At 67.4% G+C, this 52,643-nt stretch carries 41 protein-coding genes, 1 tRNA gene and 1 pseudogene; 20 read left to right on the top strand and 23 right to left on the bottom strand.

Translation table 11 applies throughout. From position 1 onward, the window contains the following. Nucleotides 1-249: 249 nt before the first annotated feature. From JWN21_RS10210 to JWN21_RS10195, 4 genes are all read right to left on the bottom strand, one after another. On the bottom strand, nt 250-1,410 hold the full coding sequence (locus tag JWN21_RS10210) for an alpha-hydroxy-acid oxidizing protein (protein WP_299649334.1): 1,161 nt from the start codon (nt 1,408-1,410) through the stop codon (nt 250-252). A gap of 43 nt (nt 1,411-1,453) precedes the next feature. Beyond that, entirely contained in the window at nt 1,454-1,654 is a 201-nt protein-coding gene (locus JWN21_RS10205) for a hypothetical protein (protein ID WP_299649331.1), read from the bottom strand. Nucleotides 1,655-1,792: 138 nt separating this feature from the next. Continuing rightward, complete coding sequence (locus JWN21_RS10200) at nt 1,793-2,083, bottom strand: aminotransferase class V-fold PLP-dependent enzyme (protein WP_299649328.1); 291 nt, start codon at nt 2,081-2,083, stop codon at nt 1,793-1,795. Between the two features lie 11 nt (nt 2,084-2,094). After that, nucleotides 2,095-2,295 (bottom strand): hypothetical protein, encoded by a 201-nt coding sequence (locus JWN21_RS10195; RefSeq protein ID WP_299649325.1) that lies wholly within the window; start codon nt 2,293-2,295, stop codon nt 2,095-2,097. Here JWN21_RS10195 and JWN21_RS10190 point away from each other — a divergent pair. Then, complete coding sequence (locus tag JWN21_RS10190; protein WP_299649321.1) at nt 2,294-2,974, top strand: DUF2141 domain-containing protein; 681 nt, start codon at nt 2,294-2,296, stop codon at nt 2,972-2,974. The two genes, JWN21_RS10195 and JWN21_RS10190, sit on opposite strands and share 2 nt — an antisense overlap. Here JWN21_RS10190 and JWN21_RS10185 read toward each other — a convergent pair. Then, nucleotides 2,955-4,055, bottom strand: a complete 1,101-nt coding sequence (locus JWN21_RS10185; protein ID WP_299649318.1) for a CDP-alcohol phosphatidyltransferase family protein — start codon at nt 4,053-4,055, stop codon at nt 2,955-2,957. The two genes, JWN21_RS10190 and JWN21_RS10185, sit on opposite strands and share 20 nt — an antisense overlap. Nucleotides 4,056-4,267: 212 nt before the next feature. Here JWN21_RS10185 and JWN21_RS10180 point away from each other — a divergent pair, with 212 nt between their 5' ends. Then, complete coding sequence (locus JWN21_RS10180) at nt 4,268-5,758, top strand: lipopolysaccharide biosynthesis protein (protein WP_299649315.1); 1,491 nt, start codon at nt 4,268-4,270, stop codon at nt 5,756-5,758. Here the strand turns inward: JWN21_RS10180 and xth are convergent. Continuing rightward, on the bottom strand, nt 5,694-6,521 hold the full coding sequence (gene xth, locus JWN21_RS10175; protein WP_299649312.1) for an exodeoxyribonuclease III: 828 nt from the start codon (nt 6,519-6,521) through the stop codon (nt 5,694-5,696). The two genes, JWN21_RS10180 and xth, sit on opposite strands and share 65 nt — an antisense overlap. Continuing rightward, entirely contained in the window at nt 6,518-7,087 is a 570-nt protein-coding gene (locus JWN21_RS10170) for a DNA-3-methyladenine glycosylase (protein WP_299649310.1), read from the bottom strand. The genes xth and JWN21_RS10170 overlap by 4 nt, the downstream gene beginning before the upstream one ends. A gap of 77 nt (nt 7,088-7,164) precedes the next feature. On the opposite strand from JWN21_RS10170, the gene JWN21_RS10165 reads away from it, so the two are divergent. Together JWN21_RS10165 and dacB are read left to right on the top strand one after the other, a co-directional pair. After that, nucleotides 7,165-8,703 (top strand): amidohydrolase family protein, encoded by a 1,539-nt coding sequence (locus JWN21_RS10165; protein WP_299649307.1) that lies wholly within the window; start codon nt 7,165-7,167, stop codon nt 8,701-8,703. Further along, nucleotides 8,700-10,103 carry a D-alanyl-D-alanine carboxypeptidase/D-alanyl-D-alanine-endopeptidase gene (gene dacB, locus JWN21_RS10160; protein WP_299649304.1) on the top strand — a complete coding sequence of 468 codons (1,404 nt, stop codon included), beginning with the start codon at nt 8,700-8,702 and terminating at the stop codon, nt 10,101-10,103. Before JWN21_RS10165 ends, dacB begins: the two co-directional genes overlap by 4 nt. Here the strand turns inward: dacB and JWN21_RS10155 are convergent. Together JWN21_RS10155 and JWN21_RS10150 are read right to left on the bottom strand one after the other, a co-directional pair. Beyond that, the gene (locus JWN21_RS10155) at nt 10,100-11,131 is read right to left on the bottom strand and encodes a serine hydrolase (protein ID WP_299649301.1); all 1,032 of its coding nucleotides are present in this window, start codon (nt 11,129-11,131) and stop codon (nt 10,100-10,102) included. The genes dacB and JWN21_RS10155 overlap by 4 nt on opposite strands. Beyond that, the gene (locus JWN21_RS10150; protein WP_299649298.1) at nt 11,128-12,606 is read right to left on the bottom strand and encodes a permease; all 1,479 of its coding nucleotides are present in this window, start codon (nt 12,604-12,606) and stop codon (nt 11,128-11,130) included. Before JWN21_RS10150 ends, JWN21_RS10155 begins: the two co-directional genes overlap by 4 nt. A 229-nt stretch (nt 12,607-12,835) precedes the next feature. Between JWN21_RS10150 and JWN21_RS10145 the strand changes: the two genes are divergently transcribed. From JWN21_RS10145 to JWN21_RS10120, 6 genes are all read left to right on the top strand, one after another. Further along, nucleotides 12,836-15,985 (top strand): TonB-dependent receptor, encoded by a 3,150-nt coding sequence (locus JWN21_RS10145; protein WP_299649295.1) that lies wholly within the window; start codon nt 12,836-12,838, stop codon nt 15,983-15,985. A gap of 12 nt (nt 15,986-15,997) precedes the next feature. Beyond that, nucleotides 15,998-17,146: a serine hydrolase gene (locus JWN21_RS10140; RefSeq protein ID WP_299649293.1), complete on the top strand. Its 1,149-nt coding sequence runs from the start codon at nt 15,998-16,000 to the stop codon at nt 17,144-17,146. Nucleotides 17,147-17,242: 96 nt separating this feature from the next. Then, nucleotides 17,243-19,048: an aminopeptidase P family protein gene (locus tag JWN21_RS10135; RefSeq protein WP_299649290.1), complete on the top strand. Its 1,806-nt coding sequence runs from the start codon at nt 17,243-17,245 to the stop codon at nt 19,046-19,048. A gap of 301 nt (nt 19,049-19,349) precedes the next feature. Beyond that, nucleotides 19,350-19,424, top strand: a tRNA-Thr gene (locus JWN21_RS10130). Nucleotides 19,425-19,751: 327 nt separating this feature from the next. Continuing rightward, the gene (locus JWN21_RS10125; protein ID WP_299649287.1) at nt 19,752-19,931 is read left to right on the top strand and encodes a hypothetical protein; all 180 of its coding nucleotides are present in this window, start codon (nt 19,752-19,754) and stop codon (nt 19,929-19,931) included. A gap of 71 nt (nt 19,932-20,002) precedes the next feature. Continuing rightward, nucleotides 20,003-20,968 carry a glucokinase gene (locus JWN21_RS10120; protein WP_299649336.1) on the top strand — a complete coding sequence of 322 codons (966 nt, stop codon included), beginning with the start codon at nt 20,003-20,005 and terminating at the stop codon, nt 20,966-20,968. 18 nt (nt 20,969-20,986) lie between these two features. Here the strand turns inward: JWN21_RS10120 and JWN21_RS10115 are convergent, their stop codons facing one another. Both JWN21_RS10115 and JWN21_RS10110 read right to left on the bottom strand, forming a co-directional pair. Further along, nucleotides 20,987-22,081, bottom strand: coding sequence for a glycosyltransferase family A protein (locus JWN21_RS10115; protein ID WP_299649284.1), 1,095 nt, complete (start codon nt 22,079-22,081; stop codon nt 20,987-20,989). Nucleotides 22,082-22,205: 124 nt separating this feature from the next. After that, nucleotides 22,206-23,288, bottom strand: coding sequence for a UbiA family prenyltransferase (locus JWN21_RS10110; protein ID WP_299649281.1), 1,083 nt, complete (start codon nt 23,286-23,288; stop codon nt 22,206-22,208). Between the two features lie 27 nt (nt 23,289-23,315). On the opposite strand from JWN21_RS10110, the gene JWN21_RS10105 reads away from it, so the two are divergent. The 6 genes from JWN21_RS10105 to JWN21_RS10080 all read left to right on the top strand — a co-directional run bounded on the left by JWN21_RS10105 (nt 23,316) and on the right by JWN21_RS10080 (nt 28,407). Continuing rightward, entirely contained in the window at nt 23,316-24,608 is a 1,293-nt protein-coding gene (locus JWN21_RS10105; protein WP_299649278.1) for a glycosyltransferase family 4 protein, read from the top strand. Nucleotides 24,609-24,853: 245 nt separating this feature from the next. After that, nucleotides 24,854-25,252: a hypothetical protein gene (locus tag JWN21_RS10100; RefSeq protein WP_299649275.1), complete on the top strand. Its 399-nt coding sequence runs from the start codon at nt 24,854-24,856 to the stop codon at nt 25,250-25,252. Nucleotides 25,253-25,261: 9 nt separating this feature from the next. Further along, complete coding sequence (locus JWN21_RS10095) at nt 25,262-26,086, top strand: hypothetical protein (RefSeq protein WP_299649272.1); 825 nt, start codon at nt 25,262-25,264, stop codon at nt 26,084-26,086. A 10-nt stretch (nt 26,087-26,096) separates the two neighbouring features. Further along, nucleotides 26,097-26,777 carry a Coq4 family protein gene (locus JWN21_RS10090; protein ID WP_299649269.1) on the top strand — a complete coding sequence of 227 codons (681 nt, stop codon included), beginning with the start codon at nt 26,097-26,099 and terminating at the stop codon, nt 26,775-26,777. Then, nucleotides 26,774-27,142 carry a hypothetical protein gene (locus JWN21_RS10085; protein WP_299649266.1) on the top strand — a complete coding sequence of 123 codons (369 nt, stop codon included), beginning with the start codon at nt 26,774-26,776 and terminating at the stop codon, nt 27,140-27,142. The genes JWN21_RS10090 and JWN21_RS10085 overlap by 4 nt, the downstream gene beginning before the upstream one ends. 26 nt (nt 27,143-27,168) lie before the next feature. After that, nucleotides 27,169-28,407 carry an ABC transporter ATP-binding protein gene (locus JWN21_RS10080; RefSeq protein ID WP_299649264.1) on the top strand — a complete coding sequence of 413 codons (1,239 nt, stop codon included), beginning with the start codon at nt 27,169-27,171 and terminating at the stop codon, nt 28,405-28,407. Nucleotides 28,408-28,423: 16 nt separating this feature from the next. On the opposite strand, the gene JWN21_RS10075 is transcribed toward JWN21_RS10080, so the two are convergent. From JWN21_RS10075 to JWN21_RS10055, 5 genes are all read right to left on the bottom strand, one after another. Continuing rightward, complete coding sequence (locus JWN21_RS10075) at nt 28,424-29,317, bottom strand: sulfotransferase (RefSeq protein ID WP_299649262.1); 894 nt, start codon at nt 29,315-29,317, stop codon at nt 28,424-28,426. Next, nucleotides 29,314-30,336, bottom strand: a complete 1,023-nt coding sequence (locus JWN21_RS10070) for a hypothetical protein (RefSeq protein ID WP_299649260.1) — start codon at nt 30,334-30,336, stop codon at nt 29,314-29,316. The genes JWN21_RS10075 and JWN21_RS10070 overlap by 4 nt, the downstream gene beginning before the upstream one ends. Nucleotides 30,337-30,338: 2 nt before the next feature. After that, nucleotides 30,339-31,403: a hypothetical protein gene (locus JWN21_RS10065; RefSeq protein ID WP_299649258.1), complete on the bottom strand. Its 1,065-nt coding sequence runs from the start codon at nt 31,401-31,403 to the stop codon at nt 30,339-30,341. Between the two features lie 625 nt (nt 31,404-32,028). Beyond that, nucleotides 32,029-33,369: a sigma-54 dependent transcriptional regulator gene (locus JWN21_RS10060; RefSeq protein ID WP_299649256.1), complete on the bottom strand. Its 1,341-nt coding sequence runs from the start codon at nt 33,367-33,369 to the stop codon at nt 32,029-32,031. After that, nucleotides 33,366-35,108, bottom strand: coding sequence for an ATP-binding protein (locus tag JWN21_RS10055; protein WP_299649253.1), 1,743 nt, complete (start codon nt 35,106-35,108; stop codon nt 33,366-33,368). The genes JWN21_RS10060 and JWN21_RS10055 overlap by 4 nt, the downstream gene beginning before the upstream one ends. A gap of 248 nt (nt 35,109-35,356) precedes the next feature. Between JWN21_RS10055 and JWN21_RS10050 the strand changes: the two genes are divergently transcribed. Genes JWN21_RS10050 through JWN21_RS10040 form a run of 3 tightly spaced genes read left to right on the top strand, consistent with a single transcriptional unit; the run spans nt 35,357 to nt 40,742 of the window. After that, nucleotides 35,357-36,730, top strand: a complete 1,374-nt coding sequence (locus JWN21_RS10050; RefSeq protein WP_299649250.1) for a dicarboxylate/amino acid:cation symporter — start codon at nt 35,357-35,359, stop codon at nt 36,728-36,730. Nucleotides 36,731-36,759: 29 nt separating this feature from the next. Beyond that, on the top strand, nt 36,760-39,867 hold the full coding sequence (locus JWN21_RS10045; RefSeq protein WP_299649248.1) for a TonB-dependent receptor: 3,108 nt from the start codon (nt 36,760-36,762) through the stop codon (nt 39,865-39,867). Between the two features lie 26 nt (nt 39,868-39,893). Then, nucleotides 39,894-40,742, top strand: coding sequence for a PEP-CTERM sorting domain-containing protein (locus JWN21_RS10040; RefSeq protein WP_299649246.1), 849 nt, complete (start codon nt 39,894-39,896; stop codon nt 40,740-40,742). 43 nt (nt 40,743-40,785) lie between these two features. Here JWN21_RS10040 and JWN21_RS10035 read toward each other — a convergent pair whose 3' ends face one another. The 7 genes from JWN21_RS10035 to JWN21_RS10005 all read right to left on the bottom strand — a co-directional run bounded on the left by JWN21_RS10035 (nt 40,786) and on the right by JWN21_RS10005 (nt 51,919). Next, a complete protein-coding gene (locus tag JWN21_RS10035; protein ID WP_299649243.1) occupies nt 40,786-41,490 on the bottom strand; it encodes an aspartate/glutamate racemase family protein in 705 nt (234 codons plus the stop codon). 47 nt (nt 41,491-41,537) lie between these two features. Then, entirely contained in the window at nt 41,538-43,397 is a 1,860-nt protein-coding gene (locus JWN21_RS10030; RefSeq protein WP_299649241.1) for a S9 family peptidase, read from the bottom strand. Between the two features lie 49 nt (nt 43,398-43,446). Further along, nucleotides 43,447-46,554: a TonB-dependent receptor gene (locus JWN21_RS10025; RefSeq protein ID WP_299649239.1), complete on the bottom strand. Its 3,108-nt coding sequence runs from the start codon at nt 46,552-46,554 to the stop codon at nt 43,447-43,449. 165 nt (nt 46,555-46,719) lie between these two features. Beyond that, nucleotides 46,720-48,438 (bottom strand): M28 family peptidase, encoded by a 1,719-nt coding sequence (locus JWN21_RS10020; RefSeq protein ID WP_299649236.1) that lies wholly within the window; start codon nt 48,436-48,438, stop codon nt 46,720-46,722. Nucleotides 48,439-48,580: 142 nt separating this feature from the next. Continuing rightward, nucleotides 48,581-49,582: an NADPH:quinone reductase gene (locus JWN21_RS10015; RefSeq protein WP_299649234.1), complete on the bottom strand. Its 1,002-nt coding sequence runs from the start codon at nt 49,580-49,582 to the stop codon at nt 48,581-48,583. A gap of 1 nt (nt 49,583) precedes the next feature. Continuing rightward, nucleotides 49,584-50,879: an MFS transporter gene (locus JWN21_RS10010; RefSeq protein ID WP_299649231.1), complete on the bottom strand. Its 1,296-nt coding sequence runs from the start codon at nt 50,877-50,879 to the stop codon at nt 49,584-49,586. A 251-nt stretch (nt 50,880-51,130) separates the two neighbouring features. After that, the gene (locus JWN21_RS10005) at nt 51,131-51,919 is read right to left on the bottom strand and encodes an IclR family transcriptional regulator (RefSeq protein ID WP_299649229.1); all 789 of its coding nucleotides are present in this window, start codon (nt 51,917-51,919) and stop codon (nt 51,131-51,133) included. A 267-nt stretch (nt 51,920-52,186) separates the two neighbouring features. Here JWN21_RS10005 and JWN21_RS10000 point away from each other — a divergent pair. Further along, a pseudogene (locus tag JWN21_RS10000) lies at nt 52,187-52,294 on the top strand (IS6 family transposase); the annotation flags it as partial. Nucleotides 52,295-52,643 lie beyond the last annotated feature (349 nt).

The raw sequence follows: 52,643 nt of genomic DNA, 5'->3' as shown, positions 1-52,643 counted from the left end.
GATCCTCAACCATCCCGGCTGGGACGACCGGCGCGATCGTCCGACCGGGATGGTTGAGCATACCCCGCACGCGGCGGGCCGCGTTCCTTACGCGCCGCTCGCCGACGCGATCGCGCGGGAGCAGGCGCTGACGGCAGAACTGCTGGCGCGCTGCTGATTCAGCCCTCCCGGCGGAAGCCGGGGTCCAGTCGGCCGCGTCGCGGGTTAGGCCACGGCTTCAGTCCAGGAAGAGCAGCCGCGGGTCAGCCCTCAAACCCGCACCGCTCCCGCCTCGCGCACCGCCGCGATCGTGGGATAGCCGTTGACCGCCATCAGCAGGTCCGCTTCCGCGAGCAGGCACTTGAGCACGTGCGCGCAGCCAGCGTCGCCGTCCAGCGCCAGCCCATAGGAATAAGGCCGCCCGACTCCCACCGCACGCGCGCCGAGCGCCAGCGCCTTCACCACATCCGTGCCCGACCGGATGCCTGAATCGAACAGAACCGGCACATCGCCGGCCGCCGCGACGACGCCGGGCAGCATATCGATCGCAGCTATGCCGCCGTTCGCCTGCCGCCCGCCATGGTTCGAGCAATAGATCCCATCCGCGCCCGCATCGACCGCGCGCCGGGCGTCGTCGGGGTGGCAGATGCCCTTCAAGACGATCGGCATCTTCGTCGACGCTTTCAGCCAAGCCATATCATCCCAGGTCAGCACCTTGCCAAACGTCGCGCCCCAGGTGCCGATGGCGCTCGCGGGGTCCTGCTCTGGCGGTCGGCTAAGCAGTTTGCGGAAAGCCGGATCGACGAAATAATTGGACAGCACATGCCCGCGCAGCTGCGGGAAATTGGCGACGTTCAGGTCACGCGGCCGCCAACCAGTGACCCACGTATCCAGCGTCACCACCAGCGCCTTGTACCCGGCGCGCTCGGCGCGGCCGATCAGGCTTTCGGCCACATCGCGGTCCTTGGGCGTATAGAGCTGGAAGAACGCCGGCGTGTCGCCGCACGCCTTTGCCACGTCCTCCAGCGGATCGTTGGACAGCGTGGACGCGCACAGCGGCACGCCGGTTGTGGCGGAAGCGCGCGCGGCGGCGAGATCGCCATGGCCGTCCTGCGTGCACATGCCGGTCACGCCGATCGGTGCCATGAACAGCGGCGACGGCAGCCTCAGGCTGAGCAGTTCGACCGACAGGTCGCGGTGGCGCGAGTCCACCATCATGCGCGGCACCATGCCCCAATGGTGAAAGGCCTCGGCGTTCTGTCGCTGCGTGTGTTCGTCCCCGCATCCGCCCTGCACATAGGTAAGCGTCTGCGGTGGTAACACCGCCGTCGCGCGCGCCTCCAGCGATGCGAAATCGACCGGCACGCGGGGGATCACTCCCTGCAGCCCGGCGCCGTAGATCAGGTTCTGGTAGTCGCCGAAATGCGGCATCGTTCGTCCTCCCGCTCCGTTCGTCCCGACACGAACGGAGGTGTTACAGTTCTTCCAGCCCGGCGATCAGCCGATCGACTTCGTCGGCCGTGCTATAATGACAAAGGCCGACCGGTACGAGACCGCCCGCCTCCTCCAGCCCCAGCCGGCGGATCGCCTCGACCGCATAGAAGTGCCCGGACCAGGCGCAGAGGTCGCGAGCGGCGAGGTGCAGCGCGACTCCAGTCGGGGTGGTGACCGGCAATCGAGAACGCAAAGGTCGGCATCCGCCCGGCCATTGTCGGCATCCAAATAGCTTCAACCCGGCAATACCCTCGAAGCCGGCCAGCAAACGCTTACCCAAACGCGCGTTCGTATTCCGCGCTCGCCTCCATTGCCGCGATCAGCCGTGCGCGGCGGCTGTTGGCGGCTGGCGCGACCTCGGCGCCAACGCGTCACTGCCCGCGCGCACGGTCCCGACCATCGCGGGCACGTCGTTCAGCGTGCCGAGCGCGTTGCTCGCCGCACCCACCGCGACCAGCCGCGTCCGCGGGGCGACCAGCGCGAGCAGAGCGGTCACGTCCAGCCGCCCCGTCTCGGGTGAGAAGTCGAGCCAGCGTACCTCCATCCCGCGATCCGCCGCGACCGCCAGCCACGGTGCGACGTCCGCGTCGTGATCCAGCCGCGTGACCACGAGATTGTCCCCTACTCCCCAGCCCCCGGAAGCGCGCGCGACGCGGCGAGCGTCAGCGACGTCATGTTGGGCCCGAACGCGATCTCGTCCGCTCGCCCGCCACACAGGTCCGTCATCGCCGCGTGCGCCGCATGGCTCAACGCGTCGGTCGCCTGCGAAGTCGCGAAGGCGCCGCCGCTGTTCGCGGTACCCTCGCGCAGATGCGCGGGCATGCGGACGATGGCGCTCTCACAGACCTGCGTGCCACCGGGAGCGTCGAAGAACGCACGCGGTGAAGGTCGGGAAATCGTGCGCCGGAAAGCGCGCACGGACGGCATGGATCGGAAAGCTCACCACGTCGTTCATGTCCTGCCCATGGTCGCCGATGCAAGGCCGTTGCGATCCGCCGCCGTTGAAGGCAGCAATAACCGTCTCCGATCAGAAAAGCCGATTCCTATGCGCCTGTTCCCGTTCGCCCTCGTCCTGACCGCGCTCGCAGCGCCCGCCGCGGCGCAGAGCGAGGGTTGCACGGGTGCGCCGTCGGACACCCGATTGTACGTCAACGTCAGCAATGTGCGTAACGCCAACGGGCTGATCGCGGTCACGCTCTATGCCGATATTCGCAAGAAGTTCCTGGCGAAGCGTGGCTCGCTCTATGTGGGTCGCGTCCCAGCCGTCGCGGGCACTACCAGGGTCTGCATCCACCTGCCGGCGCCGGGCACCTATGCGCTCGCCGTGTACCACGATCAGGACGCGAACCGTAAGCTGAACCGCAGCGGCCTGGGTCTTCCCAAGGAAGCCTATGGCTTTTCGAACAATGCCTCCACCCTGTTCGGCCTGCCCAGCTTTGGCTCGGTGCGCTTCGTCGCGCGTAACAACGGCGAAGCCGGCGTCAGGCTGAAATACCCCTGACCTCGGGCCTCGAGCCGGAGCGGAGCACACCCGGAACCGCGCCCAGCACGAACGCCAGATAGATCGCGGCGAAGCCGAGCAGCAGCCACGACGCCGTCCAGCCGAAGCCGGTCACTACCAGGATGAGGAAGGCAAGGGCGAAAAAGTCGCGACTGGTCATCGCTACCAGCGTTTCCGTCACCAGCCACTGCCAGCCCCCAGGGAAACGTTCGCGGTAGTAGAGCTTCACCACGTCGAAGCTGCCCGGCCGGTCGATCTTTCTGAGCAGCCAGGCGGTGGTGCCCAGCCCGGTTAGCGCGAACAACACCGCCAGCCCGCCGACGGTCGCCTGCAAGCCGCCATACAGCCGCGTCAATGCGACGGACATACCGACGAAATAGCCGATGTTGGTGAGCATATCGACGCGGGTGTCCAGCACCGCGCCGGCCGACGAACTGCGATGCGCCGCCCGCGCGATCTCGCCGTCGACGCCGTCGAGCACGCTGGCGACGTGGAACAGGACGCTGCCCCACACCAATCCCGCCGCGCCGCCGGTCGCCAATGCGAGCACCATCGCGATCGCCACCGCCGCCACGACCAGCGTCATGTGCGATGGTTGGATGCGGGGCAGTGTCATCAACAGCGCCTGAGTGATCCGTTGGGAAACGGGACGATTGATCCAGCGCGAGACGATGCCGTCCGAACGCTTGGACGTTGCCCGAATGATGCGCCGCGCCGCGTCGGACCCATCAAGATCGATCGTGTCGTCGCCGACCGGACCGTTGCGCGCCAGCAGTTTCGCCGTGAGCAGGAAGCGTCCGTCGACAACGCGTGCATCAGGGGACAGGGCAGCACTTGCGCTGAGCGACGGCAAGTCGGCCGCGCCGCCGACGCGGGCAAAATCATCGCGCGTCGCCAACGGCCACTGCACTGCGTCGGGCGCCACGAACGCGACGTCGTGAATTCCCGCCGCGCGTGCGACCGCCAGCCATCGTCCGGCGGCAGACATGCCCGCCACCCGGCGATTGGCCGCTGCCTGGTCAGTGAAGCGCACCAGCAGTCTCGTAGCGGCGGTGACGCCTGGAACATCTCGATTGTTCATCAGTCGCTGTAGAACAAGAGGGTTGGCGAAGACGAGACCCAATGGTGGCGCAACGGCGGCACGCTTGCCCTGACGCGGCGGCGGACGCTAAACCCGCGCGGCGCGGGCCGATGGTTTCCGGCTCGGAGATATAGCGTGGCGCCACACCTTGTCCGCATCGACACCCCTCCGCTGTCGCGATCTGCCGCAAGCTCGGCGATAGAGCGGCGGAGGTGACGGCCGAGAACCCTCCGGAAGATGATGACGCGCACCGGCTCGTCATGCGCGGTGCGTTCGCGACCGGCGCGGGGTTCCTGGTCAAGATGGGCGCGCGGGTCGGCTTTCTGTTGATCGCCGGCCGGCTGTTCGGGCCGGCGCTGTTCGGCGCGTACAGCCTGGGCGTCGCGGTGGTGGAGAGCGGCGTCGGTCTGGCGGGGCTGTCGCTGAAGAAGGTCATATTCCAGCTGCTCGACGCGAACGAGGCGGGCGAGCCCGACGACAGCCGGCGCTCGCCAACTCACATCGTCGCCGATGCCGTTGTCCTGGTGCTGACCGCGAGCGGCGCGCTCGCGCTGGCGATCATGGCCGTCGTCGCGACCGTGATGGGCGGCCTCCCCGTCAGCGGTGCCGCCGCCGCGATATTCTGGTTGGCGCCGATGATCGCCGGGCAGACGCTGGTGGACGTGCTGTTGGCCGCCAGCCGATGGCGTCATGCGATCCGCTATGAGGTGATCGGGCGCAGCATCGTCGAGCCTTACACGCAGCTCGCGGTCGCGGTCGCGGGCTGGATGGCGGGGGTCCCTGCCTGGGCACTGATCGCCGGTTACTGGGCGGGCAATGTCGCGGTCAACGCCTTTGCGCTGATGGGTATTCAACGGTCGTTCGGTGGCTTTGGCCTGGCCGGCTACCGCCCGGACCGACGTCGCCTGACGCAGCTGGCGCGGACGCTCGCGCCGAACACCGCGACCGACCTGCTCAATGGCATCTACGCACGGTTCGACCTGTATTTGGTGGGCGCGCTGCTAGGTACGCGGGCGGCAGGCATCTACACGATGGCGCAGCAGATCTGCACGCCGATCCGCCAGGTCCGGCAGAGCTTCGACGGGCTGCTGGTACCGCTGGTCGCGCGCACCGTGGCGATGCGCGGCAGTGCCGCGGCGGGAGCGGCGCTCGCCTCGGCGGTGCGGCTGGTGCTCGCGATCCAGCTGCCCGTGCTGCTGGCGCTGCTGGCGATCGGGCAGCCGCTGCTCGAGGCATTCGGACCCGGCTTTGGCATCGCGGCGACCGCGCTGGTGCTGCTCGCGGCGGCGGAGGTGGTGCACGCGGCATTCGGGACGGGCGATCTGATGTTCGTCTACCTCAACCCGCGGATCGGGCTGGTGCAGACGGTCGCGGGGATCGTCACGGGAGTGGTCGCGGCGGTGCTGCTGCTGCCCGTGCTGGGCTTTACCGGCGCGGCGGTGGCGGTGCTGGCCGGCTATCTCGCGCGCGCCGCGATGCGGGCCTGGACGCTGCGGCGGCGGTTCGGCGTTACCGTGCCGCTGGCACACCCCGCCGGGCCGCTCGTCGCCGCCGGACTTGGAGCAGGCGCGGTGCTGCTGGTTCGGCCGTTCGGGGACGTGGCCGCGATGGCGGCGGGGCTGGCGACCTACGCCGTCGTCATGGCGCTGTGGCTGCGCGCGACGGGCGCGAGCCTGCGGCTTTCCGGGTTCGAGGCGGCTTGAGTTCGATCCAAGTAGGCGCATGGTCGCTGGTCTTCTCCCATCCGCGCGTGTCGCGATCGACCCCGGCCGCGCTCAGTCGCCCCGCCAGTGATGGACTGAGCAACAGGTGGTCGATGCGCAGTCCGGCATTGCGCGCATAGGCGTTCCGGAAATAATCGAAGAAGGTATAGATCGTCTCGTCCGGGTGCAGATGGCGCAGCGAGTCCGTCCACCCCTGAGCCACCAAACGCGCATACAGCGCACGCACCTCCGGCGCGAACAGTGCGTCCTCGGTCCACCGTTCCGGCTTGTAGACGTCCAGCTCGGTCGGCATGACGTTGAAGTCGCCGGCCAGCACCACTGGGGCATTGCTCGCCAGCAGGTCGGCGGCGTGGGCGATCAGCGCCTCGAACCATTGCAGCTTGTATTCGAATTTCGGGCCCGGCCGCGGATTGCCGTTGGGCAGGTACAGCCCGCCGACCAGCACGCCCGCGACCGCCGCCTCGATGTAGCGGCTCTGCGCAGGGTCGGGGTCGCCCGGCAGACCGCGCCGCGTCTCCACGGGCGTGCCGATGCGGCTGAGGATAGCGACGCCGTTCCAGCTCTTCTGCCCGTGCCAGATCGCCTCGTACCCGGCATCCGCGATCGCGGCGGCGGGGAATTTCTCGTCAGGCGCCTTCAGCTCCTGCAGGCACACCACGTCCGGCTGCGTCTCGGCCAGCCAGCGCAGCAGCACGGGCAGCCGGCCGTTGACGCCGTTGACGTTGTATGTCGCGATCCTCACGCCGGTTGAACGTTCGGCGGAGGAAAAGGTCGGCTGAGAAAGCGCGAGCCGGCGACGCCGAAGCGCCAGGGCTCGTCCGCCGCCTTGCTGATGCCGATGCGCGGACCCGTCACGGTCGGCAGCGGTTCGCCGGGAGTGAGCGCGAAGGGAGCCGCGGCGAGCGTATGACCGTCGAGCGCCCCCGTGATGCCGAGCGCCTGGCACAGCTTGCCCGGACCGCTGCACAAGGCGCGCTCGTCCGTTATCCCGCGCCGCGCCCGCATACGATCAAGGCCGTGCGTCGGCTGCAACGCGCGGATCAGCACCGCCGCGCCCGGTTCGTCCCCGCCGACGACGTTGAGGCACCAGTGAATGCCGTAGATGCGGTAGATATAGGCATACCCCGCCGGTCCCCACATCGCGCGATTGCGTGACGTCGGCCCGGCGTGGCTGTGCGAAGCGGGGTCGCCGGCGTGGTACGCCTCGGTCTCCACGATCATCCCGCCGACGCCTTCAATGGTCAGAGTACAGCCGATCAGGGCGCGGGCGAGGTCGAGCACGGGCTGGGTGTAGAAGCCGGGAGGCATGGCGCTGTCATGGCGCAGAGCGGGCCACGAACGCCAGCCGCTTGACGCCGCCACGGCGCTCCGCGACGCTTGCTGACATGCGGTGGTGGGTCAGTCTGGCGGCGATGTTGACGCTTGGGGTCGCGCCCGCGCCACCAGTCGTCGACCTGCTGATCCGCGGCGGCGCAGTGTACCCCGGGTCTGCGGCAGCGTTCATCGGCGACGTGGCCCTCACCGGGGATCGGATCACGGCCACCGGCAAACGCCTCGCCGTGACCGGCCGTCGCGTGATCGACGCACGTGGGCTGATCGTCGCGCCCGGCTTCATCGACCCGCACACGCATCTGGGCGAACAGCTCGCTTCGTCTGACGCGCGGGCGCGGCTGATCGAGGCGTTCCTGCTGCAGGGCGTCACCACCGCGTTCATCGGCAACGATGGCGGCGGCGCAGTGGATGTCGCATCCGTGCTGGGGAGCGCCGGCACCAGACCGGTCGGCATCAACTACGCCGCCTGGATCGGGTTCGGCTCGGTGCGCCAAGCCGTGATCGGATCCGCCGCGCGGGTGCCGGACGTGGGCGAGCTGACACGGATGCGGGGGCTGGTCGCGAGGGCGATGTGCAGCGGCGCGCTGGGCGTGTCGACCGGGCTCTTCTATGCCCCGCAGAGCTTCGCCACGACCGCCGAAGTGGTGGCGCTCGCGCGGGAAGCGGGCGCGCGGGGTGGCATGTACGACAGCCACATTCGCGACGAATCGAGCTACACCGTCGGGCTGCACGCCGCCGTCGCGGAGGCCATCGCGATCGGCCGCGACGCGAAGCTGCCGGTCAACATCAGCCACATAAAGGCGCTGGGCGTCGACGTGCAGGGGCAGAGCGGGCGCGTGATCGCCGCCGTCCGCGCCGCGCGTGCGCGCGGCCAGCGTGTCACGGCGGATCAATATCCGTGGACCGCCAGCGGCACGAGCCTGGTCGCGGCGCTCGTTCCCGGCTGGGCGCAGGATGGCGGGCGCGCGGCGATGTTGGCCCGGATGCAGCGGCTTAACAAGGCGTCGAAGTTGCGGTTGGACATGACCGAAAATCTGCGGCGACGCGGTGGCGCGGCGGCGCTGTTGATCACGGATGGAGAGCAGGCGGGCCGCACAGTCGCGCAGCTCGGCGGCGACCCGATCGACGCCGCCATCGCCGTCATCCGCCGCCACGATCCGGCGGTCGCGTCGTTCAACCAGAGCGACCGCGACATCCGCGCCTTCATGCGCGAGCCGTGGGTGATGACCGGCTCCGACGCGTCGACCGGCCACCCGCGCGCGTGGGGCAGCTTTGCGCGAAAATGGGCCGATTATGTCCGCACGGGAGTGCTGACGCCGCGCGAGTTCGTGGAGCGCGGATCGACACTGACCGCCGACACCTTTGGTCTGGTCGACCGGGGGCGGCTGAGACCCGGCGCCTTTGCCGATGTCGTGGTGTTCGATCCCGCGCGCTACACCGCCCGCGCGACCTATGCCCGACCGACGCTACCGGCGGCGGGGGTCAGGACCGTGCTCGTCAACGGCGTGATCGCGGTCGATGGCGGCAAGCTCACCGGTGCCGCCGCCGGGCGTGCCTTGCCCCGCACGCCCACGCCGGGAACCTGCCGGTGAGAAGGTGGCTGTTGGCGCTGCTGCTGCTCGCCGCGGCGCCCGCCGGCCTGGAACAGCGGATCGCCGCCGACCTCGCCGCCGCGCCCCCGGGTGCGCGGTTCGGCCTTGTGGTCGCGGACGAGCACGGGCGCGAGATCGTGGCACTGCTGCCGGACCAACGCTTCGTCCCTGCCTCGAACACCAAGCTGTTCACCACGGCGGCACTGTTCGACAGTGGCATCGACCTCGATCGCCCCGACGCCCCGGGCGGTGCATCGGTGCGGCTGGACCTCCGCCCGGGCCGCGCGCCGGACGTGGTGCTGACCGGGCGCGGCGATGCGCGGCTGTCCAGCGCCACCGACTGCGCAGCCGATTGCCTCGCCACGCTCGCCGATGCGATCGCCGCGCGAGCCGGAACGGTGGGCGACGTGATCGGCGACGACAGCTGGTTCCCCGATCAGCGCTGGAGTCCCGGCATGAGCTGGAACAACATGCCCACGCCATCGGGGACGGGCATCTCGGCGCTGACGATCGACAACAACGAATGGCCCCTGACGGTCGCGCCGGGCAAGCCGCCGGTCGTGACGAACGACGGCTATTACCGAGTGGAGAACCGCGCGACCCGCGGTGCGACGACCGCGCTCGGGTTCGACCGGCCGCCGGGCAGCACGGCGGTGCGGCTGACCGGCACCGTCAGCGAGGCGCGCACGGTGCGGCTCGGCGTCGACGATCCGGCACATCGCGCCGCCTGGCTGCTCGCGAGCATGCTGCGCGCGCGGGGCGTGCGCGTCACCGGCGCGGTGCAGACCCGCCACCGCCGGCTCGACGATAGTGACGATCCGCTGAAGCGAGGGGCGGTTATGGCCCGGCCACCCGAGCCACCCGCGCTGGCCCGCCTCTCCCCGCCGCCGCTTGCCGACACGGCGACGATCACCAACAAGGTGAGCCAGAACGTCTATGCCGAGCTGTTGCTGCGCCGGGTCGGTCGGGTGCGCGGCACCGGCTCGATCGCCGACGGACAGGCGGCGGTGCGGGCGATGCTGGCGCGGGCGGGCGTGCCGCGCACCGCGTACGACCTTGCCGACGGGTCGGGGATGTCGAGCTATAACCGCGTCAGCCCACGCGCGACCGTCACCTTCCTGCGCTGGGCAGCGGCGCAGCGCTGGGGCGCGAGATGGCGCGCGACGCTGCCGGGTGGAGGTGAAGGCACGCTGCGGCGGCGCTTCCTGACCGGGCCGCTGGTCGGCAGGATCGCTGCCAAGACCGGCGGGCTGAACCAGACCAATGCGTTGGCGGGCTACATGGTCGCGAAGAGCGGGCGGACGCTGACGTTCGCCGCCTATGCCAACGATGTGCCCGGCGACGTCAGTGCGACGGCGGCGATCGATGCGGCCCTGGAGAAGGTGGCGGACGCGAACTAGTCCGTCACCCCGGATCGAGTCCGGCGTGACGGAGCGTCTCCAAACGCGGCGATCACCGCGTTCCCCACCGCCGGTCGCAGCGCGAAGATCGCGTCCGCGCCGTGACGCGTCGGGTGAACCCGATTGGTGAGCAGCGTCCAGGCCAGCCCGCGCTCGAAGTCGATCCACAGACCGGTGCCGGTGAAGCCGGTGTGTCCGATCGTTTCGTGCGAGCACGCCCCGCCGCCATGCCACCCGTCGAAGCGCCCCTCCCACCCGCAGGTCCGATCCGCATGCCCGCGCGTGCGCATCGCCTCGATCATGCCGGGCGCGGCGCTGCCGTCGAGCAGCCCCTTGGCAAATCCGAGCACGCCGGCGACGGTGCCGAACAGTCCGGCATGCCCGGCCTGGCCGCCGAGCGCGAAGGCATTCTCGTCATGCACTTCGCCCTTCAGCACCCGCCCGCGCCAGGTGCATTGCTCGGTTGCCACTGCCGGGCCGGGTGGCGGACCGTAGCTCAACCCCTTGCCGAGCGGCCACGCCGACAGCGGCGCGCCGGTCAGCCGCTCGACCGCGACCCCGAGCAGCATGTAGGCGATGTCCGAATAGACCGGTGGACCGGCGCGCCACTCGCGCTGCAGGATGAACGCGCGCAGCCGGTCCGGATCGTCGCCATAGGTGTAGATCGGCTCGACAGCGGGAAGGTGCGTTCGATGCACCAGGCAGTCGCGGAACGTCAGCCGTCGCTCAGGTGCGGCCATGTCATATTGACGCAGGTCGGGCATCGCGTCGGTCAACGGCCGGTCGAGGTCGATCCGGCCCTGCTCCGCCAGCGTCAGGACCATCGTTGCCGTGGCGATCGGCTTGGTGAGGGAGGCAAGATCGAACCAGTGGTCAGCGGTCAGCGGTTCGCGATCGGGTTCGATCGCGGCCCAGCCGGCGACCCGCACCCATTGCCGCCCGTCGCCGGCGACGATGCCCAGCGTCGCGCCGGGGATAACACCCGCCTCGACTGCCGCGAGCGCAGGTGCGAACGCCGCGTCGATCATGTTTTATGGTCAGGATTGGGCCGCGCCCGCACCCGCGCGACGAACGGCAGCACCAGCAGCGCCGCCGCGCTAAGCCCGCCCGCCAGCCAGAAGAAGCCATCATAGCCGATCCGCACCTGCATGGCGCCCGATGCGCCCGCCAGCAGGCGCGGCAACAGGAAAGCGAACCCCGACAGCAGCGCATATTGCGCCGCGGCGAAACGCGGGTTCACCAGCATCGACAGCCACACCACGAACACCGCGCCTGCAAGGCCGTTGCCGAACTGATCGGCCGCCGTGGCCGCGTAGAGCGCCGCCGTTCCGACTGGCTGGTGCGCCAGCCACACCAGCCCCCAATTCCCCAACGCTGCCGCCACCGCGCCCGCGACCAGGGCCAGCGGGAGCGGCGCGCGCATCACCAGCCACCCACCTACCGCGACCCCGGCGATGCTCGCCGCCAGCGCCGCCGTGCCGTCCGCCAGCCCGATCGCGGCCTTGGTATAGCCGATCGAGTACATCATCGGCTTGGCCAGCGTCAGCGCCAGGACGTCACCCATCCGGTACAGCGACACGAACAGCAGGATCGCGAGCGCCGCATAGCCATAACGCCAGAACACATCGACATAGGGTCCGATCGCGACCGAGGTGCGCAGCGGATCGTCGGCCGAGGCCCGGTTGATGCGCGGCAGCGCCAGCGCCAGTGCGACGAACGGCAGCAGGCAGATCGCCAGCACGGCCGGTGTGACGTTCGTCCGCGCGCCGATCCCGGCCCCGGTCGCCACGGCCAGCACCAGCCAACCCGCCACCGCGCTGATCGCGACCACCGCCAACACTATCCCCCCGGTCGCCAGCGTGCCGACCGCCAGCGCGGCCGGGCGGCCGCCGCCGCCATCGGCCGCCCGGGGCAAGGTGGCGAGCACCGGAAAGGGCGCGAACGCCGCTGCGGCGATCAGCAGGTACGCCGCCGTCCAGCCGCCGAACTCCGCCACGATCAGCGCGCCGCTGCCGGCCGCCACCATCGCCGAGCGATAACCCCACAGGTTCGCCGCGACGATCGGCCCCTGCAACTCGGGGGTCGGCGCCAGCTCGATCCGCCAGGCGTCCACGGCAACCTCCAGCGTCGTGGTCCAGAAGGCGAGCTGGACCGCGAACAGGGCCGTGATCGCGAGATCGTCGTCGCCGCCGGTCACCGCCAGGGCGACCAGCGAGCCAGCGATGCCGAGCTGGCTGAGCATGATCCACCCGCGCCGCCTGCCCCAGAAGCGCGCGAATCCGGGAATGTCGAACCGGTCCACCAGCGGCGCCCACCCGAACTTGAACGTCGGCAGCAGCGTCACCCAGGCGAAGAAGCCGATCACCACCAGCCCGACGCCATGTTCCGCCAGCCGCAGCGCGAGCACGGTGGAGAACATCGTGAACGGCAGCCCGGCCGAGAACCCGAGCAACCCCCACAGCGCCAGACGGCCGGGGCTTGGTGTTGTCGGCGCGGCAGTCACGCCGGCATTCGTGGGGCTCGGACAACGACGGCGTCAATGCCCCGGTGCGTTCTCGCTTCCCCGGCGGAAGGATGAGCGCTCCCGCTCGCCAATACTACCCTGCCCTGCCGCCGCAAAGCCACACTGGGGAGATCATCGGAGGCCACCCAGAAAAAACCGCTGGCGCAATGCGACGGATTTGTTGCTTATTGCGGCCGACAACGCCGCAAAGGCTGACGGGGGTTTTACGATGCGCAATGTGGTTGGACGGACGTGGCTGACGGGCGTGGCGCTGGCGGCATTGCTGCCCGTGGCGGCGCATGCGCAGGTGCCGCAGGCGCAGACGACCCCGCCGGGCACGACGCCCACCGGCGCCCAGACGCCCACCGACGGCGCGGGCCTGCAGGCCAACGACGCGCAGGTCGGCAACAGCAGCGACAATCCGCGCGAAGTGCTGGTCACCGGCTCGCGCATCAAGCAGGACCCGAACAACTCGGCGCTGCCGCTGCAGATCGTCACCACCGCCGATCTGGCGCGCGAGGGCATCAACAGCCCCGAACAGCTGATCTCCTTCCTGTCCACCAACGGCAACGGTGCTGACAATCTTTCCTCCAATTCGGACGTGACGAGTGGCGCACAGCGCGGCACCAACGGGCTGTCCGCCGCCAACCTGCGCGGCCAGGGTTCCGCCTCGACGCTGGTGCTGCTCAACGGTCGCCGCGTCGCCGCCCACGGCCTCACGGGCTCTGCGGTCGACGTGAACCAGATCCCGTTCGCCGCGATCGACCGCGTCGAGGTGCTCAAGGACGGCGCGTCGGCGATCTACGGCACCGACGCGATCGGCGGGGTCATCAACTTCATCACCAAGAAGGATTTCCGCGGCCTGTCGCTGCAGGGCTTCACCGACATTACCGAGCGGGGGGACTCGCCGGTGTACCGGCTGTCCGCGACCGCGGGCTATGGCGATCTGGCGTCGCAGGGCTTCAACATCATGGGCGCGGTGTCGAAGAGCTGGAACGGCGCGCTGTTCGGCCGCGACCGCGATTTCGTGAACAGCAACCAGCCCAATCGCGGCTTGTCCGCCGACACGCGTGGCACGCCCATCGCGACGGCATTCCCGATCAACCCGACCGCGGCGAACGTCGGCATTACCCAGAACGGAACGCTGCTGGGTGGGACGACGGGCGGCGCAACCGGCACCGCGCTGGATGGCACCAATGGTCGTCAGGCCTTGTTTATCCCCGGCACCACTATTCTGGCCAATGGCGGCATCAACTTTCTCGACCTGCCCGGCGGGGCTGGCTGCGAGTCGGTTGAAGGCGGCTTCGCCTATGACGAGCAGTTGTGGCAGACGCCCAGCGCGCGGTTCGCCTGCGCCTATGACACGGGCCGCGCGGCGGTGCTGCAACAGCCGATAGAGACGCTGACCTATTACGCGCGCGGCACCATGAACCTGGGCAAGCACCAGCTGTTCGCAGAGGTGACCGGTTCCGACGCCAACTCATCCAAACGCTTCTCGGAAAATCAGTACAGCGCCAACAATACCAGCCTGCCGATCGCCTATCCGCTGAATGCGTTGACGGCAGCGACGTACAACGACGTCTATAGCCGCATTGCCGGCGTGTTCCCCGCAATCGGCGCACCTGGGGATCGGACGGTCGACGCGGTCGGCAACTACGGCAAGCCGATCACTTTCCGCTACCGCTGCACCGCGTGCGGTACGCGCGAGTACGAAACCACGACCGAGACCTTCCGGGGCGCAATCGGCGCGGAAGGGCCGCTGGTCGCTGGCTTCGACTATCGTGTGGGCGCGTCATACGCCAAAAGCGAGAGCAGCTCGGTGTTGGGGTCAGGCTATCACTATACGGGTGTGTACACGAACACGACCGTGGGCAACGCCGGGAGCACCGCGGGCATTCCGGGAGCCGTGGTCGGCGGTGTCGACACCCGCGCGCCTACCGCGCCGGGCGCAACCGCGCCGGGCATCGTCGGTCTTTTCAATTCGGGCATCCTCAACCCCTTCTCCGTCACCCAGTCGGCGGCGGCTCTGGCGGGACTGGAAGCGGTTTCTGCGCGCGGCGCGGTGCTGTACGGCGGTCGTTACGAGGTGACGCAGTTCGACGGCTCGGTCGCTGGGCGGCTGTTCGCGCTACCCGGCGGCGATGTACAGGTGGCGTTGGGCGTCGATTACCGGCGCGAGAGCTACCGCTTCAACGGGTCGTCCGCTGCGGCCGCCAGCCAGCCGGTCATCTTCAACGCGGCGTTCGACAACGCGAACGCGCTGCCGGCCGCCAAACGCGACGTAAAGGCCGCCTATGGCGAGATATCCTTTCCGATCTTCAACGAACTGGAGATCACCGCCGCCGCGCGCATCGACGAGTATGAGGGTTTCGGCACCACCACCAATCCCAAAGTGACGGCGAAGTTCAGGCCGGTCGAATGGCTGATGTTCCGGGGCAGCTACAACACCGGTTTCCGCGTGGCGACGTTCAACCAGATCTTCAACGGCGTGACCGAATCGCCGCTGAACAGCGCGAGCACCGGCGACCCGGCGCTGTGCCCGAACGGCATCGTAACTGCCGGTGTGGCCGGATGCGTGTCGATCGCGTCGCAAAATTCCAATGCCGTGTCCGTAACGCGCGGCAACCTGAACGTCGGACCCGAGGAAAGCACGCAGTATAGCGCCGGCGTGGTGTTCCAGCCGACGCGGCACTTTTCGGCTTCGCTGGATTTCTGGTCGATCGACGTTGATGGCGTGATCGGAGCGCCGACCGTCCAAGAAGCGCTGCGCTATGCTTCGTTCTTCCCGTCGCGCATCGTTCGAGCGCCGGGGACGAATATCATCCAGGCGGTCGACCTGCAGATCGGCAATTTGGGGCTACGCTCGACCAAGGGCCTTGAAGTGGTGCTCCGTGGCGGCTTCGACGTCGCCGGCGGTACGTTGACTGCGGGCCTGGACGGCACCTACCTGATCGAGAAGAAGGAGAAACTGGTCGACGTCGCGCCTTGGGAGGACCGGGTCGGGGTGTTCACCTATGCAGGTGACCTGGGCCTGAAGTGGAAGCACAATGCTTTCATCAGCTGGACGGATGAACAGTTCAACTTTTCCTTCTCGCAGATTTTCCGCAATGGCTATCGGAACAACCGCAACATTGCGGCCGCACTGGGTCGGCCTGACTACAATGCGCGCGTCAATAATTACATCATCTACAATCTGACGGCGGGAGTTCGTGTCGCTCCGGGCTTCTCGTTGACCGCAGGGGTCAGAAACCTTCTGGATACCGATCCGCCCTTTGCGATCACCTACGACAGCGCTACCGGCGCGGGCAGCAGCTGGGAGCCGCGCGTGGCGGACCCGCGCGGACGGTCGTTCACCATCTCGACGGAGGTGAAGTTCTAGACCCGTAAGCACATGGTGCTGACGCCGCTCCTCCTCGCCGCCGCGCAGCCGGTCGCCACGGTGCGGGTGGCGTTCGACCGGCGCGGCGAGACGGCGGTCAGCGTCAGCGGGGTGGCCGACCGGGAAAGCGGTCGCGCGATCACGCCCGACGATCCCGTTCGCGTCGCGTCGGTCTCCAAGCTGGTCGTCGCGGTCGCCGTCATGCGGCTGGTCGAGCAGCGCCGGCTCGACCTCGATGCGGACGTGTCGAGGCGACTCGGCTGGCGCCTGCGCCACCCCGGCTTCCCCGATCGCCCTATCACGCTCCGGCTGCTGCTCTCCCACCGATCGGGGATCAATGACGGCGTCGACTATGTCCTGCCGCTCGACGCGCGGATGCACACGGTGCTTGCCGATCCCAAGGCATGGGACGCCGAGCATCCGCCCGGCACCTTCTTCCGCTACGGCAACCTCAACTTCCCCATCATCGCCGCCGTGATGGAACGCGCCACCGGCGAGCGGTTCGACCGGCTGATGGACCGGCTGGTGCTGCGGCCGCTCAAGCTCGACGCGTGCTTCAACTGGGCGAGCTGCACGCCGGCCACCAGGGCGCGCGCGGTCGTGATCTACCGCGCGGGCAAGCCGACCAAGGACAGCGCAGCGGAAGTCGCGGGCTGCCCGGTCACCCGCGCGCGGGGCGGCAGCTGCGACCTTTCAGGCTGGCGAGCAGGCGCGAACGGCGCCAGCTTTTCCCCGCAGGGTGGCCTGCGCATCTCCGCGCGCGGGCTCGCCACGCTCGGCCGGCTGCTGCTCGGGCGTGGCACGGTGGATGGCGTGCGGCTGCTGTCGCCGCGCTCCGTCGCGCTGCTGGCGCGGCCGCTCTGGACGTCCGACGGGAGCAACGGCGACACCAGCGACGGCTTCTACTGTCGCTACGGTCTCGCGGTCACGTTCCTCGCCACGCCCCAACAGCCTCCCGGTCGTTGCCGGGACGATCCGTTCGGCGACGGCCGCGCGCGCTGGGGCCATGCGGGCGAAGCCTATGGCCTGCGCTCGGGCCTGTGGATCGACCCGGCGGCCGGCACGGGTGTCGCGTATTTCGCCACCGACGTACCGGACGCGCCCGGGTTCAACGCCACCGAAAAGACGCTCGCGCGCGGCGCAGTTGCGCCCGTGCCTTAGGCCGCCATCAAGACCGCAAGGCACGCCAAATGCTCATGACGATGCCGGGGCGTGGCGTGAGTAGCGAGCTGCCGCAGCTTCTGGCAAAGCCGGCGCATGACCCATGCCGAACGCCTCGCCGCGCTGCGCGCCGAACTCGCTGCCCGTGGCCTTGACGGGTTCGTCGTCCCGCTCACCGACGAACACCAGAGCGAGTATGTCGGTGCCTATGCGCAACGGTTGGCTTGGCTGACGGGCTTTGGGGGTTCGGCCGGCTCAGCGGTGGTGCTGGCGGACAAGGCGGCGATCTTCGTCGATGGCCGCTACACGCTGCAGGTGCGCGAGCAGGTCGACCCGGGCAACTGGGATTTCGTGGAGGTGCCCGGCACGTCGATCGCCGACTGGCTGGTCGCCAACGCGGAGCACGGTGACGCGATCGGCTACGATCCCTGGCTGCACACCGACAGCTGGGTGAACGCGACGCACGCCCGGCTGCAAGGTGGCCTGGCAGCGACTTTGGTGGCCGTGGTCGACAACCCGATCGACGCGATCTGGGCCGACCGTCCCCGCCCGTCCGACGCCCCGCTGACCTTGTACGACCATCCCGCCGCCGGCCGCTCGTCCGCCGAGAAGCGCGGCATGATCGCCGACTGGCTGAGAGAGCAGGGCGCGGACGCGGTGGTGCTGACCGCGCTGGATTCGATCGCCTGGACACTGAACGTGCGCGGCGCGGACGTTGCCCGCACGCCGGTCGCCTTGAGCTACGCCGTCGTCAACGCCGACGGCACCACCGATCTGTTCGTCGCGCCCGACAAGGTGGACGAGCGCGTTCGCCAGCACCTCGGCAATGCGGTGCGGCTGCACGACCGTACCGCCTTCGACGCGCCCTTCTTCACGTCGCTGGCCGGCAAGCGCGTCGTGGTCGATCCCGAGCGTGCGGCCGCGGAGATAAACGACCTGCTCGCCCACGCGGACGCCACGATCGTATCGCTGCGCGATCCGGTCGTGCTCATGAAGGCGATCAAGCACCCCGCCGAGATCGCCGGCCACCGCGCGGCGTCGATCCGCGACGGCGCGGCGCTGACGCGCTTTCTGCGCTGGGCCGAAGCGGCGCTGCCCGGCGGCGATCAGACCGAGCTTTCGGCGGCGGCCAAACTGCTGGCGTTCCGCGACGCCACCGGGCTGCACCTCGACAGCTCGTTCGACACCATCTCGGCGACGGGCGCGCACGGCGCGATCCCGCATTATCATGTGACGGAGGCGTCGAACGCCGCCATCCAGCCCGGCCAGCTGTTCCTGATCGACTCCGGTGGCCAGTACGCCGACGGCACCACGGACGTGACGCGGGTCGTGCCGGTGGGTGCGCCCACCCCGGAAATGCGCGACCGATTCACCCGCGTGCTCAAGGGTCACATCGCCATTGCCGCCGCCGTGTTTCCGGACGGCACGATGGGCGCGCAGATCGACGCCTTCGCGCGGGCGCCCTTGTGGGAAGCTGGGCTCGATTACCCCCACGGCACGGGCCACGGCATCGGCAGCTATCTGTCGGTGCACGAGGGGCCACAGCGGATCGCCGCGCCCAACTACCCCGGCGGCGCGTCGCTGGAGCCACTGGCTGCTGGCATGATGCTGTCCAACGAACCCGGCTATTACAAGACCGGCGAGTACGGCATCCGCATCGAGAACCTGGTGCTGGTGGAACCGCGCGAGATCGCGGGCGGCGATGCGGACTGCGCGATGCTCGGCTTCGAGACGCTCACCTGGGCGCCGATCGAACGCGACCTGATCGTTGCCGAACTGCTGTCGCCGCAGGAGCGCGCGTGGCTCGACGACTATCACGCACAGGTGGTGGCGAAGCTGGGTGCGGCGCTGAACGACGAAGAGCGGGCCTGGCTCGCCGCGAAGTGCGCGCCGATCGGCTAGGCGTCTGCCGGGGGCCCGTTTACGTCGCGGGTGGACGATGTCTCAGGCTCCCCCCGCCCGGCTGCCTTGCGTCGCTTAAGGTTCTCGCGCAGCTGGGCCGCCAGCCGAGCCTCGCGCGCTTCCTTTTCTGTCATGGTGCGATCCTGCGCCCGGGCATCCGCCATGACAAGGACCGCCTCCGCGCGTCGTTGACAAGAGGAACCGCCGCCGCGCGTCCTTGACAAGAGGAACCGCCTCCGCGCGTCCTTGACAAGAGGAACCGCCTCCGCTCTAGCCCGCCGCGTCCGCCGACTGGCCGGATGCTGCCGTAGCTCAGTGGTAGAGCGCATCCTTGGTAAGGCTGAGGTCGTGAGTTCAATCCTCACCGGCAGCACCATTTTTTAGCAACTTAGGCCTCGTTCGGAGCCGGCTCACCACTCGGGCTATCGCCGGGCCATCACCAGATGCCCGCCGCACCGGTTAACGGCTGTTGCAGTAACGCTGTCACGTCTCGCGTGACCAATCCACATCATCCAGAATCGTGATCATCGCCGTCAGCCGGGCGGTCGAGGTCCGCTATACCGCCGCCGCCTCCTTGGCCGGCGCGAGCCTGCACGGCTGGCGCGGCGAAACGCCCGCGATCTCCTTGCCCTGAGCGGCGCGCGCACGCACAACCGGACGATCCGGCGAACCGGCGAACCGGCAGTACGAAGCGGGGAACACCGTGCCACTCCATCCGCAGATCGCCGCCGTGACCGACCGGATCAGCGTCTGCTCGCGCCGGACCCATTCGCCTGCCCGCGATCGCCGCGGCGGCCGGCATCGTCTTCGACTGGACGGACCTGGACGCGCCGACAAGGGCGGAAGGCCCGAGACGATCGAGGATCGTGAGACCGACGCGTGACCCACGCGCCGTGAGCCCCGGTCGGACCGGGGGAGTGAAGCAAGCCGTAGGCTGTAGCAGAGGAGGCCAAGCTGGAGATCGTCGCAGCTGACATCGGCGGCACGCACGCGCGGTTCGCCATCGCGACCGTGAACGATGGCCGGGTCGAACGGATGGGAGAGGCCGTCACCCTGCCGACGGCCGACCACGCCAGCCTGCAGACGGCCTGGACCGCCTTTGGCGAAAGGCTGGGCCGCGCCTTGCCGCGAGCGGCGGGAATCGCGGTCGCCTCGCCCATCGGCGGCGACATCATCAAGCTGACCAACAATCCCTGGATCATCCGGCCCGCCCTGATCGGCGAACGGCTGGACATCGAACGTTTCGTGCTGGTCAACGACTTCGGCGCGGTCGCCCATGCCGTCGCGCGGCTTCCCGCCAGCGACTTCGTCCATCTCTGCGGTCCGGACGAGCCTCTGCCCGCCCACGGCGTGACGACGGTATGCGGGCCGGGAACGGGGCTGGGTGTGGCGCAGGTGGTTCGGCGCGACGACGGCTATCAGGTGATCGAGACGGAAGGCGGGCACGTCGACTATGCTCCGCTGGACAGCATCGAGGACGCCATCGTGGCGCGGCTTCGCCCCCTTTTCACGCGCGTGTCCACCGAGCGGGTCTGCTCGGGCCCCGCGATCGTGGCGATCTATGAAACGATTGCCGCGCTCGAGGGTCTGCCCGTCACGAGCCGCGGCGACCGGGCGATCTGGACCGGGGCGCTGTCCGGCACGGACCCGCTCGCGCTTGCGGCGCTCGACCGGTTCTGCCTGGCTCTGGGTGCGGTGACGGGCGATCTTGCCCTTGCGCATGGCGCCGATGGCGTCGTCGTCGCGGGCGGCCTGGGCCTGCGGCTGAGGCACCATCTGCTACGATCGGGATTTGGCGAACGCTTCGTGGCCAAGGGCCGGTTCAGGCCGGCGATGGCCCGTATCCCGGTCAGGATCCTGACCCACCCCCAGCCGGGATTGTTCGGCGCGGCCGCCGCTTTCGCCCAGCGACATAGCTGAGGGGCCTCGCGGCGTTGATCAGCCCGTTCGGGGCCGAGCGCCGAATGGAGATCGTCGGACGGCTGCGCGGGCGCGCGCTAAGCTACTGTCGCCCGAGGCCGGGGACACGGCGGGCGGCCACCGGAATGCGGATGCCTCGCCGATCTGCCGCCCACTCCAGTGGTCTCGGCCGGCGACCAGCTTCGCCAGGCAAAATCGAAGGCTGACCGGACTGACCTCCGCCCAGAGCGCCCAGGCAAGGAGGGTGGCGGTCGTGAAGTTCAGTCGCAGTTCGCCTTTGGTGAGGATGCGGCGGAGCATGCCGGGGCGCCGTCCGGCCCATACGAGCGTCGAGCCGAGCGACACGAACACCTGCGGCAGCAACTTGCCAGGTCCGACGGCGGCGCTGCGCGGCGGCATTCGAAGCGTGCGCCGGAACATCCGGTCGATCGAATCCTCAACGACATCGCGCGACGAAGTCAGCCGCGTGCTGAGCGCCGATGCGCGGTGCTGGTACAAGGCGGCCGGTAGCACCAGGAGGTTGCCGTGATCCCCCATGCGGCCGTAAAGGTCGAGGTCCTCCCAGAAGTCGGCCCCCTGCCGATAGCCTCCGCAGCCATCGAAAGCCTGGCGCCGGAACATGATCGATCCGTGGGTGAAGGGCGCGAACGGGGAACGCCGGCGAAGCGACGATCGGTCGCGAGGCCGGACGCGGCGTCCACTTTCGTCGATCCCCTCCCACAGCGAGGCGACAAGGCAAGTCCCTGGGTTCCTCTCGAGCACCTCGACCTGCTGGCGAAGGCGGTCGGGGTGCGAGATGTCGTCACCGTCCATGCGTGCGACGAGCGGCGCGCGAGACTCCTCGACGACGAAGTTGGAGCTGCCGGCGGGGCCGAGACGGTCCTTACGCTCGAACAAGCGGATGCGTTTGTCCTTGCCGGCGAGTTCGCGCAGGATTTCGGTGGTGCCGTCCGTGGACCCGTCGTCGAGGATGAGGAACTCGAAGTCGCGGAAGCTCTGGTCGAGAATGCTGGCGACGCTCCTCGCCACGAACGGAGCGAGGTTTCGCACCGGCATCACCACGCTCAACTTCGGAGCCGGGCCGCAGCCCGGTTGCACGTGCGACAGCTTCAACGAACATTCCCCTCGAGGCCCCCGCCCCAAGGCAGCCGCAAACTCGATCTAGATCAAGAATGCAGGAGCGCAAAGCGTGACGACGGACGTGTAGAAGCCGGACCAGCCGCTGCCGGCCCGCCGCTCATCGCGAGCGGGGCCGGTGGCGCATGCCCAGCAGCCGTGCCAGCTTGCCCGCGAAGCGGCGACCCTCCCGGACAGCGGGCAGCGCGATCAGCCGCCGTGCATCCGCGAGGCTCTGCAGGAAGCGCGCGCGGAAAAGCACGATCAGCAGCGTGGCGATGATCCAGTCGGGCGGATGCCGGGCGGCCGTGCCGGCGAGCAGCGCCACCGGGAGGAAGACGTCGTAATATTCGTGCATCACGATCTGATCGAGCGGCCGCCCGGCCGTCAGCGCCGGCCGCACGCTCCACCGCCGTGCCCTGCGAGCCGCCAGGACGGCATAAAGGCCGAGAGCGACGATTGGGAGAATCCATCCCAGCAACGCCAGAACGACCGCGAGACCCGCAGCCTCGATCGGGAAGACGGCCATTGCGGTCACCCGTTCCGTCGCGGCGCGGCTGCGGCGGGCGGCGAAGGTATTGCTCCGCGCGCGGAGGTCCGCGTCACGGTCGCGGAGCTGATGCGACAGGTTGCCGCGCAGGCCATAGGCGAGCGCCCAGGCGGACATTGCGCAGAGCCACAGCGGATCGGGCGCGACGCCGGCTGCGGCGTAGGCGGCGAGTACGGCAGTCAGCGTGGGGAAGAGCTGCGCGCCCGCGCCGTCGGCGACGACCCCCGCCAGGCCCCGGCATTTGAGGCGGATCGGCGGCACCGAGTACAGCGTGAAGGACAGCCACGCGGCACCGTAGCAGGCAAGCAGCACCTCCTGATGGCGCCATATCCAAACGAAGACCAGGCCGCCCGCGAGGCTGAGGGAAATGGCCCCGGCACGCTGGAGCGACGTTCGATCGGCCATCCGGTTCGGCTTGGCGGCGGCCGCATCGGCAGCGATGTCGGTGACGTCGTTGACGATGCTGACATAGGCGGCGCCCGGTACGAGCGAGCCCAGCACGGTCAGCAGCGCGAGCCAGTGGGGTGCGACGCCCTCGCCGAGCAGCGCCAGGGTCAGCAGGAAGCCGCACAGGATGGAAGCCAGCTTGTGGCCCCACCACTCGCCTGCACGGGTCACCACCGCGACACGGCCGAGCTTCAAGCGGAGCGACATCGAACTCGGCACCCCTCGGAGGCGTCTTTGAAGCGAACGGGACGCGGCGACACTGGCATACCCACCCGCGCGCGCCAATGGGCTTCCGCCTCCGCCAGCGATCGCCTAGGGCCGGCCGGGGAGTCCACGGGCTCCGGGGATGCGGCTTTGAGTTTACGATTTGCGTTCGTCAGCAGCAACTTCAGCTGGGGCGGCAGCGAGACATTGTGGAGCGAGACCGCGGCAGAGCTCGCTCGCCGCGGTTGCACCGTCACGGCCTACAAGAACCGCCTTGCGCGTCGGGACGGTAACGTTGCGACACTGGAGGCGCTGAAGGTGAAGCGGCGCGAACTTGCGCGTTTCCCGGGACTTCCCAACCAGCTCTTTTCACTGGTCGGGCGGATCAGCCCTTATTTCAGCCATGGCTACCAGGCGCTGCGCCTCCACGCATCGTTTGCTGTCTCGCGAAGGCACGATCTCATCGTGCTCTCCCAGGGCGGCAACGCCGACGGCTGGCTGCTCGGCGCCGTCTGCCGGCGCGGTCGCGCGCCTTACGTCGTCATCTCCCAGAAGGCGACCGACCTCTACTGGCCTCAGGACGATTGGCAGACGCAGCTGCGGTCCCTGTACCGCGGCGCGCGGCACAGCTTCTTCGTGTCGCACCACAATCGGGTGCTGACCGAGGAGCAGATAGGCGAGCGGATTCCCCGTGCGTCCGTCGTCCGCAACCCGTTTCTGGTCCCGCCCGAAGCGCCGATCCCCTGGCCAGCGGATGGTGCCGAAGTGCGTCTGGCGTGCGTCGGACGGCTTTACCCCAAGGAAAAGGGGCAGGATCTGCTACTGCGCGTTCTGGCTCGAAAGAAGTGGCGCGACCGCCCGCTGTCCGTCACCTTCTTCGGAGAGGGCGAGCAGCGCGCCGGACTGGAATCGATGGCGCGGCTGCTCGGGCTGGACCGCGTGCGCTTCGCGGGCTTCACCTCCGACGTCGCCGCGATCTGGGCGGACCACCATGGGCTGGTGCTCCCGTCGCGGGCCGAAGGACTCCCACTCGTGCTGGTCGAAGCGATGATGGCCGGCCGTGTCGCGGTCGTGACGGACGTCGGCGGCAATGCCGAGGTGATCGACGACGGGCGCACCGGCTTCATCGCGGATGCGCCGACCGAAGCAAGCTTCGACCGTGCGCTCGAGCGTGCCTGGGAACGCCGCGGCGAGTGGCGCGGCATCGGCACGGCGGCGGCGGCGGAAATCCGCACCCTCGTGCCGCCCGACCCGGCCGCCGATCTCGCCGACAGGCTGATGGCTCTCGCGACCGAACGGGACAGCGCCGGTGTTGCCGCCTGAGGGCCGGCTGGCGGCGGTCTGCTCGCGCGCCTTCCAGTAGCAGGACGGCATCATCCTGGCCGCGACGTTCCGCGCGTTCGATGCGATCTCGGCGACTATCTCGCGGGGTGGATCAGGCGCCCGAAGCGCGCGCGCGCGCAGGCTTCTCGGCGGCGCCGGGCTGACGCCGCTGCTGATCGAGGGCGACATCGGCCGGCCGGACACGATCTCGGCGCAGCTACACGCCCGCGGGCTGGACCTGCGCGATGCGCTCCATCTCCATGCCTTCGTCCACCACGACCGCCGCATCGACGGGGCTTCCGTCCCGCCTTCCTCGGCGAAAGCGTGGCGCTTTCATCGACCACGCCGGCGAGCCGCTTTCGGCCGAGGCGGTCGAGACCTCGAGCGAGGTTCACGAGATGGAAGCCGACGAGATCCTCGACATTCTCCGCGTGCCCTCCAACGGACGGGAGTTCCTGCCCGAGATCGAAGGGGACCCCCTCCCCCGCGCCTTGATCGCCGAGCCAATGACAGAGACGATCCTGCCCGCTCTGCGTGCGGGTCCGGCCGGCACGGGTATCGACGTCGGTGTCGAATGGACGTTCGGCCGCTACGCCGCCGCAGGTCGGGGGGATGCGGTCGACAGCTCCGAGCGATCCGTTTAGTCCTTTGTCGTGCGTGAAACCGTCCACACCGCCGCTGCCGCGCTGTCCCATCCACTGGCGTTCCTGATCGGCGCGCTCGCCGATGCCCGGAGAAGCCGGCGGATCGGCTGGCAGCTTTTCCGCACGGGCCTGAAGGCCGGTCGCCGCCGGCTGCTGATAGGCCATCTGTGGCTTATCCTGCCGGCTCTCGCGACGGCGGTGGTCTGCGTCGGCCTCCAGTCGGCCCGCGTCTTCACCGTCGGCGCGACGGAGCTTCCCTACGGGTTGCACGTCCTGACCGGCATCATCCTCTGGCAGACCTTCGTCGACGCGCTGAACGCGCCGCTGCAGGAACTCGAAGGGTCACGCCACATGATCGCGCGCAGCCGCATCCCGCACGAGGCCTTGTTCGTCGCCGGCCTGAGCCGGGTCGCGCTCAACTGCATGGTAAGGCTGTTGCTGCTCGGCATTGCAGTGGCGGCGATGCACGGGGCGCCGTCCTGGGCGGCGCTTCCGCTCCTGCCCGCGGCCATGCTCGTGCTCGTGCTCATGGGAACCGCGCTCGGCCTCGCGCTGGCGCCCTGGGGGCTGCTCTACGGCGATGTGCGCCACGGGATGCCGGTCGCGCTCAGCCTCGGCTTCGTCCTGACGCCGATCTTCTACCCGGCGCCCGAGGGGGGGCTGCTCAGCTTCAATCCGCTCGTCCCCGCCATGGCGACGGCGCGGCGCTCGATCCTGGCGCCCGAATTCGCCGGCTCCTTCGCGGCCACGGCCGTCGCGGCGGCATTCGGCTGCGTCGCGGCATGGCTGGTCTATCGGCTCGCCCAGCCGCATGTCGTCGAGACGCTCGGTTGACCCGCCGCCCATGAAGCCGCCGCTCCGCCGGTCGCTCCCGGACGCGCCGTTCCTCGTCCGCGCCTGGATCGGCGTGCGGGCATTCGGGCCGCTGATGCGCGACGTCACCGACCCCCATTACGGGCCGCTCTTTCAGGAGAGCCTCGACGGCAAGGTCTATTCGCGCGCGGCGTTCCGGCTCGGCGGCTCCGAAGGCGGGCGGCGCTTTCTCACCCAAAGGCCATCGCTTGCCGTCGGCGACGTCGACCTCGCTGCGCTGCGAACCCTCCCCCCGGGCAGCCTCGGCCGCGAATATGCACTGTTCTTCACCCAGCCCGGCGTGCAGCCGCTCGTCGCGGCGCCCAGGGATCTCAGCGATAGCCAATATCTCGCCAAGCGGATGCGCGAGACGCACGACCTCCACCATCTACTCACCGGTTACGGGATCGACACGGTGAGCGAGCACGAACTGCAGGCGTTTCAATACGGTAATCTCGGCACGCCGACATCGTTGCTGACGCTGGTAGCGACCCTTCACCGCCGATATCCGCTTCCCCGGGCCGGCTATCTGCGGCGACTTCGTAACGCCTATCGCCGGGGGCGTGCGGCCGCGCCGCTCACCGACATCCATTGGGAGCGTTTCTGGGAGACGCCGCTGGACCAGGTCCGGTGCCGGTATCTCGCCGCTGCGTCCGAGCGGGCGTCGCGATGAGCAGCCTCGCACGGGCCGGCCAGGTAGCGCGGCGCTATGCCGGCGCGGCTCGCCGGCGGATCGCCGCCTGCGCGAGACTCGAATACCCTGCCGAACGCGTCCTGTTCCTCTTCTGCGGCAAATCCCACGCGTGGCGGGACGCCGGACCGCGACTCTACTGGCACGGGCCGGTCTTTCGGGCGGGGATCGACGCCTCCGACGCGACCGTCGGGCGGATCGCAGGCTTTTCCCGCCGCGTTATCCCGCTGGCGGTCGGCGCGCTGATCCGCGCGCCGGATCGACGCGTGATCCAGCCGCCCGAGACGATCGACCTTTTCGCTACGCTGACGGCTCGCGTTCCAACGAGCTTGATCGTCGGGACATGACAATCCTGACCGGCAACAGTGACATCGTGCAGCGGCTGGAAAGCGACGAGGACCAGGCAAACGAGCCGGTGCTGCGGGTCTCGGGGCTAGGGAAGAAATACTGCCGGGACGCCTCCCTGGCGCTCCGATACGCGGCAGCGGACATCGTCCGCGAGCTGACGCCGTGGCGCGCCACGGCCTCACCGCGCCGACGGGAGTTCATGGCGCTCGACGAGGTCGGCTTCGAACTAGGCCAGGGCGAGGCGCTCGCCGTCCTCGGCGTGAACGGTGCCGGCAAGACGACGTTGCTCAAGACGGTGTATGGGCTCCTGAAGCCGACGCGCGGCAGCATACATGTGCGCGGGTCGATCGGCGCGATCATCGATCTGGGCGCCGGTCTCAGCCCGCTCCTGACCGGCCGCGAAAATGTTGTGCTCGGCGCAGCTCTTGCCGGCCTGCGCGGGGCGGCGGCGCGGAGGCTGCTCGACGATGTGATCGCCTTCGCCGAGCTGGAACGGGCGATCGACGGACCGTTGCAATCCTACAGCACGGGTATGCGCGCGCGTCTCTCCTATGCCCTCGCAACGCATCTCAGGCCCGACCTGCTGCTTGTCGACGAGGTACTCGCGGTCGGCGACATCCACTTTCAGCGAAAATGTATCGATCACATGCGCGCCTATCTGCGCGATGGCGGCTCGCTGCTGTTCGTGTCGCACAACGTCGCTCAGATCCACGCCGTCTGCACGCGCGGACTGCTTCTCGACGCCGGCAAGCCGGCCTTCCTCGGGAGCGCCGTCGAGGCGGTAAGCCGCATGTTCGAGGCGAGGCTGCGCGCCCCGGCGCAGGGCGCGCCGCCGGCTGCGGACGGGCCAGTGTGCATCACCGCCCTGGTCGCGGAAGCGGCCGCAGGCGCGGAGCCGAAGGTGGGCGAGCCGCTTCGGATCCGGCTTCGGTACATGGCCCGGGAAGCGCACTCGGCGATCTGGGGTTTTTCCATCTGGACGGAGGATCTCGCGACCTGCGTCACGGCCGCACACGACATGCGGCCGCGCATTGTCGGCCCCGGTGCCGGCGAGCTTGTTTGCGTGCTCCCGCGGCTTCCGCTTGTCCCCGGCCGCTACGCCCTTCGCGCCGTCGTCGTCGCGGAAGAGGCGCGCCACCCGCTGGCGCGCTGGGGCTGGGAGAACGACCCGCAGCCGATCATCATCGGCGGCGACCCCGACCTTTTCAACATCTTTGCGATGGCGATGGGGCAACTCGTAAGGACGGACGTTGAATGGGAGTGAGCGTCCAGAGGCATGATCAGGCGTCGAGGAAGTAGTCGCAGGCGTAGCGCTGGTAGAACGGACGACCGCGCAAGCTCTTTGCCTGTCCGCGAAACCGCTCGAGCAACGTTTCGGGAACCAGCTCGGCCGTGACCGGCGACGCCGGCCGAAGCCGCTGCAGCAATCCCGTGAGGGGCCGCCACCGGTTTGCCATTGCGCCATCGACATAGCGGCGAAGCAGACGCCCTCTCAGCCCTCCGCCTATCGGCAATCGGGCCAGCGCGCGGGCCAGCCGCGGATACCAGCGCAGCTCGGTGGCGGAGAGGGAGGTGTTCACCCGCGCGGCGGGGAGCGGATGCGGACGCAGGCCCAGCCAGTCGACGAGCGCGCCCGCGAACTGCTCCCGATCGTCGCGCAGCAACTCGTAAGGAAGCGTCAGGACGTTGTCGCGGCCGAAGGCAGCCTCGTACAGCCCGACCACGTGATCATAGTTCCACGGATTGTCGCCTGCCGGCCGGGCGAGCAGTGCTTCGAAATCCTCGCTCCCGCCGCTCCTCAGATATTGCGAATAGGAGGAGAGGATCATCGCGCGAAAGCCGCGGGTGACGATCAGGATCCTTGCCTGCGGCGCGATGGCGGTGACGAGAGCGCATGCGGCAGCCTGGAGGTGGCGGTGCGTGGCCGTTCTCTGGTCGTAATCGATCATCGCCGATCCGCTTGCCGGCGGCGGCGCGCTCAGCCCTTCGGCGCTGGTGACGCGGTAGAGAAATCGGCCCGCTGGCTCGTTCGCCGCGTCCACCATGTCGAGCACGCTGCCAAACCCGGCGATGCCCCACTGCCGGAACGCCAGTTGTGGATGTTCCTCGAACCAGCGCTGCAGCAGCTTGGAGCCGGTTTTCGGAAAGCCGACATGGACAAGATGGCCGGTCATGAATCCGCATCCAGCCAGCGGGCGAGGGCCTCGAGCGCAAAGCCGGTCGTGAGTTCTTCCGAACCCCATCTCGGCGTGTCCGGGTGAGGCGCTCCGAAGCCGCCGCGCGCAAGCCGAGGCCGCCCGCCATGATAAAGCGCCGCGCGGGGCCAGCCGCCGGATGCGAGCTGCGCGGCCAGCAGGGATCGGATGGCGTCCTCGGACGGGCGGACCCGCCAGCGCAGCAGCGCGCAGGCTGCGAAGGCGGCCTCCAGTGCCGTTGCAGGCGCCGCGTTCGCCAGGCGTTCGACGACGATCCTCCCCGCTTCTTCGGACCGGCCCGCCAGAGCGCGCGAGAAGAAGTACCAGATCGCGAACGGATTATCGTACCACTTGTCGCAATCCCGCTCGGCGCCTGCGCGCAGGACGGCGAGAAGATGCTCCACGATCGCCTCGCTGCCCTGGTGGTCTCCGAGGTGGAAAAGACAGTTGGCGTTGACCACCGAGTCCACATCCCGGGGGGCGGCGGACGTGCGCTGAAAGAACAGGAACAGCGTCAGCGGATGGCGAAGCTGATGAAGGGCGACGCGGGCATGGGCGGCGCCGGCCCAGCGCGCCCGCGGCGTCAGCCAGGTGAAGAACAGGCCCCGCGCGTCGCGGTTGGCGAGAAGCAGGGCGCGATGGTCGGGGAAGACGCGCCCGCCCGCCTGCAGCGCCGAGGCCGCACAGCTCGTGTCGTCGAGATCTGGCGGAAGCTGTCGGTGATAGGGATGGGCGCGGGGCCAGTGGCGCCAGAGCCCGTCCCCGTCCATCTCGGCGAGCAGAAAGTCGAGCGCACCGCTCAGCGCCGCCGCCGCTTCATCGACCACGGCAAGAGACTGGGCGATCAGCGCCGTCGGGAAGATCGACGGATCGGGCGCGCAGCCTTCCTTCATTTCCGGATCGGTGGAGGTGAACACCTGGAACTCGCCGCTCGCCAGCTGCGCCCCTGAGAGGAATTCCGCGCCTCTGCCGATCGCGTCACGAATGTCGCCCGACAAAGTCATCGCGCTGCCGTCCCGCCCGCGCGGGAACGAGACCGGCGGCGTTTGCGTACCGATGCCGTAAGCTCGGCCGCGGCGGCACGCATCAGCGGGATCGTGGCCTCGAACATCCGCATCTGGTCGGATCGCCCGGGATCGAACACGTTGTAGGGCCGCTGCTCGTCACCAATCCGCTCTATCCAGCCGGTCCCCCAGACTGCATGAGCGAAGGCATCGGTTCGTCGTTCCGCATCCGCCACGAGCCGCCTGTGGCGAGCGTCCATACCCCAGAAGGGTCGCTCTTCGAGCCCGCGGCCGATCGCTCGAAGCCGTGCGCTCACGCGCCACCGTAGTGCGGCGGGCATCGACCCCAGTTCCCCCGAGATGGTTCGGATGGCTTCGAGCGCAACCGGTCCCAGGCTGCCGTTCGCACGCGGCTCGGCCAGGCTCGGCTCGTCGAGGCGGAGTGCGCTTGCAAGGTCATGCACTATGCCTCGGCGTGCGCGCGCATCATAGGGCCGCACCTCCAGCAGAACGTCTTCGCGCCCGGCCAGCTCGAGGAACCGGTCATAGTGCAGGTACGCACCGTCGTTCCACGAGGCGAGAAATTCCGGAAAAGCGGGCCCGCCATGTTCCATGCCGCCGATGACTTCCGAATAGCCCGAATTCGCAAGCGCCACCGGAGAGCGCAGGTACAGGAGCAGGGTCACCTGCCCCACGCCCGCCGCACGGAAGAAGTCGATCAGGCCGTGCCCGCCGCCGGCGAGAATCACCTCCGTCGCCGTTTCCGACGAAATCAGCAGCGTCGAATTCGTGGCGCGGGCGATCTCGGCACTCAGAAGCAAATGCCTCGCCCTTGCCCGCAGGCCGCGACGAGCCAGGATCAGCCGGTGATGATCGCCCGCCAGAGACTGGCCGGCCCGGACGACGTGCACGCCCTGCCTCGCCAGCGAGAGCGGAGCTCCACTCAGGAAGGCCTGAAAGGACGTGCTGCCCGTCTTGTGCTGGCCGGCGTGAAGCACGAGCGATGGCCGCCGCGGCGCACGCGCGATCCAGTGGGGAACGGCGGCTGCGACGCTACTCATGTCTTTGGCAATGGCAAGCACCCGCCGCGTGGACCGTTGGAGGACGCCTCGCACTTTCATCCCTATCGAAGCTGGCCAAGGGGTCACACGACCACGGCCAGCCGGATTGCCGTCGGCGCAAGCGCCGCAATGGCACGGCGACCATGCCTCCTGGATAGAGCCCGATCAAGGCCGCCCTGCGCCGCGAGACAGCGACTTGCCCGACATCGGCAGGATCTCGACCTCGGCACCGTCGCGGAACACCAGGGCGCGAAAGCCGTCCCACCTGCGTTCGAACTGCCCGCCGGGGCCGGGCCGAGGCGCTGGATGGATACCGACAGCTACCGGGCGGGAGAGCGGCCGAGCGATAAGCTCTTTAGTGCCGTTCAGCACTGGTGTGTTTGGATCGACAGCGTGAAAGGCCCACCTGCGGACGTTCAGACCGCCCTCGACGGTTCCTGAGAACGGCCACTCGCTCAGGTGCGATCCCCGTCTCGGGAAGTCCCGGTTTCAACACTACCGCCGGAGACAGCATAGTGAAACATTCGGCGGCACTAGCAATGTCACATCCGTTTGAATGGCAGAGCGCATCGGACCTCATCTGCGATCCATGCTCCCCCACCCGCTTGTCAGCGGCAACGAGTAATCATCTGCTACGGTATCGCGAGGGAACGATGTTGTAGCGTGCCAGCTTGTCGTAGAAGGTTTTGCGAGGGATGCGCAGTTCATCGACCGCTGCCTTGACCTTGCCGCCGTGCCGCGCGAGCGTGCGCGCGATAAGGTCCGCTTCAAACGTGGCGACCTGCTGGGGCAGGGTGGCCTTCTCCAAAGCGGGCGCTGCAGGTTCACGCGCGCTCGCGCCGATCACGATTTCGTAGGCGTAGCTGCGAAGCTCCCGGACATTGCCGGGCCATTGATGCTGCCGCAAGCGCAGGTGGGCGGCCATGTCCGGTTCAAAGTCAGGCTTGCTTAGCGTCGCCCTGGCTTCGGCCAGAAACATTGCGAACAGTGCGTGACAATCGTCGTCGCGCTCGCGCAGCGGCGGTACCCGAAGTCGTACGGTCGCGAGGCGGTAATAAAGATCCTCGCGAAATCGCCCCGCGCGCGCTTCTTCGTGCAGATCGGACTTGGCGGTCGCGACGATGCGCAGGTCGAGTGCGACCGGGCGGGCAGCGCCGATCGGGTGAACTTCGCGTTCCTCGATCACGCGCAGCAGTGTTGCCTGAAGCGCGAGCGGCATGCTGTCGATCTCGTCGAGCAGTAGGGTGCCGCCGTTCGACGCCGCGATTTGGCCGACCCGCGACAGCCGCGTCTGCGGCACGCTGTCCGCAGCATGGCCGAACAGTTCGGCTTCGGCGGTGGCTTCGGCGAGAGCGCCGCAGTTGACCGCGACGAACGGTCGGCCACGCCGCCGGCTTTCAAAATGCAGGAGCCGAGCGACCAGCTCCTTGCCGGTTCCGGTCTCGCCTTCGAACAGCACGTCAAGGTCAGTCACCGCAATCTGCCGGACGGACTGGCGCAACGTGGTCATCGCGGGGCTGTCGCCGATCAGCGCATCGCCCGCCTCGAGCTGCGCCATCGTAAGTCGCAAGCGGCGATTGTCGAGCACGAGCGTTCGCCGCTCCAGCGCGCGGCGGATGCTGGCGATCAGATGGCCGGTCGCGAACGGCTTGGTCAGGAAATCGCTTGCGCCGTCGTGCAGCGCCTTCACCGCCATGGACACATCGCCGTGCCCGGTCACGAGAATGACGGGAATCTCGGCATCGATCGACCGGACGCGCGCGAGAAGTTCGTGGCCGTCAATTTGCGGCATGCGGATGTCAGAAACGACCACGCCGTCGAACGAGGGGTCGATTGCGCCGATCGCCTTCGCCGCGTTCCCAAAGGCCGTGACGGCATGACCTGCGAGCACCAGCGCCTGCTCCGTCGCGACCCGCAGCGGTTCGTCGTCCTCCACCAAAATAACGCGCGGAAGGAAGTCGGTCATGCCGCGGGCAGTGTCAGGACAAAAGTAGCGCCACCGCGCGATCGCTGCTCGTGCCGCAGATCGCCGTTAAACTCGCGCGCGATGTTGCGCGCGATCGCCAGCCCCAGTCCCAGGCCGCCCGGCGTGGCCGATGTGAACGGTGTGAACAGTGTGTCGACAATCGCCGGGTCGACGCCGGTACCGTCGTCGCTGATTTCGATCAGAGCAACTTCGCCCGTCCGGGCGACCGTCATCCGCACGCGGCCGGCACCAGCCGACGCGACCGCGTCCAGCGCGTTCTGTAGGAGGTTGACCAGGATCTGCTCGATCCGCACGCGCTCGCCTTTAAGTACCAAGCCCTGCAGCTCAGGCGAGATATCCATCGCAACGGCTGCGATCCGCTCGCCCATCAGCATCCTCACGCCATCAAGCACCGACGCGAGCGTGGCCTGGTCGCTCCCTGCGACACGCTTGCGGGCATAGCCCTTAAGCTCGGCGGTGATGCCGCCGATGCGGTCGGCAAGGTCGACGATGCGGCCGAGATTTTCGCGCGCCGCGCTCATAGCACCCCGCTCGACCAGGATTGCGCCGCTTTCGGCAAAGGTGCGGATAGCGGCCACGGGCTGGTTGATCTCGTGCGCGACGCCGGCCGTGATCTGCCCCAGCGTGCCAAGCCGGTTGGCCTGGGCAAGCTCTTCGCGAGCAAGGCGGTAGCGGCGATCCGCCTCCGCCCGCTCGTCGGACTCGATGGTCAGTCGAGCATTGGCCTCGCTGAGCTGCCGAGTTCGGCGGACGACTTCGTGTTCGAGCGCGATGCGCGCCTGTCCCTGCAGGCGGCGCGTGTCCGCCGCGCGCAGGGCCAGGCCGGCGATGATGCCGAGCACCAGCAGCGCGCCCAGACCCCATAGCAGGGCCTGCGTGCGGGCGGCGGCGATAGGTCCGTCGAGGGGCGTGATATGATACAGCTGCCCTCCGGCGAACGGCGCGGTCTGCACAGCCACGCGATAGGCTTGCGCAACCCCGTTGACCGTCGCGACCGCGTCGGCTGCTGCCATCCGTATTGGTGCGCGCACGGGCGGATCGGCACCGAACTGCCGTGAACGACGCGCCCCGGCGAGCATTGCGGGATCCATTTCGTTGATCGTGCGGAAGCGCCAGCGGGGCAGGCTGGTGATGAGGATTACCCCCGCTGCATCGGTGACGAAGCTCGCACCGGGCATGCGCGCCCATGCGGCTTCGACCGCGTCGAACTCGACCTTGATAACGACCACGCCGAGCCGGCGGGTGCCGCGGTCGACGCGCCGCGCGAGATAGAGACCCGGGCGTCCGCTGACCGTGCCGAGCGCGAACAGCTCCGCTGACCCTGACCGCATCGCATCGCGAAAATAAGGACGGAACGCATAGTTCTGACCCTCGAAGCTGGTCGGTTCGCGCCAGTTGCTTGCCGCGACCGTTCGCCCGGTCGGGTCGATCGCATAAAGGTTCGCGGCGTCCGTACGGCTGGCAAGAAGCTCCAGTGTACCATTCAAAGCATTTCGCGCCGTAAGATCGCCGGTGAGGGCGGCCGCCACGTCGGGATATTCGACGAGTACCAGTGGCAGCAGTCGAAATTTCTGGAGCTCGCTCGCCAGGAGCGCCCTGTGTCCGCGGACGGCCTGTTCACCCGCGGCATCGGCGATCGCGCTGGCATAGCCCCGCACCCATCCCATTCCGACCCAGATTGATCCGCCAAGCAGCGCGATCGCTGCGAGGATCGCCACCGCGAACCCCCTACCGGGCCAAGAGAAGGGCAGCTTCATGTCCGAAGTCTCGCACAGATCTCGGCGTTTGTGTATGGAATTCCACACACTCGCAATACCAGCCTCTAAGTACCCCTGGGCTTTGTGGCGTGTTCTCAGCAGTTTATCAGATCCACAAATTCAGTGGTCGATTTTTGCGGACCCCTTAATGCCGTCGCAGAACTCCGCGCACGGAGCAGGCCTCAGCGCCTCAGGGAGAGGATGGATTGATGGCGGTCCGACCGCGCGTACCCGACGTTCAAACGTTAGCCGCCGTACCTTTCTACCGTCACCTCTACGTCCAGGTGCTTGTCGCGATCGCCGCCGGAGTGCTGCTCGGGCATTTCTGGCCGACGACCGGCGAGGCGCTGAAGCCGCTCGGCGATGGCTTCATCAAGCTGGTCAAGATGATTATCGCCCCGGTGATCTTCCTGACCGTCGTCACCGGCATCGCGGGCATGCGCGAGCTGGCGGCGGTGGGCCGCGTGGCCGCCAAGGCGATGGCCTATTTCCTGTTCTTCTCAACGCTGGCGCTGGTGGTCGGTCTCGTCGTCGCCAATGTCGTGCAGCCGGGCGCGGGCATGAACATCGACCCGGCGACGCTCGATGCCGGCGCGATCAACGACTATACCGCCAAGGCGCAGGATTCGACGATCACCGCGTTCCTGCTGGCGATCATCCCGACGACTATGGTGTCGTCGCTGACCGACGGGTCGATCCTGCAGACGCTGTTTGTCGGGATCCTGTTCGGTGTGTCGTTGAGTCTGGTCGGCAAGCCCGCCGAGCCGGTGCTCGCCATGCTCGAGCGCCTGACGCTGGTTGTATTCCGACTGGTCGGCATCTTGATGAAGGTGGCACCGATTGGCGCGTTCGGCGCGATGGCGTTCACCATTGGCAAATATGGTGCGGGCAGTCTCGTCAATCTCGGCGCTTTGGTGGCGACCTTCTACTTCACCTCGCTGTTGTTCGTCGTCGTAGTGCTCGGCGCCGTGGCATGGGCTCACGGCTTCTCGATCTTCAAGCTGATCGCGTATCTTAAAGCCGAATTGCTGCTGGTGCTGGGCACGTCGTCGTCCGAAGCCGCGCTGCCGAGCCTGATCGGCAAGCTGGAGCGTGCCGGCTGCGACAAGGGCGTGGTCGGGCTGGTGGTGCCGACCGGCTATTCGTTCAACCTCGACGGCACCAACATCTACATGACGCTTGCCGCGCTGTTCATTGCGCAGGCGACCGGGATCGAGCTGAGCTGGGGCGAGCAAGCGGCGCTGCTGGGCGTGGCAATGCTGTCGTCCAAAGGCGCGGCAGGGGTCACGGGTGCGGGCTTCATCACGCTCGCCGCGACGCTGTCGATCGTGCCGTCCGTGCCGGTCGCGGGCATGGCACTGATCCTAGGCGTCGACCGCTTTATGAGCGAATGCCGCAGCCTCACCAATTTCATCGGCAATGCGGTCGCCGCCATCGTCGTCGCGCGCTGGGAGGGCAAGCTCGACCGCGCGCGCCTCACCGAGACGCTTAACGACCGACGCGTCAGCGACGCCGAAACCATCGACGAAGACGATGCCCTCGTGACCATCGACGAAGACGAGGCCCTGGTAACCGTCAACTGACGGCCAGGCGACACAAAGGGAGAGTGGGAATGACGAAGAACAGCTGGCGCGCGGGAACCGCCATGATTGCGCTGATCGCGGCCGGAGGTGCTGCCGCGCAGGACGCGCCACGTCCACCGCAGGCCGCGCAGCCGACGACCGGGGCCGTGCCGGGCCTCGACACCGCCGCGCAGACGGAGGGATCGTCGGCGGGCGGAGCCGACGTGGTCGTCGTCGGGTCGCAGATCCGTGGTGCGAGCTCGACCGCGGCGCTGCCGGTGTCGGTCATCGATTCGAACCAGATCGAGGCGACCGGCGCGCTGTCCGGCGACGAGCTGATCCGCTCGATCCCGCAGGCCGGCGACATTACCTTCAACGAGGCAAACAACCCGCAGACCTCCAATGCGGCGCGTGGCGACGTCAACTCGATCAACCTGCGCAACCTGGGCGTCGGCAACACCTTGGTACTGCTCAACGGCCGCCGGCTGGTGCAGCATCCGACCAGCCAGGCGGGCGACGGCAACGTCCCCGTCTTGGGCTACAATTCGAACGCGCTGCCGGTCGCGGGTATCGACCGACTAGAGATCCTGCGGGACGGTGCGGCAGCGATCTATGGCACGGACGCGGTCGCCGGCGTGGTCAACACGGTGACCAAGACCGACTATGACGGCGCGCAGATCGACCTTCGCTATGGCGGGGCGGAAGGCACGCACCGCCGCGAGTTTCAGGCGACCGGGCTGATCGGCTCCGACTTTGCAGACAAGCGCGGCAATGTGTCGGTGTATCTCGACTACACGCGGCGTACCGCGCAACTGGCCGAGGACCAGCCCTACACCGCGACCGATAATCTGCTGTCCTTCTTCGTCGACGATACGCGCTTCGCCGGCAACCTGACCGCCGATGGCCGCGCGACGCAGGCACCCTGGGCGAACCTGACGGTGGTCGGCGGTCCCGGCACGATCCGTCGCGGCACCACCGCGCTGACCACCGCGGCGGGTGCGTTTCATACCCAGTCCGTGCTCAATCCGGGCTGCGTGCAGGGCGTCAACGCCGACACCTGCATCGGCACCGGCGCGCGCGCGACCGCGACGACGCTACGCTCCGAACGGTTCGACACGCGGCCCGGCACCAGCGTCACCCCGCGGATCGAGCGGTTCAACAGCTTCCTGACCGGGCATTACGATGTCTCGGACGCCATTACGCTGTACACGGAGCTGGCTTATTACCGCGCGGACACGCGGCGCATCCAGCCTCCGACGATAAACCTGAATGCGATCGTTGTCCCCGCATCCAACTACTGGAACCCCTTCGGGCCGGTGACGTTCGCCAACGGCACCGCCAATCCGAACCGGGTCGCAGGCCTGACCAACGTGCCCACCGCCGGACTGCCGGTGCGGCTGACCACCTATCGCTTTGTCGATGCCGGGTATCAGGAGGTTAATGTCGAGAACTGGCAGGCGCGCTTTCTGGGTGGCGCCAGGGGAAATATCGGCAGCTTCGATTTCGATACCGCCTTCCTGTACTCTGAGGCGCAGGCCACCGACGCGTCGAACGCGATCGACATGACCAAGCTGCAGACCAGCCTCGCCCTCTCGACTCCCGATGCGTACAACCCGTTCAGCGGCGGCTGCTCGGCGTCGCCGTCGCTCGGCGATTGCACGCCCTCGTCGCAGGCCGCGATCGACGCGATCAGCTTCGACCTCGTGCGGCGATCGAAGACCACGCTGGCGTTGGGCGACTTCAAGATTTCACGCCCCGACCTGTTCTCGCTGCCGGGCGGCGGCCTCGGTATCGCGCTCGGCGTCGAGGGGCGGCGCGAGACGCAGGCCGACATCCGCGACGGCAATCTGAACGGAACCACTCAGTTCCGCGACGCGGTGACCGGCGAGGTTTCGGTCTCCAATGTCGCCGCGGTCAGCCCGACGCCGAGCACGCGGGGAGAGCGCACGGTCTTCTCCGCTTTCGCCGAATTGGCGGTGCCGGTGATCTCGCCCGAGATGGGCGTTCCGCTGATCCGCCGCCTCGACCTGCAGCTGGCTGGACGTTACGAGCATTACAGCGACTTCGGCTCGGTCGCGAAACCCAAGATCGCCGCCGCGCTCGACGTGGTCGACGGTTTCCGGTTCCGCGGTTCCTACTCGCTCGGATTTCGCGCGCCCAACCTCGAGCAGACCAACACCGTGCAATATTCGCGGCTCGGCTCGAACACCGACTTCCTTCGCTGCGAGGCCGATCTGCGCGCCAAGCGCATCGCCAATTTCGGCGCGTGTGGGCGTGGGGTGAGCTATTCGATCTTCGTCGCCGGCAACCCCGATCTGAAACCCGAGGAGAGCACCAACTATACCTTCGGCATTGTTGTTTCGCCTGACTTTGGCGATGCGAACATCGGCAAGCTGACTCTAACTGCGGACTTCTGGTCGATCAGTCAGACCGACATCGTCGGCCAGTTCGGACCGCAGAACGCGTTGGTGCTCGACTATCTGCTGCGCCTGTCGGGATCGAGCAATCCCAACGTCGTACGCGCCGCGGTGAGCGCCGACGACGTGCCGGTGTTCGCCGGGACCGGGCTCGCAAACGCGGGCGCGGTGACGCAGATCAAGGATCGTTTCACCAACCTGCTGCCGCAGACGGTGCAGGGGATCGACCTTGCGCTGCTCTACAATGTCCGCACCGACATCGGGAAGTTCGACGTGGCGATCAACGCCGCGCATCTGACGAAGTACAGCCGCCAGACGCCGCCCACGGTGCAGGAGCTGTTCGAAGCGCGATCCGCAGGGCAGATCAACGCCGCCACGCCGCTGACCGACGGCACCGACCTGGTCGAGCAGCGCGGGCGTCCGAAGTGGCGCGTAACCTCGTCGCTGACCTGGAGCCATGCCGGCTTCCAGATCGGCGGGTTCGCCAACTACATCGCCGGGGTCGACGACACGAACTTCCTCGACGTCAACGGCACGCCCTATGGGATCGAAGGCCAGACGACGGTGAACCTCTACGCGCAGTACCGCTTCAAGGGCGGTATCCTCGACGACACGCGCGTTCGAATCGGTGCGCGCAACATCTTCGACAAAGATCCGCCGATCACCGCCGACGGCTATCTCGGCTCGCTCTATGTCCCCTATGCACGCTATCTGTACGCCAGCATCGGCAAGAGGTTCTGACGATGAAGGTTTTGATTGCAGCGTTGATGCTGGCCGTTGCCGTGCCCTCGGTCGCCCAGGTCGCGCCCGCGTCAAGTGCGCCAGCCAGAACGATCCTGTTCGTCGGCAACAGTTTCACGCAAGGCGCGCACTCGGCGGTGAAGCGGTTCGGCGCGGCGACCGTCACGGACCTCAACGGCGACGGCTTTGGCGGGGTGCCGGCGCTGTTCAAGCGGTTCGCCGAGCAGGCCGGGCTCGACTATGCCGTCAGTCTGGAGACGCAGGGCGGTCAGATGCTTGGCTTCCACCTGGCCGAAAGGCGCGCGCGGATCGACCGCGCGTGGGATATCGTGATCCTGCAGGACCACAGCGTGCTCGACCGCAAACAGCCGGGCGACGCGACCAGCCACATCAGGGATGCGGGACTGCTCGCCGCTCTTTTCACCCGCACCAACCCTAACGTGCGGGTCGAGTTGATGGCGACGTGGAGCCGTGCGGATCAGGTGTACAAGCCGGGCGGTCCGTGGACAGGAACACCGCTGCCGAAGATGGCGTTCGACCTCCGCGCCGCCAGCGACCGCGCTGATGCGGCCTCGAAGGACATCGACGGCGTCATCCCGGTCGGCGAGGCCTGGAATCGGGCTTTCGTCGCGGGTGTTGCCGACCCCAACCCCTATGATGGTATTAGCTTCGGACAAGTCGATTTATGGGCGTACGACCACTATCACGGCAGCATTCACGGCTACTACCTAGAGGCGTTGGTCGTGTTCGGTAAGATCACGGGCCAAGACCCTCGCTCGCTGGGCTCGAAGGAAACGGCTGCCGCAGATCTTGGCATTTCTGGCGCGCAGGCAGTTCAGCTACAACGCGTCGCCGCAGAGCAGCTCGGCAGATAAAGCTAGGGCCCTAACCAGATCGGAAAACAGCGGTGCATTTGGGCTAACAGCGCCCCCTCCGGCTATGCGAAATTCGCATCGAGACCAGCGACTCAGCTGCTTTCAGCGCGGCCTTCGCCGGATTGACCACCGGCACGCCAAGCACGTCCGAGAGACGATCGGCGACGTCGAGGAACGCCATCGACATGCATCCCAAGATCAGGACCTCTGCGCCGTCGCGCTCCAGCGCGGCGCGACCGACTTCGACGAGGCGGTCGAACGTTGCCTCGGGTGCGTTCGCCAGGTCGAGGACGGGGATATCGACGCCCCGGACGGAGCATAGTTTCTCCAGCACTCCGGCCCGAAACGCCTGCCCCCGATGCATTGCCGCCAGTCTGTCGAACACCGCGACGATACCGATCCGGTGCCCTAGCTGCGCGGCCAGCAGTAGCGACGCTTCACCCGGGCCGATAACGGGCATGGAGATCATCTCGCGCGCGGCTTCCAGGCCCGGATCGCCGAAGCAGCCCATGATCGCTGCATCGACATCGCCGCGCTCGATCTCACGGATACGCTCGATCCCGGCGGGGGCCGCACGGAGTTCGTCGTAGCTCGATTCGATCGAGCCGATACCGTTCTGGACGTCCGTCGCGGTTACCCGCGTCCCGACGAAGGCCCAGCCCTGGAGGACAGCCTCCCTGCGCCGGACTTCCGCCGAGCCATATCGGCTCAGGGAAAGGTCCCCGGGGATGACATAGCATATGTGCATGTTCGACAATCCCTCGGGGACGGACCAGATTGCGCCTAGCTGCCGGCCTATTTCAGATACTTGGCGAACCAGGCCGACAGGCGAGTGTACATGTCGACCTGATTGTCGGGGTTGCGGAACCCATGCGGTTCGTTCGGATAGCTCTTGCTCTCGAACACCTTGCCCTCACGCTTCAGGATCTCGACCGCCATCTGATATTGCCGGAAAGGTGCCCGGACGTCGGCCTCGCCGTGCATGATCAGGACCGGGGTTTTGATCTGGCTGACCCGCGAAAGCGAGTTGCTGATCGCATAGATACTGGGCCGATCCTTCGGCGACCCGCCGTGTCCCGAAGCAAGAAAGACCTTACCGAGACGGTCGGCATTCTCATACGCGTCGGCGAAGTCATAGATTCCGGCCATCGGCACGGCCGCATCGAAGGTGTCGGGCGACCGGGTGATCGCCGCCATCGAGGTGATGCCCCCATAGCTATAACCATAGATACCGACTTTGCCGGTGGACCATGGCTGAGCGCGGATGAAGTCGGCTGCCTTCGCCGCATCGAGCGCCTGGCCGTTGGCCCAGTCGTTGATCGCGAGATCCTGGAACACCCTGCCGAACCCGGACCCGCCGCGATAGTTGATTGCAAGGACGACATAGCCCTCCTGTGCAAGCTTTTGTTCCTGCAGGGAGAGGCCGGCATAGAAGGAGTTCGTGCCGCCGCCGTGGACCTGAACGAGCGCCGGATACTTCTTGGCTGGGTCGAACCCCGGCGGGCGAAAGACAAAACCTTGGATGTACAGGCCGTCCCAGCTGCGGAAGCTGATCTCCTCGGGCTCGACGAGGCCCTGCCACTTCGACGCAAAATTCGTGATCTGACGCGGAGCCCCGCCACCGATTGGGAAATAGTCGATCTCCGATCCGCGCGTCGGGGTGGAGCGCACGAAAACGAACCCGCTGCTGTTCGCGGCGGCGTCATAGGAGCGGAACGTGCCCCCCATGTTGGTCATTCGCGTCGCGACACCACCCTTGACCGGAACCCGCCACAATTCGACATTGGCGCGCTCGTGATAGGGGAAGAACAACTCCTTGCCATCTTTCGACCAGGAGACGGTGTGATTGTTGAGCAGGTCGGTGGCGAACACCTGCATCGGCACTTTGCTCTCGGCCTTCGTCTCCACGTCGATCAGGAAGATTTCGGAAAGATCTTCGTACCAGAAGTCGGTCTTGACGTTCCCCATCAGGGCGATCGTCTTGCCGTCGGGCGACCAGCGGGGCGTCGACATCGCCATCAGCGACCTGGACAGCTGGGCCTCGCGACCTGACGCCACGTCGACCAGCCATACATCGTCGTGCCAGTAATTGGCCTTGTTCGAGTAATAGGCGATCCTCCGACCGTCGGGCGACCATGACGGCGCGTAACGAAAATCGTCGAGAGCCATCGACTTTTTGGTCACCTGCCGCGCCGGCGCCGAGCCGTCGGTAGGAACGAGCCAGATATCCTGATTGCCCGATCGGCCGCTGTAGAAGGCGATCGTGCGCCCGTCCGGCGACGCCTGCAGCGCCCGCTCGTCGTTCTTGTCGTTGGTGATCCGCCGCGGAGTCGTTGACCCCACCGCCACGGTCCATACGTCATTGTCTTCGACGAACACGATGCCCTTGCCGTCGGGTAGCCACTCTGCGCCGGTCCCCGAGACCCAGAACTGCGGCGTTCCGCCGGCGACCGGCACCAGAAAGATGCCACTCTTGTCGGTGGTGTTCGCCGAGACCGCGGCGAACCTGCCATCGGGCGAGAGCGCGGCTCCCCGCGCGCCCATGTTGTTCTTGAACGCACTTTCCCAGGTCAGCGCGATCGGCGGAGCCTGGGCCCCCACCGCGACCGGCGTCGCTAGGGCAAACGCGAAAGCCATCCAGCCTTTGAACGTCATCTTGACTCTCCTCCATGTAGGGGGCCCGGCGCACCGGGCCCGGCGCGCCTCAGAACTTACCCGAGACGCCGACGCGGAAACGGCGACCCAGAACGTCGAAGAGGTAGGCGTTGCCCGATGCGACGGCCTGAACCTGCGGCTTCCTGTCGGCCAAGTTGTCGATCACGAACCGGATCGAATACTGGTCATTCACCTTTTGGCTGAGTGCTAGGTTGAACTCGGTATAGGAACCGATGAACGGGTATTGGAGCGTCTCGTAATCGCGGTCGGCCTTGTTGATGTCCGACTTTCCGCGGAATTGCGTCTGGAGGAGCACACCGGTCCCCCCGAAGATCCAGTTCACATTGGCCTGCGCCGTGAACCTCGGATTGGCGGGCTCGCCTGCGTTGATGTTGAGATCGTCGCCGGTGCCCAGGACGGAAATCTCGGACTTGTCGATATACTGGCCGGTGACGCCGAGCTTCAGCTCGCCGAAATTGCCTAGGTCGACGTTGTAGCGCAGCTGACCGGTAAGCGACCGGAACTTGATATAGCCGATGTTAGCGAACCCGGTGATCAGGTTGGAGACCTGGAAATCGGAACCCCGGAACACGGAGTCGCAGACCGCGACCGGATAAGCCGAGCTATCGAAGCAGGCGCTCATCAGGTTGGAGCCGTTGACGTTGAAGATCGCGTTGGCGATCGAGATGTCGACCCAGTCGAAGCTGAGCGACAGATTGGGGATGAACGCCGGCGCGATCGTCGTCCCGATCGTGTACGATGTCGCGATCTCGTTATCGAGGTTCGGGTTGCCGCCCGCGGTGATCGGCTGCAGCGCGTTGTCGATGATCGACTCGTAGCCCGACAGAAAGGTGGTCGCCCCCGCGGCACTGTTGGCATTGCCGTTCGCGATCACGGCCGCGATGCAATTGGCCCGACGCGCGGACGGATTGGCGCCGTTGCCGATGTTGTCGATGTCGCAGGGATCGTTGGCGAACGAGTCGACCCGCTGGACCGGCAGGAACAGCTCGGTCAGGGCCGGGGCCCGGATTGAGCGGGTGTAGTTGCCGCGGAACGACAGGCCGCGCATCAGCGATAGCCGCGCACCGCCGGTGTAGGTCGCCTTGGTCGCCACGGCCGAGTTCTTCACGAGGCGTCCCGCCCCTTCGAGATCGAGCGAGATCTCGAAGGGCCCGAAGCTCGCGATCTCCGGGCTGAGGACGGGAACCGACAGCTCCGCTAGGAACTCGTTGGTCGAGAAGGACCCCTGAATGCCCGCGATCGACGGCGCGTCGCCGAGACCGAGCTTGAAGAACGAGTCGGGATCAAACGACCCGGACTCGACCCGACGCTCGTAGCCGAGCGCAAATTTCAGCGGCCCGGCCGGCAGCCTGAACAGTTCGCCGGCCAGATTGACCTGGACGACCTGCTGTTCCAGCCGCGACCGCGACGTCTTGTCGACGATGAAGTAGGACAGCGCCTCCTTGCTGATGCCGTCACCGCCAAAGGGATTCAAAGGGACGCACCCGCCACGCCCCGGGCCGCGGCTTAGCGCGGAGTTGAGCGACGACGCACAGACGATGTCGCCCGCCAATGCCCCGCCCGCCGCGACCGAGATCACCTGACCGCCGCGCACCACGAACGTCCCGCCGGGGACCGAGGCACGGTTGGCGGACGTGACCGCAACGGCGTTCACCGCGTTGTAGAAGGCGCCGGTCAGCCGGTCCGGCTCGGAGAAGCTGCTGTCCGTACGACCATAGTTGTACGAGATGTCCCAATTGAATTTGCGCGATAGCGCCTCGAAATCGCCCTTCGCCCCGATCACCCCGCGATAGGTCTGGATCTGGTTCTCGCTCGGGGCGCCGTTCTGATATTTGTCGCTGAACTGGCTGAGGAAGAAGCCGGGCGCGTCGGCGATCCGGTCGCCGTTGGTATCGATGATCGCGCGGTCCGCGATGCCGTCGCGGTTCGTGTCGAGCGCCGCGGTGAGCACGCCGCGCGCCTGGGCGGTGAGGAATGGGTTCGACAGCAGGACCGGGATGACGTCGCGCGGCCCGTTGGGGAATGCGTTGCTGTTGATGAAGGGCGAGTTGCGCGGATCGCGCGAATCGTTCTGGGCGAACAGGCCCTCAGCGAAGATCGTGACGCCGTCGGTCACGTCATAGTCGGCGAAGCTGCTGGCGATGAAGCGCTTGCTCTCCTGCCGCAGGTCGACCCAGTCGGGAAGGAACAGGCCGTCGCCACCGTCGGCGAACAGCAGTTCGTTGGTGATGCCGGGGCGATAGGGGATCAGGTCGCCATTGCCTGCAAACTGGACCGCGGACGCGGCGCCCGATGGGACGCCGGTGTTGACCGCGTTGTCGGTCGTGCCGTTGCCCAACAGGGGGATGCCCCCCTTCGTGGCGACGTGGACACGTTGGTCACGTACCAGGATCTGGGACGGAATGACGCCGCCGGCCAACGCGATCCGGGCGCGATTGCTCTGGAAGCCCGGGCCGGCGAAGATGTCGGCACGGTCGAGCTGGTTGAGCGACTCGGTGCTCGTATATTCCATTGACAGTACGGCGTTGCCGCGCCCGTCCCCAAAATTGCCGCCCCACGTGCCACGCAGGCGATACTCCGCGCCGTCGCCACGTTCGGTGATGCCGTACTGGGCATCGAGTTCCAAGCCTTCGAAATTGTCCTTGAGGATGATGTTGACGACGCCCGAGATCGCATCGGAGCCATAGATCGGCGCCCCGCCGACGGAGACGACGTCCACCCGCTCGATCAGCGCGGTCGGAAAGATATTGAGGTCGACCTGAACGCCGGCGGATGCGCTGTTGGACAGCGAGTTGCCGGATACGACGCGACGGCCGTTGAGCAGAGTGAGCGTGCGCTGTGTGCCCAGGCCGTAGAAGTTGATGAAAGTCTGCCCGCCTGCGGAGCCGGAAGAGGTCGTCCCGGTGGTGCCGAACGTGCTCACGCCGGGGCCGAACTGGGGAAGGTCGGTCAGCGCCTCACCGACGTTGGTGTAGCCGCGCTCCTCGATCAGCGCGCCGCCCAGCTCGATCGTCGGCTGCGACGTTTGTTCGCGACGGATGCGCGAGCCGGTGACGACGATCTCGGCGTCCTCCGAGTCGTCAGCGGCCGCGACCGCCGGTGGCGGAACCTCCTGCGCGGCTGCAACCGAGGGCATCACCCAAAGCGCTGAGATACATGACGTTGCGACCAGGTAACGCTTAACGGAAGACATGCTCATGATCTCGGTGCCCCTATAGTTGTATTCTGTGTTTCGATCCGGTGCCGTCTCGTTGTTCTCTTGCTGGAACCGTTCCCGGCGGCGCGGGTCGACCGACTGCCCTCAGATGCCCTCCTGATCGATCCGCTGTCGTGCCCGGCGAAAGGCCGCGACGATCTGGTTGCGGCCACGAACGATCTGGGTTTTCGCGAATCGAGCCTTGGTGGCATCGAGCTTTGGCAGTTGCTGGATCAGCGCGATCGCGGGAAGCGGCGGCGTGTCGAGCGCCGGATCCTGCTGAAATTGGCCCTGCACCGCGAAATGGGCGGGCACCAGAGCACGCTCCAGGTCGAGAATGATGGCGTTGGCGGTCGCCGGATCGAGTCCGGCGTCGATCGCGTCGTGGAACCGGGTAAGCGCCGCCTGAAGATCGCGGCAGGCTTCGATCGCCGGGGCGAGATCGATGAACTCGCTGATCGACTGATATCGGTCGAGTGCTGCAAGATGCTCCTCGGCCGCCAGACGGAAGTCGAACGGCAGGATGTCCGCGTTCGCAACGCGGAAGGTGGCCAGCGCATAGAGCCGGACATCCTTGAGCATGATGTCGCGATCCGCGATTTCGATGCGGTCGCGCTCGGTGTGCCACTCGATATTACCGCCGTTGCCGCCGACGCGATAATATCCCTTTTCCGCCACCAGTTCGGGGGGCATGGTCGACGAAAGGCCCAGGATGCCCGTCACGCCGAGGTTATTGAACGACCAGTCCGCGGCGCGGAACGGCCGCATCGTCTCCGCATCGGCGCCCGTCGTATCCTTCACCGCAGCGCTCAGGAAGGGGATCGCCTCGGGCATGCAGAATAGGTCTATATAGGCGGTCGCCCAGCGGCATCCGGGGCTGTCGCAGTTGATCTGCGCGACACAGTTCTCGGCCAGGTCGATCGCGAAGGCGTCTGCATACCAGCTGCTGCCAGCGTAACGCCCGGTGGAGTGGCCCGGCCACCAGCAGACCCGCACCGACCGGCGCAGCTCGGCACGCCGCTCCCACAGCAGCCGGGCAACCTCGAACATCGTGACGACGCCCGTGCCATTGTCGCCGACGCCGACGTCCCAGCTGTCGATATGCCCGTGCAGCATGACGAACTTGTCCGGCTCCACTTGGCCCTCGATGTCGACCGAGACATAGCTGGACGTGAACCAGTCCTCCTCCAGCGCGCTCGTGATCGTCACCTGCGTGTTCGTGCGGGCAAGTTGCTTGAGCGTCATGCCGTCGGGATTGTTCACGCTGACCACCGGGATCGTCGGCTTCTTGGCAAGGTCGCGCAGTTCGGGATTGCCCCAGATCGGCGTGCAGATCGCCGAATGGATTTCCTGGCCGGGATTGATGGCGATGACACCGATCGCGCCCAGCGGCGCAAACGACGATACGACACCCGGGCCGGCGATGCCGTCGGTGATGACAATCCGGCCATCGATCAATCCGCGCAAGCCGCCCGCATCCTGGTCGGGGTCGAGCAGCGAGGTGATCATGTCCTTGTGGCCAGGCACATAGACCAGCCTGCCGGTCAGACCGCCGGGAACCGCGACGGACATCGCCGACGGCTTGGCGCGGTACGTCACGCCATCAGCCTCGACGCTCGCGGCACCGGGCAGGCTCAGATAGAGTTCCATCTGCGAGACCTGGGCAGGGATGCCCTGCGTCCGCAGCGCTGCGGCGACCATCTCCACCGACCGATCGACATCGACCGGGTGCTCGCGAACGAAACTGCTGATTTCCTCGAGGAGCGACCAGGCATCATCCACCCGGGCCGCCTCGATCAGTTGTTGCTCACCAGCAGCCAGCATCGGGTATCCACCGTTTTATTGAGTGAAATAGGAGTTCGTTGCATAAAACCTGACACACGCGACGCGCGTCTGCAAGCAATTTGTGTAAATTATGTGGTCGAAGAATGAGCGAAGATGTCGCGGGCGCGTGCGACGATGCTGTTCAGAGTTCCAGCACGACCTTGCCGACCTGCGCGCCGCTCTCGACCAGTGCATGGGCGTCGGCAATCCGGTCGAGCGGGAACGCAGCGGCGATCGTCGGGCGCAGCCAACCTTCGGCGAAACCCCTAGAGATCGCACGTACGGCATCGGCCTGGGCACCGCTCGGCAGGGCGGCCCCCTGGACGAAGCGCACCGTCACGCCCTTGAACTGGAGCGGGTAATAGGGAAGCGTCGGGCTTGGGTCCGACGGCGAGGAGTAGGACGCGATCACGCCATCGCGGCGAATCAGCGCCGCGTCGCCCACGATGTTGGCGGCGAAATCGACCTCTATTATCCGATGGACGCCGCCTGGGTAAGCGCCCAGCACCGCGTCAGCGACATCTTGCCGGCGATAGTCGATGACCTGCTGTGCTCCGGCCGCGCGGGCGATGGCCGCCTTTTCGGGGGAACTGACCGTCGCGATGACATGCGCGCCAGCGCGACTGGCGAATGAAACCGCCAGTTCGCCCACTGCGCCCGCCCCGCCCCGGACCATCACCACCTGGCCGGACACATCGCCGTCGGCGAACACCAGATGGTGCGCGGTGCAGCCCGGCGCGCCGATCGCCGCGCCGATGTCGAACCCGACGGAATCAGGCAGCGGGACGACATGACCGACGGGCAACCTCGCAAATTCGGTCGCCGTGCCGTCCTCAGGACCACCGTCGAAGCCATAGAATATGCCGCCGCGTGCGCCCCAGACCCAGACCCGCTGGCCGATCAGTGCAGGATCGACACCCTCGCCCACTCGATCGACCACCCCGGCACCATCGCTGTGCGGCACGATCCGGCCCGTCGGGGCCATCCCTGGCCAGCCACGCCGCTGCTTACAGTCCGACGGATTGATCCCCGACGCGCGTATCCGCACCAGCACTTCCCCGCCGCGTGGCAGTGGCACGGGCGCATCCCCGACCCGCAGCACCTCTGCGGGCGTGCCCGTGCGATCATACCATGCCTGACGCACGTTACCCTCCCTGTCCGCTGCTAGTCGTCGCGTCCGCGGCGTAATGTCGCGAGGCCTTCAGCATGAATAATCCCGGCGGAATGATCGCCAGCGACGCACAGAGCAGCGAAAGTCTGAGCGCCTCCGCGCCATAGATCGGTGCCAGCGAATCGCTCGCCACACCGATCAGCACCGGCCCCAACCCCGCACCGAGATAGCCGGAGAAGAACACCGACACTGCCGAGCCGAGCGCGCGATTGCCGCTGTCGATCACCCCCTGCTGGCCCGCGATCATCGGCGCGCCCGCCGCCCCTGTCGTCATGCCGAACAGGGTGATGAGTAGCAGGGAAATCCATTGGCTCGGTACGAACATGGCCCCGGCGAACAACGGAAACGCCAAGAGCATGAGCCATCCGGCATAGCGGATAATGATCTCCACGCGCCCCTTCGACACCCTCTGGAGCACCAGCGCGCCGACGATGCCCCCCATCACCATGCCGAAGCCATAGGCAAGTCCGAAAAAGGCCCCGACCGCCTCGACCGTCATGCCGTGGGAACGGATGTAAAAGGGCGGTAACCAGCCGATCAGCCCGGCAGTGATGAAGGTGTAAAAGGGGTGCGTGGCTACCAGCCAGCGATAGGTCTTGATGCTTAGCAACTTTCGCACGGACGCTATCATGGGTGGTCGCGGCGCCGCATCGTCGGCAGGCGCGGCGCGCTTCGGCTCGGGCAGCGTCAGTGCGACGATCAGGGCGAGCAGGAGGCCGGGCAGACCGACGATCAGGAACGCCGCGCGCCAGCCATAGGTGCCGGCGACCCATCCGCCCAAGCCTAGGCCCGCGGCGATGCCGATACACGCGCCGGCAGTCATGATCGAGATCGGAACGGCCCGCTTTTCCGGCGGATACATCTCGGCGATCAGCGCATGGCTCGACGGCATCCCCCCCGCTTCGCCGACGCCCACTCCGGCGCGCGCTAACGCCAGCTCGGTGAAGTTGCGCGCGGAGCCCGAGATCGCCGTCATCGCGCTCCACACCGCCAGCGATCCGGCCAGAACCCAGCGTCGCCCGATCCGGTCGGCAAGACGTGCTAGCGGCAGTCCGACCACGGCATAGACCGCGACGAAGGCGAAACCGGTCAGCAGGCCGAGCTCGGCGTCCGAGAGGTCCAGGTCGATCTTGATGGGCTCGGCCAGGACCGCCAGCACCATTCGGTCCATATAGTTGAACGCGTTGACGATGGTCAGCAGGAACACCGCATAGATAAGGCTCCACCGGACCCGCTTCCCGGCTTCCTGCTCTGTGGCCGCTGCGTCCATTCGGCTATTCCCCCGGTGTGGCATATGCAAACGTCAGGTCGTGGCGACGTTTGCCGATGGCGTGCGGCACCCGACGGCCCTCGTCGTCGACGACCGTCGGACGATCGGCGACCCTCCGTGGGTGCGACTGCCGTTCCCGGTGCGGATCAGCCCAGGTCCACCAGTTTCACTCAGCAAAACACCTGCTTCATTCTGTGAATACTATGGTGCAGCGCCGGGGTGTCAAGCGCTAAGCCGCCCATGTCGCGCGATCAGCTCGGGTGGGAACCACCGAGCCTCGCCGAGATCCGCCGCGCCGCTGCTCGTACGCTGTCCAGCAGGCCGGCCCGCCGCCCCGGGTCGAGCCTGCTGGTCGGGCCGGCGATCGAGAGGATCGCGGCGACCTCGCCGTCGATACCGAAGATCGCGGCGTTCAGGGTGTAGATATCCGGGCTTATCTCCCCGATCGCGGCGTAATAGCCGTCGCGCCGAATCGTCGCCAGTACATCCAGGATGCGCTCGCGCGAGCGCAGGGTGACGGGAACGAACTCGTCTAGGTGCCGGTCCAGCACGGTGTCGATGACCGCCGGCGGCGAATAGGCGAGCAGCATCTTGGCGGCACCGCCGGTATGCAGCCCGCCCTTGGTCCCGACATCGGCGGACAGCCGCACCGCCTGCGGCGCAATCCGCGCGGCCAGGCAGATCATCTCGAGCCCCTGCCGAACAATCAGGTATACGTTCTCCTGCGTAGCCTCCAACAACTCATCCAGGACACTTCTGCTGATGTCCATCAGCTCGGTCCCCTTCTCGGCTTGCTGCCCGAGATAGAGAAGCCGTGACCCCAGCCGATACCTGTTGTCAGGGTCCTTAGTGACAAATCCCCGGTCGGTGAGCGTGCTCAGCATCCGGAAAATGAGACTGCGATTGGCGGCTAACGCGCTTGCCAGTTGCGACGCACTGGATCCCGGCATCAGCGCCAATGTGTCGAGGAGCACGAGCGCCTTGTCCACAGCGTCGATCCGATAACGGTTGTCGCTGACGTTTGGCAAAGTCTTGACCAAGTGAATCCCCGAGCCTGTACACAGACGAATCGCTCGCGCTCGATGGAGCACGGCCGCTAAAGTCTATCGCCAGACGATGCATAAGCATGTTGCCAGTCCAGCCACGCCGCTGACCTTTAGGTCAGCCCGCGCCTCTAAGAGAGCCCCGCACGCCTGACAAGGGTACCGTCAAATCCACCTGCTGGTAAGCAGGGCAGCTTAGAGACGCCCCCCGCCAGCCCTCGCAAGCCTGCCAGTCCGTTCCGCTACTTCCACTCCTCGCCTGAGGTGATCCGGCCAGTGGTGCTGATGTACGTCCGCTTCCCGCTATCGTTGCGGAACGTCGAGGACCTGCTGCTCGAGCGCGGCATCGACCTCTGTCACGAGACGGTGCGGCTGTCGTGGAACAGGCTCGGTCCGACGTGCGCCCGCGACATCCGCCGGCAGCGGGCCAGCCTTATGCGCGGCTCTCGCCACTGGCGGTCCGCGGTGAGGCAGCTCGAAATCGACCGGTTGCGAGCCATCCCGGAGAACTGCATCGAAACCCAGGTACACAAGACAGTGATGGCAGGCTGTGGCTTCGCTTTCGGCTTAGGCTTGAGCGTTTTCGCCAACGCCGCCGCAGGGTTGCTCTCTGCCGCCCCGATCGCGATCGCACAGGGGAAAATGTCTGAGATGCGCTGGCGAAGCCGGTGTGCTGTCTCGATGGCACCTCGCTTCTCCACGGCCGCGAGCACATCCAGCA

This window comes from Sphingomonas bacterium (assembly GCF_028292945.1).
In the GTDB taxonomy this organism is placed as follows: domain Bacteria; phylum Pseudomonadota; class Alphaproteobacteria; order Sphingomonadales; family Sphingomonadaceae; genus Sphingomonas.
Note: the sequence above shows the minus strand (reverse complement) of the source record. Positions and strands in the feature narration are given on the sequence as shown.

Bases quoted from the DNA above. Each gene is read 5' to 3' on its own strand.
- JWN21_RS10050 (WP_299649250.1), top strand. From the start codon at position 35,357: ATGGCGGTCCGACCGCGCGTACCCGACGTTCAAACGTTAGCCGCCGTA.
- JWN21_RS10110 (WP_299649281.1), bottom strand. From the start codon at position 23,288: ATGTCGCTCCGCTTGAAGCTCGGCCGTGTCGCGGTGGTGACCCGTGCA.
- JWN21_RS10030 (WP_299649241.1), bottom strand. From the start codon at position 43,397: ATGACGTTCAAAGGCTGGATGGCTTTCGCGTTTGCCCTAGCGACGCCG.
- JWN21_RS10040 (WP_299649246.1), top strand. From the start codon at position 39,894: ATGCTGGCCGTTGCCGTGCCCTCGGTCGCCCAGGTCGCGCCCGCGTCA.
- JWN21_RS10010 (WP_299649231.1), bottom strand. From the start codon at position 50,879: ATGGACGCAGCGGCCACAGAGCAGGAAGCCGGGAAGCGGGTCCGGTGG.
- JWN21_RS10190 (WP_299649321.1), top strand. From the start codon at position 2,294: ATGCGGACGATGGCGCTCTCACAGACCTGCGTGCCACCGGGAGCGTCG.
- JWN21_RS10145 (WP_299649295.1), top strand. From the start codon at position 12,836: ATGCGCAATGTGGTTGGACGGACGTGGCTGACGGGCGTGGCGCTGGCG.
- JWN21_RS10085 (WP_299649266.1), top strand. From the start codon at position 26,774: ATGAGCAGCCTCGCACGGGCCGGCCAGGTAGCGCGGCGCTATGCCGGC.
- JWN21_RS10020 (WP_299649236.1), bottom strand. From the start codon at position 48,438: ATGCTGGCTGCTGGTGAGCAACAACTGATCGAGGCGGCCCGGGTGGAT.
- JWN21_RS10045 (WP_299649248.1), top strand. From the start codon at position 36,760: ATGACGAAGAACAGCTGGCGCGCGGGAACCGCCATGATTGCGCTGATC.
- JWN21_RS10100 (WP_299649275.1), top strand. From the start codon at position 24,854: ATGCGCTCCATCTCCATGCCTTCGTCCACCACGACCGCCGCATCGACG.
- JWN21_RS10025 (WP_299649239.1), bottom strand. From the start codon at position 46,554: ATGCCCTCGGTTGCAGCCGCGCAGGAGGTTCCGCCACCGGCGGTCGCG.
- JWN21_RS10075 (WP_299649262.1), bottom strand. From the start codon at position 29,317: ATGACCGGCCATCTTGTCCATGTCGGCTTTCCGAAAACCGGCTCCAAG.
- JWN21_RS10170 (WP_299649310.1), bottom strand. From the start codon at position 7,087: ATGCCTCCCGGCTTCTACACCCAGCCCGTGCTCGACCTCGCCCGCGCC.
- JWN21_RS10090 (WP_299649269.1), top strand. From the start codon at position 26,097: ATGAAGCCGCCGCTCCGCCGGTCGCTCCCGGACGCGCCGTTCCTCGTC.
- JWN21_RS10060 (WP_299649256.1), bottom strand. From the start codon at position 33,369: ATGACCGACTTCCTTCCGCGCGTTATTTTGGTGGAGGACGACGAACCG.
- JWN21_RS10140 (WP_299649293.1), top strand. From the start codon at position 15,998: ATGGTGCTGACGCCGCTCCTCCTCGCCGCCGCGCAGCCGGTCGCCACG.
- JWN21_RS10210 (WP_299649334.1), bottom strand. From the start codon at position 1,410: ATGCCGCATTTCGGCGACTACCAGAACCTGATCTACGGCGCCGGGCTG.
- JWN21_RS10185 (WP_299649318.1), bottom strand. From the start codon at position 4,055: ATGAACAATCGAGATGTTCCAGGCGTCACCGCCGCTACGAGACTGCTG.
- JWN21_RS10065 (WP_299649258.1), bottom strand. From the start codon at position 31,403: ATGAGTAGCGTCGCAGCCGCCGTTCCCCACTGGATCGCGCGTGCGCCG.
- JWN21_RS10165 (WP_299649307.1), top strand. From the start codon at position 7,165: ATGCGGTGGTGGGTCAGTCTGGCGGCGATGTTGACGCTTGGGGTCGCG.
- JWN21_RS10035 (WP_299649243.1), bottom strand. From the start codon at position 41,490: ATGCACATATGCTATGTCATCCCCGGGGACCTTTCCCTGAGCCGATAT.
- JWN21_RS10155 (WP_299649301.1), bottom strand. From the start codon at position 11,131: ATGATCGACGCGGCGTTCGCACCTGCGCTCGCGGCAGTCGAGGCGGGT.
- JWN21_RS10135 (WP_299649290.1), top strand. From the start codon at position 17,243: ATGACCCATGCCGAACGCCTCGCCGCGCTGCGCGCCGAACTCGCTGCC.
- JWN21_RS10195 (WP_299649325.1), bottom strand. From the start codon at position 2,295: ATGCCCGCGCATCTGCGCGAGGGTACCGCGAACAGCGGCGGCGCCTTC.